The organism is Paenibacillus lycopersici, assembly GCF_010119935.1.
In the GTDB taxonomy this organism is placed as follows: domain Bacteria; phylum Bacillota; class Bacilli; order Paenibacillales; family Paenibacillaceae; genus Paenibacillus_Z; species Paenibacillus_Z lycopersici.
The window spans coordinates 2,579,577-2,635,696 of record NZ_CP048209.1 but is presented as its reverse complement, the minus strand read 5'-3'; the positions used below and the strand labels follow the sequence as shown (position 1 = coordinate 2,635,696).

Below are 56,120 nucleotides of genomic sequence, written 5' to 3'. Positions count from 1 at the left end.
AGCGCACGTACGATGAAACCGAGCACTCCACCGTGCCGAAGAGTTCGCCGCTTCTGGAATCCGCGCAGCTGCAGCTCCTCAAGAGCCTCCGCATGTTTACGGAAGCCGCGCAGCGGGGCGCCGGTTCTTCGAAGGATATGAAGGCTGCCGACTTGTACAAGGCGCTCATGAAAGACACGTATTACTCGAACGGCGTTAAATTCGCGCTCGGTGGACAGCAGGACTACTATGCCGCCATGCTAAAATGGAGCGCATCGGTCAATCCGAACCTGCCGGAAGATTACGAGAAAACGACGGACGTCAGCATCGCGACGTGGAAGACGCTTCAACTGACCGTCAAGAACAAAATCACGGCGGATCAGCTGAACGCGCGCAAAGCCCTCGTATCGTTCTACCCGCAGGACTTGACGTCCCGCGTCGACGAGTTCATCCGTTCCGGGCAAGCCGGCATGATGAAAATGCGGACGATCGATTCGATCGTCGATCTGCTCGTCAATACCGAAGCCGTCCGCGAAGGCGACTTCGGCGCGAGCAAGGGCGAGCTGTACAGCAAGGAGCTGCTGCCGCAGCTGCCGTTCTTCTATCCGCCCAATCAGTAATCAGTCATATTGGAAACCATCAAAATGGGATACGGCCGCCATACCGCCAACGACGTTGACGAGGCTGCCGTATCCTTTTTCGTTTAAGTACCGGCAAACCGCCTGGCTGCGGACGCCGTGCGCGCATATGATATAGACCGGATTATCCTGCGGCAGCCGCTCCCACGTATCTTGGAACGAAGAGAGCGGCATCGGCGTGCTTCCTTTAATATGGTAGTACTCCCATTCTTCCGGTTCGCGCACATCGATGATCAGGGCCGGATCCAGCTTGCCTTCGCTCAGCATCCGCCAGAATTCGCCCGGTTGCAATTGTTGCCATTGTTCCATTTCCTTACCTCCCGTTTACGGACGATCATAACGAAAAATTCACATTAGGGCAAGGTGAAACGCGGCATGCCCTGCCTCTGGCGGGATAATACTTAAATTTCAAGTTTTAAGCATTGCTTTTATGGCCGGACTTGCTATAAAATAGTAACATTATAGACGGCTTAAACGGCTCGTTCATCCGGATTCAATCATAGCTTGATGTGTGATCGCGTGAACAGACTCTCGACTATGGCGCTGCGCTGTGCAGCGGAATGGTCGAGGGTCTTTCACTTCTACTATACACCCCATCATACAAATGCTCAGGAGGCAATCCCACATGTTTAAAGTATTGGTCTCAGATCCAATTAGCGATTTAGGCATCCAGAAGCTCGTGGACGCGGAAGACGTCGTCGTCGAGAAGAAGCCCGGCCTAAGCGAGGATGAGCTCGTCGCGATTATCGGCGAGTACGACGCGCTGCTCGTGCGCAGCCAAACCCGCGTCACTGCCCGCGTCATGGAAGCAGGCAAGTCGCTGAAAGTCGTCGGCCGCGCAGGCGTAGGCGTCGATAACATCGATTTGGAAGCCGCTACCCAGCGCGGGATCATCGTCATTAATGCGCCTGACGGCAACACGATCACGACATGCGAGCACACGTTCGCCATGATGATGGCAGTTGCCCGCCACATTCCGCAGGCTTACCTGAAGACGGTCGGCGGCGAATGGGACCGCAAGTCGTTCGTCGGCGTGGAGCTGCGCGGCAAAATCCTCGGCGTGCTCGGCATGGGCCGTATCGGCAGCGAAGTGGCGAAGCGAGCCAAAGCGTTCGGCATGGAAATTTGGGGCTATGACCCGTTCCTGACGGAAGAACGCGCGGAGAAACTCGGCATTCGCTTGTCGAGCGTAGACGACATCGTCCGCAATGCGGACTTCATGACCGTCCACACGCCGCTCACGCCGGAAACGCGCCATATGATTTCCCGTCCGCAATTCGAAGTGATGAAGAAAGGCATGCGCATCGTCAACTGCGCGCGCGGCGGCATCATCGACGAGCATGCGCTCGTTGAAGCAGCCGATCAAGGCATCGTTGCAGGCGCTGCGTTCGACGTCTTCGAATCCGAGCCTCCGGCAGCGGATCACCCGTTCCTGAAGCATCCGAAAATCATCGTCACGCCTCACCTCGGCGCCTCCACCGTGGAAGCGCAAGAGAACGTCGCCATCGACGTTTCCGAGCAGGTGTTGAATATTTTGCGCGACAAGCCGTTCATCAATGCCGTGAACATGCCTCCGATCCCGGCGAACGTGCTGAGCATTTTGCAGCCGTACTTCTCCCTCAGCGAGAAGCTCGGAAGCTTCGTCTCGCAGCTGATCGAAGGCGCCGTTGAAGAAATCAACGTGACGTACGCCGGAGACTTGTCCGAAGTCGATACGCAGCCGCTGACGCGCTACATCGTTCGCGGCGTCCTCTCCCACCATCTGGGCGCGGATCAGGTCAACGTCGTCAACTCGATGCATCTGGCGAAGGAGCGTCATGTGAACATTGTCGTGAACAGTCTGCACGCGGCACGCGACTTTACGAATTCGATCACGGTTACGCTGCGCTCCAAAGTAGCGACGCGCCAAGTCATCGGCACGATGCTGACGGGTTACGGCCCGCGCATCGTGCAGATCGACCGCTTCACGGTCGACGTTGCGCCTGAAGGCAACCTGATCCTCGTCTCGCACAACGACAAGCCGGGCATCATCGGCAGCGTCGGCACGCTGCTAGGCGACAACGGCGTTAACATCGCGGCTATGCAGGTCGGCCGTGAATTGCAAGGCGGATCCGCGATCATGGTGCTGACGGTCGACAAGATCGCGCATCAAGACGTCATTGCCAAGCTCGTTCAATTGCCTGATCTGAACAAAGCGAAAGAAATCAAGCTTTAATTCATTTCATGCGCGATACGCTTCATCCCGTCCCGCGATAGACATAGAGCGCCTTTCCCACTGTGGAACGGCGCTCTTTTTTATCTCTTTTAGGCGTATACGGCAAGAAAATGTTTCACGACCAACAAGATTTGTCTACTTCCTTCAACAAGATGTGACTTTCCGTTACGCTTCTCCGACACGCGAAAAGGCGCCTCGCCAAGCGAAGCGCCCCTCTCTATTCCGTATCCCGACCCTGCGGCAAGCAGCATCCTGGCAACCGCGGCTTCACGCCTGCTGCACGGGGTTGACCGGCAGCAGTATGGTGAACGCCGTACCGACGCCGACCGTGCTCGCGGCATGAATCTGGCCCTGGTGCGACACGATGATATTCTTGACGATGGCCAGGCCAAGTCCGGTGCCGCCGGACGAAGCGCCGCGCGTACGGGCCTTGTCGGCCTTGTAGAACCGTTCGAAGATGAACGGCAAATCCTCGTCCGGAATACCTTCGCCCTCGTCCTTCACTTTAATCTCGACGTAAGGCTTGGAATCGACGGTCGCATGCCGGGCGCCGATCATGATCCGCGCCTCCTTCGGCGTGTGACGGATGGCGTTGCCGAGCAGGTTCGTCAGCACCTGCTCCAGTCGGTCTTCATCCGCTTCCGCGATGATGAGCGGTTCGGAGACCAGCTCGATATCCAGTTGGATATGCTGCTCCTTCGCCAGCCCTTGAAACTTGCGATGCACCCGCTTCAGCAGCATCGTCAGATCCGTCTGCTCCATATGCATTTCCATATGCCCCGCTTCCATCCGGGCCAGGTCCAGCAAGTCCTTCACCAAGCGTCCCATCCGCAGCGACTCTTCGTAGATGACCTGGGCGAGCTCCTTGCGCTCTTCCGGCGAAGCGGCGATATCGTCGATCAGCGCTTCGCTGTAGCCCTGCAGCATCGAGAGCGGCGTGCGGATTTCATGGGAGACGTTGGCGACGAAATCCCGCCGAAGCTTCTCCAGCTTCGACTCTTCCGTTACGTTCCGCATCACCGCGACGGCTCCCCGAACCGTATCGTTCGATTTGAGCGGCGCCATGACGACCGACCAGACCCCGCTCTGCACATGCACCTTATCCGTCAGATCGCGCCCTTCGCGCAGCACTTTGCGATAGAGCTCGAACATGGGACCCGGCACTTGCGCGCGGACGCGCGATTCATCCGTCCATTCCAGCTCCAGCCAGCGGTCGATCAGCTGCTGGCCGTGCGGGTTGGCCAGAATCACTTGACCGGACGTATCGAACGTGACGACCGCATCCGCCATGCTGCGATAGACGCTGGCCAGATGCTCCTTCTCGTGATTCAAGTCGCGGATGAGCGTCTCGAGCTCTGCCGCCATGTTGTTGAACGTATTCGCCAAGTCTCCGATCTCGTCCGTGGAGCGAATCGGCACGCGCGTGCGGTATTCGCCCTGCGAAATAAGATCGGCCGCCTTCTTCATCTGCAGCAGCGGCTGCGTGATCTTCGTGGACAAGAAGAACGCGAAGAACGTTGACAGCAGAAAGCCGATGATGGCCGTGTAGACGAACAATACCTTGACCGCGTGGGAATTCGAGCTGAACGCGATGTCGATGTACTGCAGCAGGAACATCCCCAGAATTAGCAGGACGGCTGCCACGAGTGCGATGATGGTGAGCCAGAGCTTTCCGACTACGCTGCGCCAGATAACCACTTATTTGGACACCTCGAGCTTGTAGCCGACGCCCCATACCGTCGTGATCATCATCGCCGCTTCCGGGGAAACCTTGTTCAGCTTCTCGCGCAGCCGCTTGACATGCGTATCCACGGTGCGGAGATCGCCGAAGAACTCGTAATTCCATACATCCTTCAGCAGCTCTTCGCGCGAGAACACTTTATCCGGCGATATCGCCAAGTAGTGCAGCAGCTCGTATTCTTTCGGCGTCAAGCTCACTTCCTGACCGCCGGCCATGACGCGGTGCGCGTCATGCTCGATGATCAGATGCGGGAAGACGATATTGTTGCTCGTCAGCGCTTCCTTGGTCAGGAACGCGGTCGCCGAGGAGCGGCGCAGAATAGCCTTGACCCGGTAGATCACCTCGCGCGGGCTAAACGGCTTCACGACGTAATCGTCGGCGCCGACTTCGAAGCCCTGCACGCGGTTCATCTCTTCGCCTTTCGCCGTCAGCATGATCACGGGCGTCGCCTTCGCCTGGCGCAGGCGCGTGCACACTTCGATGCCGTCCATGCCCGGCAGCATAACGTCGAGCAGGATCAGATCGAACTCGCCGACGGTCGCCATCCGAAGCGCGGTCTCGCCGTCTTCCGCTTCTTCGATGACATAGCCTTCCTTCTCCAGATACATTTTCAGCAGCCTGCGGATCCGTTCTTCATCGTCCACGACAAGTATGCGGTGCAGCTCTTCGGACATGATTGCTTGCCCCTCTCAAGTAGGAATGGCGTTCCTCTCTGCGCTGCAGGCGCGCGCCTCGAGAGACGCGCGCCTGGCTGCAGGAACGGATACGTATTACACACCCGCGTACGAGTGCAGGCCGACGAGGACAAGGTTGACCCCGATCAGCGTAAACATAACCACGACGAAACCGATGACCGCGAGCCAGGCGGACTTGGAACCATGCCAGCCGCGCGACAGTCGGAGATGCAGATAAGCCGTGTAATACAGCCAGGTGATGAGGGCCCATACTTCCTTCGGATCCCAGCCCCAGAAACGGGACCAGGCGATATAAGCCCAAATCATGGCGAAAATCAAGGCGCCGAGCGTAAAGATCGGATACCCGATCGCAATGGCGCGGTAACTGATCTCATCGATATCGTCCTCGTCGATCCCGTCCATAAGCGGATGGATCGCCGCGCCGATTCGTCTGCGCAGCAGCAGCCGCAAGATGCCGTAAAGAATCGAGCCGTTGATGATCGACCACGTAATCGTGTTCAGCTTGCGGGCCGCGTCGACGCCCTTCATCCAGTGCGGCGTCTCGAACAGCGGTTGGTCCATGCCGAGGAACGAATCGATGGACACGACTTGGCTGTTATACGGCTTGAAGATCGGCGGCAGCGAATACTCGACCGAATTGACCGACGAATTCTCGACGCCGCTCGCATCGATGGAGACCGTCTCCTGCTTGAAGCTCGCCTCGTAGCCCGCGCCGCGGAAGGCGAAGACGGTGCTGATGAAGGCGATAATGACGATAATGACGTACAGCGTGAATTCGACCCAGCGCTGCTCGCGGCGCGATTTGACGTCCGTTCTCGCAAAATCGACCGTACGGAGCAGGTACATCAGTCCCGCCGCGAAGCCGACGGCGAAGAACGCTTCGCCGGATGCGGCCGTCGTGACGTGAATCTTCAGCCAGTACGACTGCAAAGCCGGAATAAGCGGCTGCACTTCCTGCGGGAACACGGCCGCGTACGCGACGATGATAACCACGAGCGGAAGCGCGAACAGTCCGAGCAGCGGCTTGCGGTAGATCGCGTTGACAATGAGGAACGCCGCCATGATCGCCATCGCGAGGAACGACATGAATTCGTACATATTGCTCGTCGGGATATGGCCGCCGCCCGCCCAGCGCGTGAAGAAGAACGCGAGATGCGCCAGGAAGCCGAGCACGGAGACGATGTAAGCGATCGGCCCCCACCGTCTGATATGCTCTTCCGGACTGCGCTTGCTCCACTTCTTGCCGAGCGCGGCCACGCCGTAGAATAAAAAGCCAAAGCAGTATAAAAAGAATGCGACGATAAACGCGTCGCTGCTGAAATCAAGCAAACTCACGTCTTGTTCCTCCCGTTATCGAGCGACTTCGGCTCTACGACGATGCCTATTCCGCGGAGCGCGGACGCGACCTCGGCACGCATGCCGTAATTGTTCTTGTTCGTATGTGCGCCAAGCGTAACGCGGCCGTTGTCAATGCGCAGCCAGATTCGGCGATGCTGCCAATAGGAGCCCAGCAGAAGCCCGAACATGGATATGCCCGCCCCGACCCAAATATAGGGCATGGCCCGGTCATAACGGATGTTGAGCGACGTTTCGACCGGAGCGAATTCGACGCCTTCCATCGACGGCACTTTCAGCTCGAACTTGTCCGCCAGGTTGGCGTTGATGACGTCTTGGCTGAAACGCACCTTGTCGTTCTGCTTCGGGAAGTACATGTACGGCTCGCCGTCGTCCGGCAATCCCGGTCCCTTCAGCACGAACACGAAGGCCGGCGCGTTCGGCTCGCGCGACTTCGTCGTCGGCCGGCCGTCCGTATTGAGCGCAAAGTCCATATAAGATTCGCGCAGCTCCAGCGTGTACGGACCAAGCGCGTAGTCCAGCTGCGGATTGCGCATGTCGAGCTCGAACGGTCCGTACGTTTTGCCCGCTTTCTTATCGATCAGGACCGGATGGACCGCTTTCAGCTTCGCCGTGTCGTCGTAGCCGAACTGGTACGCCTTAATCCCTTTGTAAGACAGCGGATCGTTCACGATGATGTTATGCCGGTTCACTTCCTTCAGCTGCGGCTGCTTCGAAGGATCGTCGCAATCGGCGGCGCAGGTGTACAGCACGGCCTGCGTCTCATAGAGCTTCGCCCTGGCCGTCCCTTTCAGTTCGGCCGGCAACTCGTCATCCGTATAATAATCGATCGTGAACTTCTCGTTCTTGATGTAATAGCTCGTCTCCGGCACCTTGACCGTCTCCCCTTCCGGGACGGTCACGTAGTTGTCGAGCTTCCAGCCGGGAAGCGTGCGCAGCAGCACCGCGAGCAGGAAGACGATCAGTCCGATGTGGTTGACGTAAGGGCCCCAGCGGCTGAACCGGTTCTTCTCGGCCAGCAGCGCCTTGCCCTCCACGGTCACCTTGTAGCGCTTGCGCTTCAATTGCTTGGCCAGATTCTCGGTCCACGCTTCCTCGGAGCCTTCGATCTCCGTGGCGAACACGGTCTTCTGACGGGTCAGAAACTGTTCGTGCTTGCGGATCTGTTGCTTATTGAGCGCCCGGTACAGCGGCAGGACGCGATCCAGGCTGCAGATGACGAGCGAGGTGCCGATCATGACGAGCAGGCCGATGAACCACCAGGATTCGTACGTATTGGAGAAACCGAGCTTATAATACCATTTGCCGATCCAGCCGTAGCGATCTTCGTAGTACGTGCTCGGATCGAAGGAAATGAACGCGTTCTCTTGCGTGAAAATCGTGCCGATCATCGCCGCCAGCAGCGTAATAATGATTAAGCGTACGGCGATCTTGACGGAAGAGAAGAAATTCCATACCCGGTCGATCAGCGACGGATTGGCCTTCTGCGACCGGCGCGCGATGCCGTCATAGCGCATTTCGAGCGGAGCGTCGCTGTTCTCGAGCTCCGGATCCAGCGGGTAGCCGCAGCTCTCGCACAGCACCGTGCCGGTCGGATTCTGGTGACCGCATGCGCATTTCGTATTCTCAAAAGCCGACAAAACAAAAAACCTCCTTCGACTAGGAAGCGAGCAGCTTCGTAATGCGCTCGTTCATGTCTTCTTTCCCCATCGGTCCGATAAAGACGTCCATAATCGTACCGTCTGGCTTCACGAAGAAGGTGGTTGGATACGACCTAAGTCCATAGGCTTGCTCGACCTGCCGATTGTTGTCCTGCAGCATCGTGTACGTGACGCCGTACTGCTTCATGAAATTCGTAATCGCCAGCCTGTCCTCGCTCAGATTAATGCCGACGATTTCAAACGGCTTGTCCCCATGTATCTTGTACTGTTCTTCCAAATCCGGCGTCTCCGTCACGCAGCCCGGACAGAACGTGCCCCAGAAGTTGATGACGAGCGCTTTGCCCTTGTAGTCCTCGAGCCGGTGCGTCTTGCCGTCCATGTCCAGAAGCGCGAAAGCCGGCGGTTTCGAGCCCTTGGACGGAAGGCCGTTGCCGTCCGCGAACAGCGAATTGCCGATCGCATACCCGCCGAGCACGAGAACGCCGAGGAAGATCAGCACTTGGATGAGTCTGCGGTTTGATTTCATATCTCCGTTCACCGCCTGTTCCTATGCTGATAATTGCTGGTTCCGTACCATCATTATAACGAAAATCAGACGGCAATTGAGGTTGCCGCCGCTCGTTATTTTTGAATTTTATGTGTCTTGACGGCCGCTGCGCGCAGGTCCTGCACCTCTCTCGGCGTCAGGTGGCGGTACTTGCCGCGGGCCAGTCCGTGCAGCCCGAGCTCTCCGAACCGAACCCTGCGAAGCAGGACGACGGGATGGTTGATGGCGTCGAACATGCGGCGTACCTGGCGGTTGCGGCCCTCGTAGATCGTGATCGTGATCGTCGCCTGGTTCTTCGCCGTGTCGACGTCATGGTACTCGACTTCGGCGGGTGCCGTCATGCCGTCCTCCAGCAGAATGCCCTGCTGCAGCCGCTCCAGCGCCGATCCGTGCGGCACGCCCTTGACCGTCGCCCAGTACGTCTTCGGCACGTGATGGCTCGGATGCGTAAGCAGGTTGGCGAACTCGCCGTCGTTCGTCAGAAGCAGAAGCCCTTCCGTATCGTAATCGAGCCGTCCGACGGGATACACCCGCTCCTTGATGCCCGGCAAGTAATCGGAGACGATTTTGCGTCCTTGCGGGTCGCTCGCGCTCGTGATGACGCCTTTCGGTTTATGCAGCATCAGGTACAGCTTGCTCTCGCTCTTGATTCTTCGTCCGTCGACCGTAATGACATCTACCGCAGGGTCGGCCTTCGCGCCCAGCGTCGTGACGGTCTCTTCATTAACCTGTACCTTCCCGGACAAAATGAGTTCTTCGCATTTGCGGCGCGATGCAACGCCGGCCTGCGCCAAAATTTTCTGTAAACGTTCCAATATCTTCACCTCACGCTCCATCATACCCTAAATCGACCTATGAAAGAAAGCAGAAGCGGTCCGGAAGACCCGGTTGCGGCCGTATACGGCAAAGAAGCTCCGCTGTCTCAACCTCCCATGAAGGAGATTCATACAGCGAAGCGGCGATTTCCAGCGATCTGAATAGAATTATGTAGGCCACGAGGGTTATCGGAAGGCGGCAAGCGACTCAAGAAGCGGTCCGGTAATCAGGATCCGAAAACGAATAAACAAATGATGATGGCGGCCATGAATCCGACCAGATCCGAGAATAACCCGACTTTGAGCGCGTATTTGCTCTTGCGGATGCCGACGGCGCCGAAATAAACCGTCAATACGTACAGCGTCGTATCCGTGCTGCCCTGGATGGTCGAAGCGATGCGGCCGATCATGGAGTCCGGGCCGTACGTCTTGATCAGCTCCGTCGTGAACGCGAGCGAGCCGGCTCCCGTCAGCGGCCGCAGCAGGCCTAGCGGCAGCACCTCGCTCGGGATGTGCAAACTGTCGAACAGCGGCCGGATCAGGCTGGCCAGCATATCCATCGCGCCGGAAGCCCGGAACATGCTGATGGCGACCATCATGCCGACCAGATGCGGAATGATGTTAATGGCGGTGCCGAAGCCGTCCTTGGCGCCGTCGATGAACGTTTCGTACACGGGAACCTTCTTGAACGCGGCATACAAAGGAATGAACACGATCATGAACGGAATGAGCCAGGCGGATATCGACGTTACCCACTCATACAACGGCCTCACCCTTCCCTTCTCCGCGGCCTCCGGCACCGGCACCCGGCGGACCTTGAGGCCCGAGGGAATCGCGGAACGCCGGTCCGTCCCGGTCGATCGTCGTCGGCGGCCTGCGGTTGTAGCGATGCCTGTACCAGCGGTCGGCGGCGATCGCCGCCACCGTGGCGACAAGCGTGGCCGCCAGCGTCGTGCCGACGATCTCGGCCGGGTTCGCGGAGCCGTACGTCATGCGGATGGCGATCAGCGTCGTCGGGACGAGCGTGATGCTGGACGTATTGAGCGCGAGCAAGGTGCACATGGCCGCAGACGCCGTTTCTTTATGCGGGTTCAGCTTCTGCAGCTCCTGCATCGCTTTGATGCCCATCGGCGTCGCCGCGTTGCCAAGCCCCAGGATATTGGCGCTCATGTTGCTCATGATGTAGCCTAGCGCGGGGTGCCCCTTGGGAACGTCGGGAAACAGGAAGCGAACGGCCGGCTGCAGCAGGGCGGCGATTTTGCGCAGAAGTCCCGCGTCCTCGCCGATCCGCATCAAGCCGAGCCAGAATACCATGACGCTGATTAAGCCGAAGCTGACGGTAACGCCGCTTTTGGCGCCCTCGAACGCCGCCTCGGTAAGCGCGTCCATGCGCCCGTTCATGATTGCGGCCACGAAGCTGGCCGCAATAAAGAAGAGCCATATGAAATTGACCATCCCGCAGCCTCCTCCCCTCGAAAATGCGCGTGGATAACGGTTTAAATGTCCTTGAGATCGAATGAAAGTTTCGACCCCCGAATGAACGGCTTCAGGTTACCGGTTAATTCAAGCCGCCGGATACGTTACCGGCCAAGTAACGGGTCATGCCGGTTTATCGGGAAGGCTGATCCGATTGCCGTTCGGATCGTAAACCGGCGTCTCGCCGATCTTGGCATCGCCGACGAACCATTGCATCGTCCCGCGCTCGCCGAGCAGGTAAGCCGCCGAACGCGCGTCGAGGAGCGTCAGCTTGGCGCGCAGCCGCTCCTTCTCGCCTTCGGCGAACGGATAGCGGAGCGTGCGGCCGACGGCGAGCGGATAACCTTGCACGGGCTGTCCTTTATGCGCAATTTCGCTCAGCGGGTAATGCCGGAAACCGTAATCCAGCATCCGCATATGATCGTTCCAGTCGTTGCTGTCATTGATCGTCACGGCGACCAGCTGCTGGCCGCTTCGCGTCGCGGAGCTGACAAGGCAGCGCAGCGACTTCTTCGTGTAGCCGGTTTTCACGCCGTCCGCCCCTTCGTACATCGCAAGCATTTTGTTTTTATTCTTCCATGAATAATCCCATTGGTCGTTCGGGTTCGGCGCCGATTTGCTGCGCGTCTTGACGATCTCCTTGAACACGGGATTTTTGAGCGCGTAAGCGGTCAGCTTGGCCAAATCGTTCGCCGAAGAATAATGCCCCTCCGCATCCAGTCCGCTTGGATTCATGAACTGCGTATGCGCCAGGCCGAGCATTTCGGCTTTCGCGTTCATCAGATGCACGAACCCTTCCTCCGAGCCCCCGACATGCTCGGCGATTGCCGTGGCCGCATCGTTCCCGGAACGGAGCATCAGTCCGTACAGCAAGTTGTGCAGGCTCATTTTCTCCCCGCGCCGCAAATAGATCGAGGAGCCTTCCTTGCCTGCGGCACGGACGCTCGTCTCGACCATATCGGAAAGCTTGCCGTGCTCGATCGCCACGATCGCCGTCATGATCTTCGTCAAGCTGGCGATCAGCATCGGCTTGTCCCCGTTGTGGCTGTAGAGCAGCCGTCCGGACTCCACGTCGATCAGCGCCGCGCCCCGCGCCCCCGTTATCAAGGCTTCCGGCTCCGCTCCGGCGGTCCCGCCCCAAACGGGCAGAAGCAGCAAGGCCGTCGCAGCGATCGCGGCCAATTGGTTTCTTATGCTGGCGAGCCTCATAGTTGTCCTCCTTCAAGATGTCGTCACTCGTCATAGTTCAAGTATATGAAGCGGAGCGGGATATATCCCAACCTGTCCAAAAAAAGAAACCGTCCCGAAGCGGACGGTTACAAGGTCTGCGAAAGCTTACCGCCGTCGATCGCGATCAGCTTAAGTCCATGCTGTCGATCAGCACGGATTCGGCTTCGGACGAGGCATGGTCTTTCTTGAACATGCTTTGGATTTTGTCGAACACTTGCGGAGCGGAATCGAGCACGCGCTCCATCAGATGCGTCTGATTGTCCAGCGGCACGATGCGTACGCCGTGCGTGCCGACGACGAGGAACGCGATCGGCGTGATGGATACGCCGCCGCCGCTGCCGCCGCCGAATGGAAGCTGCACCGAAGCGTTGTGCATATCGCCTTGCTTGTTGTCGCCGCCCATGCGGATATCGCTGCCGCCCGCCACGAAACCGAAACCGACTTTGGATATCGGCATAATGACGCTGCCGTCAGGGGTTTGCACGGGATCGCCGACGATTGTGTTGACATCGACCATTTCCTTGATATTCTCCATTGCGGTCTGCATTAAGCCTTGAATCGGATGGTCTGCCATCGATAAAGTCCTCCTCGGATCGAAATCGGATACTGCGCTTGCCGTCTCTAGCGTTCCCCCGCGAATTGTACATTATGTAATCGGAATCCGAGGCAAATCGAAACCGATGCGTCAGCCGCGCAGCAGAATCCGCTGCCAGCCGACAACGCCTCTCGGCACGCCTTCGGCGGCCGCATGCTTCATCTTGACCGCCAGCCTGATGCCGGCGAAGATGGCATAGCCGAAGCTGACCTTCGCCGTGAATTTGCCCTCCGTCGAGAAATACGCCGCCTGGAACACCGGCTGCACCGTAAGCTCCGGATCCGTCTCCAGCTGAATCAGCTGCGACAGCACGCCGATGACCGTCGTCTTCGCCGACCAGACCGTGCCGGTCAGCATGGCGGTCCACATCGCGTCGCCGGTGCCGACCGCGCTAACCCACTTCCATTCCGTAACGCGCACATGGCCGAGCGTCTTCTTGACCCAGCCGAGCAGATCGTCCGTATGCTGCAGCAGTGCTTGCGTCCAGTCGATCGATTTCATGATGCTTTGGAGATTGACGCTGCTCTTGCCTACGTCCGTGCCGCTGCTTGCGACGTTCTCCGCCGTCAGTTCGCGTTTCAGCTCCATGGCGACCCCGTTGAATTTCATTTCGGGCAGCTGCCAATGAAAGTTCACGAGGCCGAGCAGCGCGCGGATGCTTAATTCGGCGTCATCGTCTTCCCCCATCCGTTTGATACGACCGCGAATGACGACGGGCGACAGCGCAATAGCGAGCACAAGCAAAAAAAAGAGACCTGCCGCAATCATCCATCCGAACGGGTAGCCAAGCATGGCGTTTCCCCCCATTTCCCTGAGTTGGTCGGATATAGTATGACCTTGCGGACAAATCTCATTCGGTTGGTTGTATCCTTAATCGCGCTCCCGGCTCAACTCTCCGGCACCGTCTCCGGTTCCGGCGCCTGCGACCGATCGGGTTCGGACTCGCGCTGCGGCTCCTCGCCCAATTCGGAATCGAGATCGGCGAACGACATCTCCTCGATCGTCATCTGGCGGCCCTCTAACCGCTCGAACAGCAGCTGGGTCTGGTCTTCCAGATCGTCGATCGCGACGGAAGACGGCTCAGGCAGCGCGTCGAGGCCGGACAAGCCGAAATATTCCAGAAACGACTTCGTCGAGCCATATAGAATCGGACGGCCGATCTGCTCGGCGCGCCCGACTTCTTCGATCAGATCCTTGCTCACGAGCGACTGGATCGCCCGGTCGCATTTCACGCCGCGGATTTCCTCGATCTCGACGCGCGTGATCGGCTGCCTGTAGGCAACGATGGACAACGTCTCGAGCGCCGCCTGCGACAGGCTCGAACGCGTCGGCGAATACGCCATCCGCTCGAAGTACACCGCATGGTCCGGATTCGTCGTCATCCGGTAAGCCCCGGCGACGAGCGACACCTGAATGCCGCGCTTCTTCGATTTCAAATCCTTCATCAAATCTTTGGCCAGATCGGCCGCGACCGCTGCATCCAGCTGGAGAATGTCCGACAGCTGCTTGACCGTCAGCCCTTCGTCCCCCGCCATGAACAGCAGTCCCTCAGTAATCGACTTCAACTTCGAATAATCCGCCATCAGCCGTTTCACCCCTCCAATGCACAACGATATCATCAAACAGGCCGTGCTGAAAACAGCGAATGTGCTTCATCTTCATTAATTCGAGCAGCGCCAGGAACGTTACGACGACTTCGTGCCGGCTCATATCGTCCCGGATGAGCTTCGAGAACCGGACGGTTTCGAACTCCCGCAGCACCTCGACGATGTCGCGGATCCGGTCCTTGACCGAGATTTCGTCGCGATGGATCGTGGCGACGATGTTGCGGCGCGAAGCTTTGCGAAGCGCCTTCTGGAACGCGGCGACCAGGTCCGCGACGGTCAGCCCTTTGACGGGATTCTCCGGCACGATCTTCATGAACGGCGTCATGTCCTCCGGTTCCTTCGTATAGACGAGGCTTCGCTCGAATTCCTGTTCCCGGAGCTGCTCGGCGATTTGCTTATATTTGCGGTACTCCACGAGCTTCGCGATCAGTTCGTCGCGCGGGTCGAGCCCGTCGTCCGGCCATTCCTCGTAATAATCGTCTTCGATGACCGGCGGTTTCGGGAGCAGCTGCTTGCTCTTGATCGACAGCAGCGTTGCCGCCATGACGAGAAACTCGCTCGTAACTTCCAGCTCGAGCTCCTGCATCGCATTCAAGTAGTCCATGTACTGATCCGTAATCTCGCTGATCGATATCTCATGAATGTCGATCTCGGCTTTATCGATGAGATGAAGGAGCAAGTCGAGCGGCCCTTCGAACGATTCCAATTTGTAGGTCACCGCCATGGCTCCGGCCCACTCCTAATAAGGTGAATTGTCATGCTTGTCATTGCGAACCATGCCTGTCGCTTCGCGGCTTAACCTTGAAGCACTTTCGTCAAGTTGGCCATTTCGATCGCCGTTACCGCGGCTTCCCAGCCTTTGTTCCCGGCTTTCGTGCCCGCGCGCTCGATCGCTTGCTCGATGGAATCGACGGTCAGAACGCCGAACACGGTCGGTACGCCGGTCTTCAGGCCGACTGCGGCGACGCCCTTGGCTGCTTCGTTGCAGACGTAGTCGAAGTGCGGCGTTGACCCCCGGATGACGGCGCCAAGGGTAATAACGGCGTCGTACTTGCCGCTCTCGGCCATCTTCTGCGCGATCAGCGGAATTTCGAATGCGCCCGGCACCCAGGCGATGTCCACTTCATTGTCGTCCGCGCCGTGACGCTTGAACGCGTCTAGCGCGCCGCCAAGCAGCTTGCTGGAGATAAACTCGTTGAAACGTCCTACGACGACGCCGTATTTTAACCCTTCGGAAATTAAATGTCCTTCGAATACGTTCGGCATTGTACAGTCATCCTCTCTGATTTAACCCGCTCTATGCTGGGAATGGGAATTTAAATATGGTATTCGTCAAATTTGAGCAAATGGCCCAATTTGTCCTTCTTCGTGTGCAGGTAACGGTCGTTGTCCTCGTTCGCGTCCATTTGAATCGGCACGCGTTCGACGACTTCGAGGCCGTAGCCCTCCAACCCGCGGATTTTGCGCGGATTGTTCGTGAGCAGGCGCATCTGGCGGACGCCAAGGTCTTTGAGAATTTGGGCGCCGATGCCGTAATTGCGCAAATCCGGGGCGAAGCCAAGTTTAATATTCGCGTCCACCGTATCCAATCCCTGCTCTTGAAGCTTATAGGCTTTCAGCTTGTTGATCAAGCCGATGCCGCGGCCTTCCTGCCGCATATAGAGCAGCACGCCTTGGCCGGCTTCGTCGATTTGGCGCAATGCCGCTTCGAGCTGCGGACCGCAATCGCAGCGGTGGGAATGGAACACGTCGCCGGTGAGGCATTCGGAGTGGACGCGCACGAGCGTCGGCTTCGTCGGGTCGATCTCGCCCTTCACGAGCGCGACATGCTCCTTGTTATCCACGTCGTTCGTGTACGCGACCGCCCGGAATATGCCGAAATCGGTCGGCATTTTCACTTCGACGACCCGCTCCACCAGCTTCTCTTTCTCGTTGCGGTAATGAATGAGCGCCTGAATGGAAATCAGCTTCAGCTCATGCTTCGCCTTGAACTCGATCAGATCCGGCAGGCGGGCCATCGAGCCGTCTTCCTTGATGATCTCGCAGATGACCGCCGCGGGCTTGGAGCCGCACATGCGGGCCAGGTCGATCGCCGCTTCCGTATGCCCGGCGCGGCGCAGCACGCCGCCCTTCTTCGCGATCAGCGGGAAGATATGGCCCGGACGGCGGAAGTCGTCCGCCCTCGTGCCGGGATCGATCAGCGCCTGCACCGTCTGCGACCGCTCGTACGCCGATATGCCCGTCGACGTCGAAATATGATCGACCGACACGGTAAACGCGGTGCCATGGTAATCGGTGTTGCGCTGCACCATCGGCGGCAGGTCGAGCTCCTCCGCGCGTTCCTGCGTGATCGGCACGCAGACAAGACCGCGCGCCTCGGTAATCATGAAATTGATGACTTCGGGCGTCGCCTTGCTGGCGAGCGCGATCAGATCGCCTTCGTTCTCGCGGTCCTCGTCGTCGACAACGATAATCGGTTTGCCGCGCAGCAGATCCTCGAGCGCCGCTTCGATGGTATCGAACACCGGCTGCTCGTCCGGCGTCGTTCTTGCTTCCAGTTGGTTGCTCATCGCCATTCACTCCTTTAGTAGGCTGTTTGCAAGCCCTTTGTCTGTCTCTTCCGCAGCCGCGTGCGCGCGGATCACAGGAAGCCGTTCTCCGCCAGAAACGCGGCGGTCAGCTTGCTGCCGCTCTCCGGCTTGCCGGTCCGTTCCCCGTCGTCGCAGCTATCCTTGTAGCGCAGCAAGTGATCGACGTATTTGCCGAGCACGTCGCATTCGATATTGATGACGCTGCCGGCGTTCTTGTGCTGCAGCGCCGTTTCCTTCAACGTGTGCGGAATGATCGAGACGGCGAAGCTGTCGCGTTCCGCGACGGCCACGGTCAAGCTGATGCCGTCGATCGTGACGGAGCCTTGCGGGATCACGTAGCGCATCAGCCTGCCGTCATGCGGCCTTATGGTGAACACGACCGCGTTCGCGTCGGCGCGGCGCGATACGATCTCGCCCGTTCCGTCCGCATGGCCCTGCACGATATGGCCGCCGAAGCGTCCGCCCGCCAGCATGGCACGCTCCAGATTGAGCGGCTCGCCCGGCCGGACGTCCTTCAAATTCGAATGGCGGTACGTCTGCGGCATCACGTCGACCGTGAACGACCGGGCGTCGAATTCCGTTACCGTCAGGCATACGCCGTTCACCGAGATGCTGTCGCCGATGGCGACGCCTTGCAGCACGCGCTCCGCTTCGATGACGAGCAGCATCGCCTCGCCCTGCTTGTAGGATCGCTTGAGCGTTCCGATTTCTTCGATAAGTCCTGTAAACATGTCGGCTTCCTCCTCTCTTCCCGACTATCGGTCGGTGGGCCCGCGATGCGCAAGCCTTGTTGGCGGCCGTGCCCTTAAGCTCCGCCCGAGCGGTCGCCGGCTTCATAATCGGGATAGCCGCTGAGGAAGATGTCGCCGCCGATCCGCTCGACCTCCACCTCGCGGAACGGGATCGCATGCGCCATCTTCTCGAAGCCGTCGAACTGGAAGACGCCCGGCGCCATCTGGCCGCCGATCACTTTCGGCGCGATGAAGAGCAGCAGCTTGTCGACCAGGCCAAGCTCCAGCATCGCGCCGTTCAGCTTGCCGCCGCCCTCCAGCAGGATCGAGCCGATCTCCTTCTCGCCGAGCTTGCGCATGGCGATCGACAAATCGACGCGGCTTCCGCTTCCGCAGGCGATCACTTCGGCGCCGGCGGCTTCCAGCGCGGCGCGCCTGCCGGGATCGGCGCCTTCGACCGTGAGCACGATCACGGGCGCCGAACGGCCGCGCAGCAGGCGGGCATCGAGCGGCAGCCGCAGCCTGGAGTCGACGACGATGCGCACGGGATGAACGGCCGGTACCGACAAGCGCGTCGTCAGCTCCGGGTCGTCGATCAGCGCCGTTTCGGCGCCGACCATGATGCCCATGTGCCGGTGACGGAGCGTGTGCGCCATCTCCCGCGCCTGCGGGCCGCTGACGTACCGGCTGTCGCCGGACTTCGCCGCCAGCTTGCCGTCCAGCGTCATCGCCGATTTCATCGTGACGAACGGCAGCCGCGTCGTGATGAACTTGTTGAACATCTCGTTCATCCGCGTCGATTCCCGTTCAAGCAGTCCGACGTCGACGGCGATGCCCGCCTCGCGCAGCCTTGCGATGCCCCGCCCCGCCACCTGCGGATTCGGATCCGCGCAGGCGACGACGACGCGGGCGACCTTCGCCTCGATCAGCCGCTCGCAGCACGGCGGCGTCCGGCCGTGATGGCTGCACGGCTCCAGCGTGACATAAGCCGTCGCGCCTTCCGCTTCGTCGCCGGCCATGCGCAGCGCATGCACCTCCGCGTGGCCTTCCCCCCGGCGCAAATGCGCGCCCAGGCCGACGATGCGGCCTTCGCGGACGACGACGCAGCCGACGACGGGATTGATTTCCGTCTGACCCTTCGCCTTGGAGGCCAGGTCAAGCGCCAGCCGCATGTACGTTTCGTCGTTCAATATATCGATCGTCGCAGAAATAAAAATCACCCCTCGGCCAAGTAGCGCCAACGGGGTGATTAGAGAAACGCAGGTCAAAGACAACGGTCGAAGACACATTCAAACAAACTCGGCGACCATGTGAAAAAAAGTACAAGGTCGGCAAGAAATGAAAAAATGGTATTCGCGTGCCTTTTCCTTCTCCCATCCAGACTATACTGTCGGTCCCGGATTTGCACCAGGTCCACCGTCAAGCAGCATGCACGCCCTCAAGGGATATCCATGCTTGCGAGCCGGGTCACGGACTGACGAAGGAGCGAAGCCGCTTAAGCGATACAACGGCCAGCAGCCCTTCGATCACCGCCGGTTGGGAATTTCACCCGACCCCGAAGGAAAAATCGCAACTACTTTTGTGGAAATGTTACCACTCTCGTATTGAAAAAGCAACCTGTTTCGTCGGTTTTGTGTCGAATGGCGCAGGAGCGGGCAGGCCCGATACGAGAAAACCGCAGCGGGCGGAACGTTCTCCACCGGCTGCGGCCTGCTTGTCTTACGCTTCGATGATTTCGACCTTGTCCATTTTGTCGCGGCCTTGGAACTTGTCGACATGCTCCATGCCGGATACGACTTTGCCGAATACCGTGTGCTGGCCGTCCAGATGCGGCTGCGGCTGGTACACGATGTAGAACTGGCTTCCGCCCGTGTTGCGGCCGGCATGCGCCATCGCAAGCGCTCCGCGCTCGTGCTTGTTCGGGTTGATTTCGCAGTTGATCGTGTAGCCCGGGCCGCCGGTGCCTGTCCCGTTCGGGCAGCCGCCTTGCGCGACGAAGCCCGGGATGACGCGATGGAAGTTCAGTCCGTTGTAGAAGCCCTCTTTCGCCAGCTTCTCGAAGTTCGCCACCGTGTTCGGCGCATCGTTCTCGAACAGATCGATCAGCACCTCGGCGCCGTTGGACATGGTGATTTTTGCTTGTTTAGCCATGGTTTGGCAAACCTCCTGTCAATTCTCATTGTAAAATCCAAGCATAGCATAAGTTTACCGCTTATGCCACGCTTGGATCCCCTTTGAATCAGATAAACGCTGCGCCAGCCAATGGCGGGCGTCGGCCGATTAACGCGCCGCGGACGTTTGCAGCCGCGCCGGAATGACGTCGTTGCCGATGATGTCGTCAAGCGATTCGCGCTTGACGGCAACGTCTGCCGCGCCGTCTTTGACGAAGACGACCGCCGGGCGGCGGACCCGGTTATAGTTGCTCGCCATGGAATAATTGTACGCGCCCGTGCAGAAGACGGCAAGCAGGTCGCCGCTCTTCGCTTTCGGCAGTTCCAGATCCATGATCAGCTTGTCTCCGCTTTCGCAGAGTTTCCCTGCGATGGTTACGGTCTCTTCCAGCGGATCGTTCGCGCGGTTCGCCAGGATCGCCTCGTACTTGGATTCGTACAGCGCAAAACGCGGGTTATCCGACATGCCGCCGTCAACGGCGATATATTTGCGCACGCCGGGGATGTCTTTGCTTGTCCCGACCGTGTACAGCGTCGTGCCGGCGTCGCCGACCATGCTGCGGCCCGGTTCGACCCAAATTTCAGGCAGCGGATAGCTCGCCGCGGAGAAGTTCGTCTTGATCGAATCCGTGATCGCCTTGACGTATTGCGAGATCGGAAGCGGCGTGTCGCCTTCCACGTAACGGATGCCGAAGCCGCCGCCGAGGTTGATGACGCGGAACGTCACGTTCAGCTCGTCGCGCACTTGTACGGCGAAGCCGGCCACTTTGTCGACCGCCATCGCGAAGCCTTCGACTTCGAAGATTTGCGAGCCGATATGCGAGTGAACGCCGAGCAGCTCGAGGTTCGATTGCGCCGCCGTTTCTTGAATCGCTTTGTAAGCCGTGCCGTTGCCTAGGTCGAAGCCGAACTTGGAATCCGTCTGGCCGGTGGAAATATAATCATGCGTGTGCGCTTCGACGCCGGGCGTGATGCGCAGCAGCACGTTGACGCGTTTGCCTTTGTCGGCCGCGAGCGCGTTCAGCAGGTACAGCTCGTTGAAATTGTCGACGACGAAGCAGCCGATGTTCGCGTCGAGCGCCATGTTGATTTCTTCCGGCGTCTTGTTGTTGCCGTGGAAGTGAATGCGCGCCGCCGGGAAGCCGGCTTTCAGCGCTGTATACAGCTCGCCGTCGGATACGACGTCAAGCGACAATCCTTCTTGCTCCGCGATCGAGCACATCGCCATTACGCTGAACGCTTTGCTCGCGTAGGCAACCTGGAATTTCAATCCCGACGCGCGGAACGATTCCACGTATTCGCGGGCTCTCTGGCGCACGAGCGCCTCGTCTACGATGTAAAGCGGCGTGCCGAACTGTTGTGCCAAGTCCGTGGTGTCGCAGCCTCCGATTTCCAAATGGCCTTGCGCGTTAATTTTGCTGGTACCGTGTAAGTACATCCAGTTCCCCTCCGCTTTCGTTCGAAAAAAATGCCCAAATGTTATTAGTTTGCACCATTTAGCTCAGTATAGCGCATTCGGTTCCCCGCCGAAATGGATAATTCCACATATCATTTGTATTTTTTTCGAACCTGCTACCGCGATTCGCCGCCGTTCGGCATCCTGTCCTCCTGCTGCGGCTTCAGGTAGATCGGCCGTTTCCGGTTCTGAAGCACCGGCACCCGCAGCAGGATGCTGAGCATCCCCTTCAGATTGAACGGTATGAGCGGCCACATGTACGGACGGTTGAACGACCGTTCCATGACGAGCATGATGAAGAAAATCGTCGTCGCGGCGACGAAGCCTTCGACCTTGAACGACGCCACGGCGACGATGAGCACGAGCCGGATGATCCGGTTGGCGAGACCGAGCTCGTAGCTTGGCGTCGCGAACATGCCGATCGCGGCGACGGCCATGTACAGCACGACCTCGTTTACGAACAGCCCCGTCTTCACGGCGATATCGCCGATCAGGATGGCGGCGATCAGCGACATCGCGGTCGCGAGCGGCGTCGGCGTATGGATCGACGCCATCCGCAGCATGTCGACGCCGACCTCGGCGATCAGAAACTGCGCGACCATCGGCAGGCGCCCCGCTTTCTGGGCGCCGATGAAATCGAGCGCCGGCGGCTTCAGCTCGGGCTTCAGCGTGAACAGGAACCAGAGCGGCAGCATGAAGAGCGACGCCGCCACGCCGATGAAGCGGACCCAGCGCAGGTAAGTGCCGATGAACGGCGTCTGGCGATTCTCCTCGGCATGCTGCAGCAGGTCGAAGAACGTCGTCGGCAATAGCATGACGCTCGGCGTCGTATCGACGAAGATCGCGATGCTGCCTTCCATCAGATGGACGGCGACCGTATCCGGCCGCTCCGAGTAGCGGACAAGCGGGAACGGATTCCATCCCCGCTTCACCGTCGCTTCTTCGAGCTGCTTGTCCGCGAGCGGCAGGCCGTCGATTTTGAGATTTTTGATTTTGTCGCGCATCGCTTCCAGCATTTCGTGGTCGACGATGTCGTCGATGTACGCGATGCAGACATCCGTCTGCGTGCGTTCGCCGACGCGGATGATTTCGTAGCGCAGCTGCTTGTCCCGCAGCCTGCGCCGGACGAGCGTCACGTTGGTCAGCATCGTCTCCACGAAGCCGTCGCGCGCGCCGCGGACGACCCGCTCGAGCGTCGGTTCCTCGGGATTCCGCGCCGGGAACGCCTTCGCGTCGATGAGCAGCACTTTGGACTCGCCTTCGATGAACATGGCCGTGCCTCCGGCCAGCACGTCCGTCAGCATTTTCTCCCAATCCGACTCCTCGACGACCTGAATCGCGGGCACGTACAGCCGGAAGAAATCGTGGAACGAGGCGGCGCCGTAATCTTCCGCCTGCAGGTAAGTGAGCCGCTTGAGCACCTCGGTCAATACCGTGTCCTTGGCAAAGCCGTTGTAGAAGAAGAACGCGACGCGGCGATCGCCGAACGTCATCTCGCGCAGCACGATATCGAAGGTCGTCTTATAGCCGATCTCCGCCTCCAGCTTGTCGGCGAACTCTTCCAGCGTCGCCGGAATCGGCACCGTCCGCTTCTCTTCCTTGTGCGGCTTGCGATGGCCGATGATCGGCTGCGTTCCGGAATCGTCAGTCGGCGCCGCGGCATCCTGCGTCATGGACGCCTCCGTCGGATCTCCGGCGTTCTCGCCGCCGCCTTCGTCTCCGGCCGGATCCGTATCGACCTTGAAGCCGTCCGCATCCTCATGCCAGAACACATGGATCGGCTTCTTGAATTCCGTCGTTCCCTGCTCTTTCCCGCCACTCTCGTTTTGGCGCATCCATACCCCTTCTCTCTTCGTCGATGTCCGTTGCTGCTAGGGATCCATATATTGAAAAACAAGCCAGTCGAATAAAGAGCCCGTTACTTTGCCGAGCACCATGGCGTACACCAGACTGACGAGGTAACGGCTCAGCCTGACCCGCTTGGCCAGAATCGGCAGCACGTTCATCACCTCCGTCAGCGCGGCGCCGAGCATCCCGACGAAGATGCCGTCGAACGTGCCGATGACGAGCATCGCCGCGATCTTGGGCAGCCAGAGCCGCCACTCGAGGAAATCGGCAATCGACCAGAACACGGCGCCGCTCACGACGGCGGTCTCGAACCAGATCGACTTGCGGTACGCAAAGGTCAGCTGCGCCAGCCTCGGGATAATGTCGAGCACGATGAGCAGCGCGGCCAGCGCGCTTCCGACGCCCAGGCCCCCGGCGAAGCCGAGCAGCGCCACGAACGAAGCGCCAGCCGCCGCGCTAACCATCGTCGATTCCCGTTTCGGGCTGCTGCGGCCGCTGCGGCTTCGCTTCCTCGCCCGGCTCGGTCTTCTTGCGCATCTCGTCGGCGATGACGTACGCGTTCACGTTCTCCTCGTACATGTACAGCTCGACCTCCAGCGGGTTCGGCTCTTCATTGAACCGTTTGCGGAACAGATGGTTGAAGAAGACGAGCATGCCGACTCCGATGCCGATGGAATACGGAATTTGGAACCAGAGCGGATGCTCTGTCTTCCTGCCCGTCACGAGCTCCGTGATCCGCTCGTGCACGTCTTTCATGTTGACGTCGGTATGGAAATTCATGATGGCCAGCCCCGATCCGAAGAACAGCAGCAGCCATGTGACGATCAGCAGCGGTTTGCGCGGCTCCCGGGGCGCGTCGGCGATGATGACCAGCACCTGCGGATCCCCGTAGGCGTCCACGACGGCCCCGGGCGCCTCCTCGCGAATAAGCCGGACGATCTGCAGCAGGTCGATGACGACGCGGTTGCCGTCCTTCTCCGAATGCCGATGCAGCGTCAGCGACTCCAGCCGAGATTCCAGCTGCGGATCGCTGGCGAACAACCGGGCGGCCTGCTTGAGCGTCACGGTCCCCTCGGGCCGGATGCCGATCCGCTTGCGCAAGCGCAGGTACACGCTCGGCGGCGCATCGGTTCCGGGCGCGCTCCCGGCGGCTGCCGCGGTGCCGGCATTCGATGCGCTGCCGGCGTTCGAAGCGCTGCCGGCGCCCGGTCCGCCGCCTGCATTCGGCGCGTTCCCGGCGCCCGGTCCGCTGCCGATGCCGGAACCGCTGCCGGTGCCGCCCGGCGATCTGTAAGCGCTCATGACATCCCTCCTTATCGTCATGATCTCCCTGTTAGTATGAGATAAGGAGCGGCAGGATAATCGTAGCAAAGGCGCAGGAAGTTTATTCCGCGGGAAGCGCAAAAAGCCGACCGCCCCGTCCGGGGCAATCGGCTCCTTCGCCAAATGCGCTCATTGCGCGATCTGATCGCGGATAAGCTGCAATATTTTCTTCTCCAGCCGGGACACCTGCACCTGGGAGATGCCCAGGCGCGCGGCAACCTCCGACTGCGTCTGATCGCGGTAATAGCGGAGGAAGACGATCAGCCGCTCGCGTTCCGACAGTCCGCCGATCGCTTCGTTCAGCGCGAGCTTGTCGAACCAGCGCTCCTGCGAATCGTCGGCGATCTGATCCATCAGCGTGATCGGATCGCCGTCGTTCTCGAACACGGTCTCGTGGATCGAGGTCGGCGGCTTGTTCGCTTCCTGGGCGAAGACGACGTCCTCGGGCGTGATGCCGAGCCGTTCGGCGACCTCCTTGATCGTCGGCAGGCGGCCGAGCACCTTCGACAGCTCGTCCTTCGTCTTGCGCACCTTGTTGGCCGTTTCCTTCAAGGAACGGCTGACCTTGAGCGTGCCGTCGTCGCGGAGGAAGCGCTGAATTTCGCCGATGATCATCGGCACCGCATAGGTGGAGAATTTGACCTCGTAGGACAGATCGAACTTATCGACCGACTTCAGCAGGCCGATGCAGCCGATCTGGAACAAATCCTCCGGCTCGTAGCCCCGCCCCATAAACCGCTGCACGACGGACCAGACGAGCCGGATGTTGCACTGCACCAGCGTATCGCGCGCGAGCGTGTCCCCGGCTTGGCTCAAAGCGATAAGCCGCTTCACCTCGGAATCGTCCAGGTAAGGCTGCGCCGTTTGTTTCATATCGACATCCATGCGGTCAACCCCTATGCGCTAATTGAAGAGCGCTTTTTTGGATTCGATGCGCTTCGTCATCGCAATAGCGGTTCCGTTGCCCGGCTCGCTCGACACGTCGAAGCCATCCATGAAGTTTTCCATGATCGTAAAACCCATTCCCGACCGTTCCATCTCCGGCTTGGACGTATACAGCGGCTGGCGGGCGAGATCCAAATCCTCGATGCCGCGGCCCTTGTCCTTCACGATCAAGCGGACGACGTCGCCTTCGATCAGCCCTTCGATCGTCACGAGGCCGCCCGGATCGCCGTCGTAGCCGTGAATGATCGCGTTCGTGACCGCTTCGGAAATCGCCGTCTTCAAATCGTTCAGCTCTTCAAGCGTCGGATCCAGCTGCGAGACGAACGCCGCCACCGCGACGCGCGCGAACGCCTCGTTCTCCGAGCGGGCGGAGAACGTCAGTGTCATCTCATTTCTCGCGTTCATGAAACGACCTCCAAACTTGTGAGCGCAAGGCGCTCATTATCGTGAATCGGCAGTATTTTGAACAAACCCGACAGCTCGAACAAGCGGTGGACGCTTGGGTTCACGTCGCAGACGACCATTTTGCCGCCCCTCGCCTTGAGCTGCTTGTAGCGGCCGAGAATGACGCCGAGGCCCGAGCTGTCCATGAACAGCAGGTCCTTCAGGCTGAGAATGACATGGTCGCTGTTGCCGCGAAGAATCGCTTCCTCCATCTTGAACCGGACGACATCGGCGGTGTGATGATCCAGCTCGCCGCGGAGCCTGACGATAAGCACGTTACGGTAATGCTCCAATTCAACCTGCAAGCTCATCCTTTGTCCACTCCTAACGTCATATTTGCGGAGCACGAGACATCCCGAACCTGGGAACATTCGGATATCGCTTTCGTGTTGAAGGAGGATTCTACGCTCCGAAGCGCTTTTCCTGCCCCCCGACAAAACTAGAAGCAGAGCGCTAGCAGCAGACAAATTACGCGGTATTCATCAGGAAACCGCGGAACCGGAAGATGGAAACGATCGATACATCCAGATCGGACAGGTCTAGCCGAACAGGCTGCCCATAGAACGTTTGAACAGCGTCCACCAGCCAGCGCGGTCCACGGTAACCGGCGAATCGACGGCGAATTCCGTCAGCACCTGATCGCCTTGCAGCACGATCAGCTTGCCGATCGGCGCGTTGATCTTGACCGGCGCCTTCAGCGGATCGATGCGCAGCTCGTAACGGATGTCCTTGACGGAGCTGCCCTTCTTCAGCAGCACGCTGTAGGAATGCTTCGCGGTCAGCGGAATTTCCGGCAGCATGCCCTTCTCGACTTTGACCGTGCCCATCGCGTCGCCCTTCTTGAAAATCGTGTGGTTCATGTATTGCGCGAACGAATAATCCAGCATTTGCGATACTTCCGCGTTGCGCGTCTTCGTGTTCGGCTCGCCCATCACGACGGCGATAACGCGCAGGTTGTCCCGGTGCGCGGTCGCGGTGAGACAGAATTTGGCCTCGCTCGTGAAGCCGGTTTTCAGACCGTCCGCGCCGGTGTAGAAACGGACCAGCTTGTTCGTATTGACGAGCCAGAACGGCTTCTCGCTCGTTTTGCGCAAGTAATCCTGGTACATGCCGGTATACTTCGTAATTTCGCTATGCTTCAGCAATTCTCTCGACATGACGGCAATGTCGTGCGCGGACGAATAATGATCCGCCGCCGGCAAGCCGTTGCAGTTCGCGAAATGGGTGTTCTTCAGCCCCAGTTCCTCGGCGCGCTTGTTCATCATGTCGACGAAAGCCGACTCCGTGCCGGCGATCTTCTCCGCCATCGCGACCGATGCGTCGTTGCCCGAAGCCATCGCGATGCCCTTGAGCATCTCATCGACGGTCATCTGCTCGCCCGGCTCCAGGAAAATTTGCGAGCCGCCCATGGATGCGGCGTATTCGCTGGTCGGCACCTTGTCCGTCAGCTTGATGCGCCCTTGATCGATCGCCTCCATGATGAGCAGCATCGTCATCACCTTCGTAATGCTTGCCGGCGGCAGCTTGGCATGGCTGTTCTTCTCGAAAATAATCGTGCCGCTGTCGGCGTCCATCAGAATCGCCGAACGCGCGGACGGCGCGAGATCCGCCGTTCCCGCGGCTTGGGGAGCCGACGCTGCCGGTTTCTCCTCCGCCATGGCCGATACAGGCACGGAAAGCGCCAAAATCATCGTCAGTCCTAGGGCGACGAGCTGTTTCCAGTTGTTTTTCATCGATGTTTTCCTCCTGAGTGATGCCCGCGGCAAACCAAGGCCGCAAACCGGCTAAAATCTCATTCCTAGTGTGCACCCGATCCGTGCAAAATATTCCAGCCGTTCCAGTAAAAAAAGCATCCGGTCCATGACCGGATGCCTGATCGCATGCCCAGGTTGCCGAGAACGCACTCGATTATTCGACATACGTATGCCCAACGAGATTCGTCGTCATGGGCAACGGACACAGGATCTGCTATTGATTTGAAATCGGTCTGTTTGGGCCGGCGATCGGACACAGAAGCCGTTATTGCCTCCGGAGAGCACCGAAAACATCCCAAAACCCAATGCAAACGGGCGATTAACGGATCTCCTGTCCGGCTTCATGACCTAGGAGGGCGTGATGCACCGGTCTCTCTACGGCCTCGAAGCATCCGGCCCCTGTTCCGGATGCGCTCCCCCTAAAAAACAAAAGCGCCGAGGGTCCTATGGACTTCTCGACGCTTTTGTTTCGGCCGCAGACGGCCTGCGCGGCTTATTCACTGCCTAATTCGCCAGACGTTGAACGCCCTGCTCCGTCACGATCGACAGGAGCAGCGGCGAAGGGGCGACCCGCTCCGCGCCGATCTCGCACGCCTGCTGCACGCGTCTCGACACTTCCTGCACGGCGGCGTTAGCCTCGCGCACGTGCAGGAGCGCGATCGTCTCGCCTTCGCTTACCGGATCGCCGACCTTCCGGCGCATCGTAATGCCGACCGCGTAATCGATGACAGAGTCCTTCGTCTCCCGTCCCGCGCCGAGCAGCATCGCGGCAAGGCCGAGCTCCTCCGCCTGGATCGCGTGCACGTATCCGCCCTTCGGCGCGGCCACTTCCACGACGGCAGGCGCTTCGGGCAGCAGCGACGGGTCGTCGCCGACAGCCGGATCGCCGCCCTGCGCGGCCACGAACTGCTTGAACTTGGCCAGCGCCTCGCCCGACCGCAGCTTCTCGCGCAGCATCGCGTCCGCTTCCGCCAGATCGGCCGCTTGTCCGCCGAGCACGACCATATGGGCGGCAAGCGCGACGCATAAGGCGGCGAGATCGTCCGGACCGCGGCCGTGCAGCGTCTCGATCGCCTCCCGCACTTCAAGCGCGTTGCCGATCGCGAAGCCGAGCGGCTGGTCCATGTCGCTGATGAGCGCCGCCGTCCGTCTTCCGACCTGCGTGCCGATCTCGACCATGGCCTTCGCCAGCTTCTCGGAATCGTCCAGCGTCTTCATGAACGCGCCGCTGCCGGTCTTGACGTCCAGGACGATGGCATCCGCTCCGGCGGCAATCTTCTTGCTCATGACGGAGCTCGCGATGAGCGGGATGGATTCGACCGTCGCGGTCACGTCGCGCAGCGCGTACAGCTTCTTGTCGGCCGGCGCCATGTTGCCGCTCTGCCCGACGATGGCGACGCCGATATCGTTCACCTGCGCGATGAACGCCTCGCGCGACAGCTCCGTCCGAAATCCCGGCATCGATTCCATCTTGTCGATCGTGCCGCCCGTATGCCCCAGTCCCCGACCCGACATTTTGGCTACGGGCACGCCGCAAGCCGCGACGAGCGGCCCGATGACGAGGCTTGTTTTGTCGCCGACGCCCCCGGTGCTGTGCTTGTCCACTTTCACGCCGCGAATGGGCGACAAATCGACCCGGTCCCCCGACTCCGCCATCGCCATCGTCAGACAGGCCGTCTCGCCCGCGTCCATGCCCCGAAAAAAAACAGCCATCGCCCAGGCGGACATTTGGTAGTCCGGAATGTCTCCTTGGCTATAGCCTTTAATGAGAAACGACAGCTCCTCGTTCGTCAAAGCCCCGCCGTTTCGTTTCTTATGAATGATGTCGACCGCTCGCAAGCTTGTCTGCCTCCTCTGCGTTGCGCCGAAATCAACGCTGCCTGACTTTCAGCCCTGCGCCGATCCCGGATTCCGCATTTTCTCTCGTTGTACCTTCACGATCAACTGGTCGAGCGTCTGGCTGAGCAGCAGCACGTCCCGGTTCAGGAACGATCCATGTCTCATCGTTGCGGCGATCAATTGTCCGCGCAGACGCTCAAGTAAATGATAGCTTTGCTTGTCCATGAACAAAATTCCCCACTTTATGAGAGATGGTGTAAAAGATTATCACGGACATTATACGACGGTGCAAGAACAAAGAATGTCACAATCGGTCGACCCGATTGTTACATTTCTGTTACAGCCTAGAGCAATGGAATCAAGCCCGTTACGAGTCCGAGGAACCGGGATTTCACGCGTTCCGTCGTTTCCATGACCTCTTGGTGGGACAACGGCTGATCCAGAATCCCCGACGCCATGTTGCTGATACATGAAATACCGAGGACTTCCATGTCGGAATGATTCGCCGCAATAACCTCCGCGACGGTCGACATGCCGACGGCATCCGCTCCGAGAACGCGCATCATGCGGATTTCCGCCGGCGTTTCGTACGACGGCCCGAGCACGGCGATATAGACGCCCTCTTGCAGCGAGAAGCCCTGCTCCTTCGCGACGCCTGCGGCCAGTTGACGCAAGCGCTTGCTGTATGGCTGCGACATATCCGGGAACCGTACGCCAAGCTCGTTGTCGTTCGGGCCGACAAGCGGGTTGCGCCCCTGGAAATTGATATGATCGCTGATCAGCATGAGATCGCCGGGGCTGTAGCCCGTGTTGACGCCGCCCGCCGCATTCGTGACCACCAGCTTGCCGGCGCCGATCGCCTTCATGACGCGGACCGGGAACGCCGTCAAATCGGGCCCGTAGCCTTCGTACATGTGGAAGCGTCCGCGCATCAGCACGACCGTGCGTCCGGACAGCGTGCCGATCAACAATTCGCCGGCATGGCCCTCCACCGTAGATAACGGGAAATGCGGGATGTCCGCGTACGGAATGACGACGGCGTTCTCTATGTAATCGCCAAGGATTCCGAGGCCCGAGCCCATGATCAGGCCTACCTCCGGCTTGGATTCGATTTTCCCCAAAATATAGTCCGCCGCTTCGCGGACTTGCGCTGCTTGCAATGTCATGACGCATCCTCCTCGTAAATGTTCGTGCTTGCCGACGCGCATCGCATCGCCCGGCCGCCGGCCAGTCTGCCCGATGCGAGCCCCTCTCCCTGCCGATTAAACCAATTCCCCCAGGAACGACGTGCCGTTCGCCGGACGATTCACGCCGAAATTGTCCGCGATCGTGGCGGCAACGTCGGCAAAGGTGGCGCGTACGCCTAGCGATCCCGTCTTCGACAGCCCCGGGCCATAGACCAGCAGCGGCACGTATTCGCGCGTGTGGTCGGTGCCCGCGTACGTCGGGTCGTTGCCGTGGTCGGCCGTCACGATCAGCAGATCGCGCCCGCCGAGGCGTTTCGCCAGCTCGGGCACCGCACGGTCGAATTCCTCGAGCGCGCCGGCATACCCTTGCGGATCGCGGCGATGGCCGAACAGCGAGTCGAATTCGACCAGATTCGTGAACAGCAGGCCGCGGAACGGCTTGTCCAGCGCTTCCCGCGTTTTGTCGATGCCGTCCGCGTTGCTCTTGGTCGGCGCCGCTTCCGTGATGCCTTCGCCGCAGAAGATATCGTTGATTTTGCCGATGGCGATCACATCGAATCCGCCGTCTTGGAGCGCGTTCAGCACGGTCGGCTCCGGCGGCTTGACGGCATAGTCGTGGCGGTTCGCGGTGCGCTTGAACGAACCGGGCTTGCCGACGAACGGACGCGCGATGACCCTTCCGACCGCATAGCGCTCGTCCATCGTCAGCTCGCGCGCGATTTCGCAGGCGCGGTACAGCTCCTCGAGCGGAATCAGCTCTTCGTTGGCCGCGATCTGGAACACGCTGTCGGCCGACGTGTAGACGATCCACTTGCCCGTCTTCAGCTGTTCCTCGCCCAGCTCGTCCATGATTTCGGTGCCGCTGGCCGATTTATTGCCGAGAACGCCGCGGCCGGTCCGTTCCACGAACGCTTGAATGAGCTCGTCCGGGAAACCGTCCGGGAACGTCCGGAACGGCACGGTTATTCTCAAGCCGGCAATTTCCCAATGGCCGGTCATCGTATCTTTGCCCGAGGAAACCTCGGCCATTTTGCCGTAATACGCGCCTGCCTCGCCTGCCGGCGCCCAGCCGCCCAGCCGCGCGATCCGGTCGAGCCCCCAGGCTCTCATGTTCGGCAAGCTTAAGCCGGGCACCTCGCGCAATATATGTCCCAGCGTATGGGAGCCAGCATCGTTGAACGCCGGCGCATCGGGCAGCTCGCCGATGCCGACGCTGTCCAGTACAATGACGGCAATTCGGTCAAATCGCATCGTTTGGTTCACTCCGTTTCCTGTCTTCTTGTTGTTGGTCCGCGAGCCGCGAATCGCAAGCCGCCTCGCCGATCGCAAGCCGCGAGTCTCGCGAGGCCGCTTCTTAAGGACGTTTCGCGCGCGGATGCGCCGATTGGTACACGTCCTTGATGCGCGACTTCGTCTGCTGTACGTATTTCTGGGTCGCCTGAAGATCGGCATGGCCCATCAATTCCTGCACGGAATGAAGATCCGCCCCGTTCTGCAGCATATGCGACGCGAACGCCCGGCGCAGCGAATGCGGCGCAAGCTCGGCGCCGATTCCCGCTTCCCGGGCGTATTTCTTTATGATTTTCCAGAAGCCCTGGCGGGTCATCGGGTTTCCCTGCCTGTTCACGAACAGCGCTTCGCCGCCGTGCTTCGCAAGCTGCGGACGGGCTTCCGCCATATACGATTTCAAGGCGTCGGACGCGGCGCCGCCGAGCGGAATGATCCGTTCCTTCGCCTTCGCGTCGATGCAGCGTATGAAGCCCAGCGGCAGCTGGACATGCTCAAGTTCCATGGACACGAGTTCGGAGACGCGCATGCCCGTCGCATACAGCAGCTCCAGCATCGCGCAGTCGCGCATGCCTGCAGGCGCAGACGCGTCGGGAGCGGCGAGCAGCCGTTCGACGTCCTCCAGACCGAGGGCGTCCGGCATGCGCTTGTCCGGCTTCGGCGGCTCGAGGTGCAAGGCCGGATTCTCCGTTACGCCGCCTTCGGCAAGCATGCGTTGAAAAAAAGCGCGGACGGACACCATCTGCCGCGCGATCGTCGCAGCCGACCGGCCCTGCCCCTTCAAGCGGTGAAAATAGAGCGAGAGATGATGCTTCTGCACATCCTGAACGCGCTCGACGCCCTCGCCGGCCAAATAGCGGAACAGCTGCGACAAATCCCGTTCGTACGATTCCAGCGTAAGCGGGGAACGTTTGCGGCTGCCTTCCTGCAGCGATTCGATAAAAGCTTTCAGATGCTCGTTCATAACGCGGTCCCTTCGGGCATGATCGGCGGCCGCTTGCAGCCACTCGCTTCCATTCTACGACATGGCGCGTATTTCTTGCAAAAAAAAGACGAAAACGGGCCGCGCCCGTTTTCTCCCCGTACCGCCGTTCACTCCCCATACCAATAGAACAGGCGAAGCCGTTCGGCAATGCTGCCGTTCTCTCCCTCCTGCTGGTCCGACGCATGGAACACTTTGAGCGCATGCCCCTGCGGCACGCGGTAAGGGTCGTCCGGCGCGATCCAAACCGCAAGCAGCCTGCACCCGCCGTACATCGTAACCGTGAAGAAACCGAGCAGCAGCACGAATAAAACCCGGCGCAGCCACCGGCGTACCGAGACTACCATCGCTTGCGTCCCCTTCCCGTGCTTAGCGTAATCGGACAACGCCTCTCGCAGCAAGCGCGGCTGCCGGCTGACGCCGGCTGCACGCCCGGCCCCGGGTTGTCCATTACAACACCATATGAGAACGGCATTCAATTCATGCCTTGGCGCCGGCCGGCGGTCCTCCGGCTCGGGATGACGGAGCCGCGCGGCCGAGCCCCGCTGCGGTTTCCCGCCGCGCGATAGACCCGGGCCGGCGCGATCAGTTCAATTCTTCGTACGGGACGTTCTGCAGGAGCTGCTCCAGCGCGACGTATGGCATGCCGACCGCATCGGCCACCTGCGGATGCGTAACGCGTCCTTTGTACGTGTTGACGCCTTTGCGGAGCGGCTCGTTGTTCGCGACGGCGCCGGCCAGCCCTATGCCCGCCAGCTCGAGCGCGTACGGAACCGTTACGTTCGTCAGCGCCAGCGTCGACGTGCGCGGAACGGCGCCCGGCATGTTGGCGACGGCGTAGTGGAGCACGCCGTGCTTCTCGTACACCGGATCTTTGTGCGTCGTCACGCGGTCGATCGTCGCGATCGTCCCGCCCTGGTCGACGGCGACATCGACGATGACGGCGCCTTTCTTCATCGTCTGCACCATCTCTTCCGTCACGAGATGCGGGGCGCGCGCCCCCGGAATAAGCACGGCGCCGATGAGCAGATCCGCCTTCCGGACCGCGCTCGCGATGTTATAACCGTTCGACATAAGCGTGCGGATCCGGCCGCCGAACACTTCGTCGATATAGCGCATCCGTTCGGCGCTCCGTTCGAGGATGACGACGCTCGCGCCCATGCCGAGCGCGATCCGCGCGGCGTTCGTCCCGACGATGCCGCCGCCGAGAATAATGACCTCCGCCGGAGGGACGCCCGGCACGCCGCCGAGCAGGATGCCCCGGCCGCCGTAGAACGCCTCCAGAAACTGCGAGCCGACCTGGACGGCCATCCGTCCGGCGACTTCGCTCATCGGCGTCAAGAGCGGCAGGCTGCCGTTCGCCAGCTGAATCGTCTCGTATGCGACGCCTGAAACCCGCTTGTCGACGAGCGCCTTCGTCAATTCCGGCGCGGCCGCAAGGTGCAGGTACGTAAACAGCAGCAGCCCCTCGCGGAAATAACCGAATTCCTCGGGCAGCGGCTCCTTGACCTTCATGATCATTTCGGCGCGCGCCCACACTTCGCTCGCTTCGGGCAAAATCTCCGCTCCCTCGGCCGCGTACGCCTCATCCGTAAAACTGCTCCCTTCGCCCGCGCCGCTCTGCACGACGATTTCATGTCCCGCCGCCTTCAACATTGCCGCTCCGGCGGGAGTCAGCGCGACGCGGTACTCGCTTGCTTTGATTTCCTTCGGCACGCCTATGATCATATGCATCTCCCTCTCCTGTTCCTTGCTTCATCATATACAGGCAGAGGACGGGTTGACAGTCCTCGCTGATACGTTTTCCCCCGTTCCCACAAAATATGTGCCCTCTCAGGCGACTGCCCAAGCCCTTGTACGGATGCCTCCATACATTGATGTAGCGGCCTCGTTGCGCATAGCCCGAGGCGAAACGGCCGTCGCCGTCCCATGGCGGCGCGGGCCTTCCCTTTCGAAGAAAGTTACGCTTGTCATACAAGTCGGCAACGGATAGCGTCTTAGATTTCAAGCTTGCCTATCGCTAAAGGAGGAACAGCATTGCCTAAGGTGGAGAAGCTGCTGCTTAGCTGCTCGACAGCCCGATCGACGGCCCGAACGTCGCGAAAGCTAATCGGCTTCAAGCGGCAGGACCAATACGACAAATGCGTGCGACAACTTGCCGATTACGGCATCAAACCTTTAAAGAGCATTCGGCGGGGACGCCTTATCGTCTGCCATATCGACGGCCGGCGGGGCGATAGGCTGCGGAAGCTGGCGCAGCATCCCGACGTCAGCTACGTCGAGCCGGATTTCAAAGTGCATGCGCACGGTTTCGTGCCGATGAACGGCGCGGGCAAAGGAACCTCGAACGGCTCGCGGCTTGCGGTCTCGGGCTTCGGCAGCCGCCAATCGTCCTCGCCCTATATGAAACACGGCCTTCGCCCCGCGACGCGGAAAGCCAATGCCCGCACGGAATCCAGCGGCGTCCGGGCGAGTTGGAACGTCCGTCAGATCCAGGCGGATCAAGTCTGGCCCAAGACGAGAGGCGGCGGCGCCGGCATCGGCATCATCGACACCGGCATCGGCAAGCATCCCGACCTGCGCGTATCCGGCGGCGTCAATACGATGGGCGGTTCCTCGTTCGCGGACGATCACGGCCACGGCACCCACGTCGCCGGCATCGCCGCGGCGCTCGGCAAGTACGGCCAACCCTCCGGCACGGCGCCCGGCGCGAAGCTCTACGCGGTCAAAGCGCTCGACGCGAACGGCGCGGGCTACGTGTCCGATCTGATCAAAGGCATCGATTGGTGCGTCAAGAAGAAGGTCAACGTCATCAACATGAGTCTCGGCCTGGCCGGGGAAACGAGCTCCGCGTTGAAGGAAGCGGTGCAGCGCGCGCGCAAGAACGGCATCGTCGTCGTCGCTTCCGCCGGCAACGACGGGCCTTCGAACCGCAAGGGCATCGACCAGCCCGCACGGTATTCCGACGCGATCGCCGTGGCCGCCTCGACGCCCAAAGGCAAGATCGCGGATTACAGCAGCCGCGGCTATGGCATCGACGTGACCGCGCCGGGCAGCTTCGTGAAATCGACCCGGCCGGGCGGCGGCTACGCCATCATGTCCGGCACGAGCATGTCGTGCCCGCATGTCGCCGGCGGCGTGGCGCTGCTAAAGTCGCTTCAGCCCGGCCTTACGCCGCAGGGCATCAAGAAGCGGCTGCGCGCGACGGCCAGGAACGTGCCGGGCTACGGGACGCGTTCGCAGGGCTGCGGCATCGTCCAGCTGTACGCCGCCTGCGGTCTCGCCGCGGACGGCAACGAAGCGGCTGCGAGCCGCAGGAAGCGCGGCGCGGGGGGCGTCAGCCGCGCGAAGCGCCAAGGAAGGAGCGAAGGACAGGGCGGGCGCAAGCGCTAGCCGCTGCCGGCAATAGCGGGGCGCTATCAGCCGTCGCGGCCATTGAACCGGCGTCCAAGATGCAGATACGACAAAAAACTCCCTTCTACAGCGGCGCGCAGTCCCAATGGACTGTGCACCCTGTTGAAAGGGAGTTATTGTTGCGCCGGTTTGGCCGCATTGTTCTTCAATCGGCAGTTTTTGCAGACGCCTTGAAAATCCAACCGGTGGTCGACGACCATAAATCCGTATTCCTGTTCCAGCCGTTCTTCGAGCGGCCCGAGCCAGTCTTCCAATATTTCACTCATCGTGCCGCACTGCACGCAGATGAGGTGGTGGTGGTGGTGCTTGTTGTTATCCGTGCGAAGATCGTAACGGGCAACGCCGTCCCCGAAATTCATCTTCTCCACGACATGCAGCTCGCTCAGAAGCTCCAGCGTGCGGTATACGGTAGCCAGCCCGATCTCGGGCGCTTTATCCTTCACGAGCATGAATACGTCTTCGGCGCTCAGATGATCCTCTTCGTTCTCCAGAAGCACGCGAACAGTTGCTTCTCGCTGCGGAGTAAGCTTGTACCCCTGCGATTGCAGCTGCTGCTTGATTTTATCAATCCGGGATTCCATCGCTTTCCCCCTCGCAACATGACTTACGCCGGAACCGGTTTGGTTTCAGCTTTAATTATAGGTGGTTCTATCAGGGAAAGTCAATAATTTAGAATGATTCCAATCCGCCTTCGACGCCGCTCACGAGCGGCACGGCCCATTTCAGCAGGATCGGCGTCAAATACGACTCTACTAAAGCAGCCCCTAGCACGAAGACCAGCATGACCGCGGCCGTGGCCGTGAACGTCAGCAGCGGCCGCCCCAGCGTGCCGAAACGGCCGATAAACCGGCTTTTCACCACATGCATGCCGAAGGTGACGGCGGCTACGCTCGCGATCAGGAAAGCCGGAACGGCGATCAGATTGACCGGCGCGACGGAAGCGAGCGAGAACAGCAGCCCCTTCCATGCGAACTGCCGGACAAGCATGCCGATCGCGAAGCCGACGAGCACGCCCTTCAAGAAGTCGAGCGCCAGCACGAACGGCATGCCGACGACCGTAAGCCCCAGCACCCAGACGAGCAGCAGCCACTTGGCCTGGAACCAGGCGCGGCCGGCGAACGATTCGCTTCCCGGCTGCAGCGTGCCGTTCTCGATATGCAGAATGAATTGCTGCACGTCGCCCGACAGATCCTGCTGCTGGCCGAGCGTCAGCGCGTTGACCATCAGCGCGCCGAACACGACGCCGACGACGAACAGCACGAACACAAACACATAAAGCGACAATTGATCCTTCGCGGACGACTGAAGCGCGGAAGTTCGCATGGCACACTCCTCCAATACGGGTTGGTACAGTGTATGTCCATGCGTATTCCGTTATGTCCAAGCCTGCGCGCGACCCTTCCGCGCGCAGCTTCCGATGGGCCGCTCAGATAACCCGCCCCGGAACGGCGCCAGGCTGCCCCGGAAGCGCGCAGCGCCCGTCTATCGGGATGCGCAATGCCGCCGATCAGGCGCGCGCGTTGCCGTTTGTCCGGAAGCGCGCTACGCCGTCTATCGGAATGCGCAACGCCTTCTATCGGGGCCGGTTGACGACCTTGCCGTACTTGCCGCCTCCGCCGGTTTGCAGCGCCAGCGCGCCGACGCGGGCCGATGCGATCATGGCCGCCGCGGCTTCGCCGGCCGTCTCGGCAATCGCCGCTTCCGGGGCGTCGTGAAGGATGGCCATTTCCGTGCCGAACCGCGCGAGCAGCTTGTCGAGCGTCTTCCGGCCGACGCCCGGCATGAATTCCAGCGGCACCTGATAGACGTAAGGCGGGCGGCTATCCGGCACATAGGGCTCCGTTCGGCCGGCTTGCTCCGCAAGCTCCATGATGCGGTCCAGCACGCCTCTCACCTGCTTCGGGCTGCCGCACTGGGCGCAACGCACTCCGTCCTGCTCCTCGGCCAGCGAACCGCAATTCAAGCAATACGTCCGGTGGTACTTGCCCAGCACGGGGTTCAGCCCGTAATTGGCCGCGATGCCCCGGCCTTCGCGGCCTTGCAGGGCGAGCGCAAGCTCCCGGAAGGACGGCTCCGCGAGCCGCAGCTCGTTGTATTCCCGGCCGATCTTCGCAAGCGAATGCGCGTCGGAATTCGTCACGAACGCGTAATCGTCCAGGTCCGGCAGGAAGCCGGCCATCCGGCTGTCGGAGCTGAGGCCGAGCTCCACGGCGTCGACCATGTCCGGGTCCAGCGTGTCCGCCAGCCGATCGGAGCAGCTGCCGAACAAGCTCTTGTGCGGCGTGAATATATGCGCGGGCACGAACAGCCCGCCCCTGCCCTTCACTTCCGCCTGCAGCTCGCGCGCCGGCGCGTACAGCCGCTGCGAGCTGAGCTGCACGTTGCGCATATGCTTGGCCAGCCACGACGTGAAGTCGCGCATCGCCGCGAAATCCGGCAGGTAAGCCAGATGATGGGCGAGTCCGAAGCCGGCGTCCCGCACCTCGATTTCCGCGCCCAGCAGGATGACGGTGTCCCGGTAGCGGATGCCCCCGCCTTCCGCTTCCGCCATTTCGCCCGACATCAGCAGCTCCTCGATATCCCGCTGCACGCCCGGGGAGTGGCAGTCGATGACGCCGAGCAGGCTGATTCCTTTGCGCACCGCCGCCTCGTGGGCGATATTCCGGAACGTCAGGTCGCGGCTGCCGGTAATCTTGACCGGCTCCCCCCGCTCCGTTCGTCCGATATGCAAGTGAAGATCCGCGAACACCCGCTTCAGCCCGGCTGCTTGGCGTTCCATCCTAGATCTCCCCGGTCAGGCGGTAAATCTGCCATGCGTACACCGCCAGCACCGTCTTGGCGTCGCTGATCCGCTCTTCCGCGATATAGTGCTGCGCCTGCTCGAACGTGATGGCATCCACCGCGAGAAACTCGTCCTCGTCAGGCGCGCTTTCGCCCTTCGTCAGCTCTTCGGCGAGATACAGGTACAGCTTCTCGTCGGCGAAGCCCGGCGACGTATAGAAGGCGCTCAGCGGGCGCAGCTTGCCCGCCCGGTAGCCCGTCTCTTCCTCCAGCTCGCGCGCCGCGGCGACCATCGGATCTTCGCCGGCGTCCAGCTTTCCGGCCGGAATCTCGATTTGGAACTTCTCCATCGGCTTCCGGTATTGCTCCACGACGAGCATTTTCCCGTCGATCAGCGCCAGCACCGCGGCCGCGCCGGGATGCCGGACGATCTCGCGCGTCGCCGTTCCGCCGTTCGGCAGCTGGATCGTATCGACCTGCAGCGAAATGATTTTTCCTTGGAAAACCGGTTCGGTCTTCACGGTTACTTCTTGGTATCGTTCGTTCTTTTCCAGCATATGCGGCTCTCTCCCTCGTCATCGGTATCGATATGAATGATAGCATAACCTGTCCAAGGACATCATAGGATCTAACAAACAGCTATTAAAGGGGTGCGGAACGATGAAACAATATATCGAGCACGGCCGTTTGACGCTTGTAGGGAAAGCTTGGGAAATCCGGCATCAGCTGAAGCTGCTCAGCAAAACCGGCCTGAAATCCGCTGCGGCCGTTCCCGCTCGGACGCTGAACGAGTATTTGCAAGGCTCCCGTCCTCAATCCTGACACCCCATGGAGGCGTCGCCCCGGTTGTCGACCCTATAATGCCCACTTTCGCAAGTTAGCTTACATCACGCTTACCTGTATTGAAAAAGGGGCCGCTCGAGCGTAGAAGAACTCTACCGCTTCCCGAGCGCCCCTTTTGTTCGTGCGTTCGTCTGCCTACGCTTGCTTCTCCGCCGATATGGCGATGAGCGCCACGACGAGTTCCGCCACCTTGACCAAATCCGACGCTTTGATCTGCTCGTTCGTCGTATGGATGTGCTCGTAGCCGACGGCCAGGTTGACGGTCGGCACGCCGAAGCCGTTGAATATATTCGCGTCGCTTCCGCCGCCGGAATGGAACGTGCGCGGCGTCGCGCCGATCTTCCGGATCGCTTCCTTCGCCAGCTCGACGACCGGCGTTCCGTCCTCGTGCATGAATGCCGGATAGGCCAGCCGGCTGTCGAACTCCGCTTTCGCGCCGAAATCTTTCGACACGGACGCCACCGCCTCGCGCATTGCCGCTACCTGCTTATCCAGCTTCTCGTTCACGATGCTCCGCGCTTCCGAATCAAGCTTGACGTAATCGCAGACGATGTTCGTCGCGCCGCCGCCTTCGAATCGGCCGATATTGGCCGTCGTCTCGTGGTCGATGCGGCCGAGCGGCATTCTCGATACTGCCTTGCTCGCTACCTGGATGGCGCTGATGCCGTCTTCCGGGTTGACGCCGGCATGCGCCGATTTGCCGTAAATCTTGATCGTGATCTTCGCCTGCGCCGGCGCCGCCACCGCGATCGCGCCGATTTCGCCGTTGGAATCGAGCGCGAAGCCGTACTGCGCTTCCAGCTTCGCTCGATCCAGCGCCTGCGCGCCGACGAGGCCGCTCTCTTCGCCCACGGTAATGATGAATTGAACGGCTCCGTGCGGGATTCGATTCTCCTTCAGCACGCGGATCGCCTCGAACATCGCCGCGAGTCCCGCCTTGTCGTCGCTGCCGAGAATCGTCGTGCCGTCGCTGCGGATATAGCCGTCGTCGTCGAGCCGCGGCTGAATGCCCTTGCCCGGCGTCACGGTGTCCATATGCGAGGTGAAGTAGATCGTCGGCGCTTGCTCCGCGCCGCTCGCGCCCAGCTTCACGATCAAATTGCCGGCGCCGTGGCCCGTAACGGCCGCGGCCCCGTCCTCCTCCACCGATAAACCGAGGTCGGTAAATTTCTTCGTCAACGCATCGCAAATATTCCGTTCGTGCTTCGTTTCGCTGTCGATGCGGACAAGCTCCATGAATTCTTCAATCAGTCGGTTCCGGTCGATCATCGGCTTTCCTCCGTCCTCTAATTTCGTTACAATAGTACAAGCCTTATCTTATTTTGTACGAAAGGAGCTTCCTGCCATGCGTCGCAATGCATTCATGAAAGCTTTTATTTGGGTATTGATTGCCGCCATGCTGCTATCCACGCTGCTGATCGGAATCGGCTGGATGTTCGAATAGTTCATTTTCCGCGAAAATCCCTATAAGCCTTCCGACAGCGCAATCTCGCAGCCGAACTGTTCGCAGAAGAACGGCAGCAGCTCGGCGGCGGCTTGTTCTATCGTTAGATGTATGCCGGTTACGTCCGCGAAAGACGTCACCGCGTATTCCTGAATGCCGCACGGAACGATGCCCCGGAATCCGTCCTGCGCGATGCCGGCTTTAATATTCAGCGCGAAGCCGTGGCTCGTGATGAATCCCCGGCGCGTCCTCGCCTTGTTGAATTTGACGCCGATCGCGGCGATCTTCTCGTCGCCGATCCAGACGCCCGTATATTCGGGCTTGCGTCCCCCTTCGATGCCGTAACCGGCCAGCCAATTGATGATGACCTGCTCCAAATCCCGCAAATACCGGTGCAAATCCAGGTTCACGCCATCCAGATAAAGCAGCGGATACCCGACGAGCTGTCCCGGCCCGTGATAGGTAATATCGCCGCCGCGGTCGATCTGGAAGAGGCCGATTCCCCGCTCCGCCAGTTCTTCCTCGGAATACAGCAAATGCTCGGGATGCTTCTGCGAACCGACCGTGTAGGTCGGCGGATGCTGAAGAAGGAGCAGCGACTCGCGCCGCTCCTCCTTGTCGATCTCTTTCACGCATGCTTTCTGCAACTCCCAAGCTTCGGCATAGCCCATCATCGGCGTATACCGCACATCGATCGCTTTCACGTTCGTTGTCATCGCTTGTTCGCCTCGTTTCAATACAGCTTCGTGTCGAGCGTGAAGCCTTCCAAATTTTCTTTGACCCGCTGCAGGAACCGGCCGCAAATGACGCCGTCCAAAATCCGGTGGTCCAGCGACAAGCAGAGATTCGCCATGCTGCGAACCGCGATCATGTCGTTAATGACGACAGGACGCTTGACGATGGATTCGAACGTCACGATCGCCGCCTGCGGATAGTTAATGATCGGATAAGACAGAATGGATCCGAACGATCCCGTGTTGTTGACCGTGAACGTGCCGCCTTCCATATCCGCCAGCGTCAGCTTGCCTTCCCGCGTCTTGCGGGCAAGATCCTCGATCTCGCGGGCGAGGCCGGCGATGTTCTTCTGGTCCGCGTTCTTGATGACCGGCACCTTCACCGCATCCTCCGTGCCGACGGCCAGACCGATATGAATATCCCGCTTGACGATGATTTTGTCGACGGCCCAGACGGAGTTCATGATCGGGAAGTCCTTGATCGCATTGACGACGGCCTTCACCCAGAACGCCATATACGTCAGATTGACCCCTTCGCGCTTCATGAATTCTTCCTTCAGTTTGTTACGAAGCGTGACAAGGTTCGTCACGTCTACTTCCATCATCATCCATGCATGCGGAATTTCCGTCACGCTCTGCCGCATATTCCGCGCAATGGCGTTGCGGACAGGGGTTACGTCGATGAAATATTCGCTGCTGCGGCCAGGCAGCTGCTGCCCTTCGATCTCGACCTGCGGAATTCGCGGCGTTTCCGAGAGATGCAAGCCGGTGGAGCGGACTGGCTCCTTCGAGTTCAAGCTCGGCATGCTCGTCGCGGACGGATAGGCCGTGCCGGACGCTCCGGCCGATGCCGGCTTGGCGCTGCGCTGCGCTTCGATATACGCCAGCACGTCCTTGCGCGTGATCCGGCCGCCGAGCCCCGTGCCGGCCACGTACGTCAAGTTGACGTTATGCTGCACGGCAAGCTGCTGCACGGCCGGCGAGAAGCGATGGCGCATGCTGTCGTCGCCGCCGGCCTGGGCCGCTTCCGCTTGAGCGCGCACGGCCGCGCGATCGCTGCCGCTTACGGTTGACGCCGCGGCGGAGGCAGCTGCGGCCGTTCCGCTTGCCGAAGGCGCAGACGCCGCCGCCTCCCCGCCTTCCTCGTCGACTTCGATCAGGCAGACCGGCGTGCCGACCGGAACCGTCTCGCCGGCGCCGACCAAGATTTTGCTCAGCGTGCCTTGAATCGTCGAGGGAAGCTCCGCATTTACTTTATCCGTCAATATTTCGCAGATCGGCTCGTACATCTCGATGGTGTCGCCGGGCTGCTTCAGCCATTTGTCGATGGTCGCGGAAACAAGCGATTCGGCAAGCTGCGGCATGACGATTTCCGTCATTTTTTTCATTCCGACCACTCCTAAAAGTTTTGCTTCGAAAGCATACATTAAGTTTTGCGAGTACACCGCGCGGCCGGAACCTCCGGCACGCTCAGCAAAGCCGCTTCGAAAGCATGCACTCAACATTATGCTGCCCGCTACAACGCGAGGACGGGCACCGTTCAGAATACCGCCAGACGCTTCATAGCTTCTTTCACTTTGTCCTTGTTCAGCATGAAAAACTTCTCGCCCGGCGGGTTGATCGGCATCGCCGGCACGTCCGGACCGCAGAGCCGCATAATCGGCGCGTCGAGCTCGTAGAGCATTTCTTCCGCGATGATCGCGGACACCTCGGCGCCGATGCCGCCGAACTTGTTGTCCTCATGCACGATGAGCACTTTGCCGGTGCGACGGGCCGCCTCCAGCACGCCGTCCTTGTCCAGCGGCTGCAGCGAGCGCAAATCGAGCACATGCGCCGTGATGCCTTCCGCTTCGAGCTCGGCGGCGGCTTCCATAATGAAATGGAGCGGCAGGCTGTAACTGATAACCGTAATGTCGTCGCCTTCGCGCAGCACGTTCGACTTGCCGATCGGCACGATATAATCGCCTTCCGGCACGTCTCCGTTCACGAGCTTGTAGCATTTCTTGTTCTCGAAATAGATGACGGGATCCGGGTCGCGAACGGCCGCCTTCAACAGGCCCTTGGCGTCGTACGGCGTATATGGCGCCACGATCTTCAAGCCCGGCGTCCCGAAGAATACGGATTCCGGACATTGCGAATGGTACAAGCCGCCGAAGATGCCGCCGCCGATAGGCGCGCGGATGACGAGCGGGCATTCCCAGTCGTTATTGGAGCGGTAACGGATCTTGGCCGCTTCGCTGATGATTTGGTTCGTGGCCGGGAACATGAAATCGGAATACTGCATTTCGGCGATCGGCTTCATGCCGTACATGGCCGCGCCGATCGCGGCACCGACGATCGCGGACTCCGACAGCGGCGTATCGAGCACGCGCGCTTCGCCGAACCGTTCCAGCAGTCCTTTCGTCGTCGTGAAGACGCCGCCTTTGTAGCCGACGTCCTCGCCGAGCACGAAGACGTCCTCGTCGCGTTCCATTTCTTCTTTCATGGCCAGACGGATCGCGTCGATATAGTCCATTTTCGGCATATTATCGCCCTCCTCTGCCTTCGTCGTCGCCGGCGTACACATGATACAGAATGTCTTCCGGTTCCGGGAACGACGCTTTCTCGCCGAAGCTCGTCGCGTCGTCCAGCTCCGCCTTGATGTCCTTCATCATCGCCGCCTCGCGTTCCTCGTCCCAAATGCCGCAGTCGATCAAGTACTGCTTGAACTTCGGAATGCCGTCCTTGCCGCGGTTCGCTTCGACCTCCTCCTTCGTCCGGTACGCTAGATCCTCATCGGACGTGGAATGCGGCGACAAGCGGTACATGACGGTTTCGACCAGCGTCGGCCCATCGCCGCGCGCAGCGCGCGCGCGCGCTTCCTTCATGACGCGGTACACTTCCAGGACATCGTTGCCGTCGACGGCGACGCCCGGGAAGCCGTAACCGATCGCGCGATCGGCGATACGCCCGCCCACCTGCTTGTGCAGCGGCACGGAGATCGCGTATTGGTTGTTCTCGCACACGAAAATAACCGGCAGCTTATGCACGCCAGCCATATTCGCGCCTTCGTGGAAGTCGCCCTGATTGCTGGAACCGTCGCCGAACGACACATACGTGACGAAGTCTTTCTTCTTCATCTTCGCGGCGAGCGCGATGCCCGCGGCATGCGGCACCTGCGTCGTCACGGGACTGGAGCCCGTCACGATGCGAAGCCGCTTGGAGCCGAAGTGACCCGGCATTTGACGGCCGCCGCTGTTCGGGTCGTCCGCTTTCGAGAACAGGCTGAGCATCAGTTCGCGCAGCGTCATGCCGACGGAGAGAACGAATGCGTAATCGCGATAGTAGGGACAATAGTAATCTTGCTCGCGGTCCATCGCGAAAGCCGAGCCGACCTGCGCGGCTTCCTGCCCGATGCCGGAAACGTGAAATTTAATTTTACCCGCGCGCTGAAGCAGCAGACAACGTTCGTCATACCGGCGCGCGGTCACCATGAGCTTATACATTTCAAGCGCTTGCGCATCCGTGAGTCCAAGAGCAGCATGCTTCGGTTGTTGAACGGCGGAATCGGATTGTGACATGAGGATTGCCCTCCTTTTAGCTACTATTATAACCAGGTACTAAGACTTGACTATACCCATTATAACCGAGTTCGGCGGAAAAGGAAATGTTAAGGGCGAATGGTTTGCGTTCATTGACGGATGTCAGGGAATGCAGCATTCGCCTGCTGCGGAAGCATAGGCTCGGGCGAATGATTTGCGTTCATTGACGGATGTCAGGGAATGCAGCATTCGCCTGCTGCGGAAGCATAGGCTCGGGCGAATGGTTTGCGTTCATTGACGGATGTCAGGGAATGCAGCATTCGCCTGCTATATCGTAAGCGACTTCCCATCGACCGCCAGCATCGCTTCGCCAAGCACTTCCGACAGCGTCGGATGCGGGTGAATGACCTGCGATACTTCCCACGGCGCCGCGTTCAGCAGCATCGCGAGCGCCGCTTCCGACAACAGATCGGTCGCATGCGGGCCGACGATATGGACGCCGATGACGTCGTTCGTGTTCTTGTCGGCGATCACTTTGGCGAAGCCTTCCGGCTCGCCGAGCACCTGCGCCTTGCCGATTGCCTGGAACGGCACTTTGCCTACCTTGACGGCATGTCCGTTCTTGACGGCCTCGTCCTCCGTCATGCCGATCGAGGCAATCTCCGGTTTGGAGTAAATCGCCCGCGGTATGCGCGAATGATCGGGCGCCTGCTCGGTGCCGCCAAGTATATGATCTACCGCCACGAGCGCTTCATGCGCCGCGGCATGCGCCAGCTGCAGCCCTCCGTTCACGTCGCCGATCGCATAAATATGCGGTTCGTTCGTTTGGAAATTGGCATTCACTTTGATCGCGCCTTTCTCCACCCGGACATCCGTGTTTTCAAGCCCGATGCCTTCCACGTTGCCCTGTCTGCCGACCGACACCAGCAGCCGCTCCGCGTTCAGAATGACCGGACCGTCCGCCGTGTCCGCCGTAACGGAAGCTTGCCCTTCACTAAAGGTATACGTATCCGGCTTCAATTGAATGCCGGTTAAGATTCTTGCCCCTCTGCGCCGCAGCTGCTTCGCCAGTTCGTTGGACGCGTCCGCGTCTTCGCCAGGCAGCAAGCGCGACGCCGCCTCGGCAAGCGTCACCTCGATGCCGAAATCGATCAGCATGGACGCCCATTCGACGCCGATGACGCCGCCGCCGATGATCAGGATCGATTTCGGAAGATTATCCATCTCAAGCGCCTCGTCGCTGGACATGATCTGCCCTGCTGCGGGCTCCAAGCCTTTCAACACGCGCGGGCGCGATCCGGTCGCGATAATCAAATGCGACGGCACGACCGTCTCCATCTCTCCGTCATCGTACTCGACCGCCACGCTGCCGCTCTTCGGCGAGAAGATCGAAGGACCGATGACATGTCCTCTTCCCTTCAGGACGGTAATGTTATGTTTGCGCATCAAATATTGCAGCCCTTTATACAAACTGTCGACCGTGCTCTCCTTGCGCTGCTGCACTTTGGCGAAATCGAGCGTTACCGCTCCGTCCACCTGAACGCCGAACGCGTCCGCCTTGCGGACCGTGGCATAGACTTCCGCGCTGCGAAGAAGCGATTTACTCGGAATGCAGCCTTTATGTAAACATGTTCCGCCGAGCTTCTCCTGCTCGACGATCACGGCCTTCTTCCCGGCTTGCGCCGCTCGGATGGCCGCCGTATATCCTGCGATGCCTCCGCCGATGATGGCAATATCGCATTGAATCGTCATGGTCGATCTCCCCTCCGTATCTAGAAAAGCTAGTCCTATCCTATTGTACCTTTTTTTCGCTGCAAGGGAAAACCTCGCCGCTTTCCAAATGGACAGCCCCGCGCAGAAAAGGTATGATGAGTACCGTGCAAGGCGAATCGGCTTCCGCCGTCTTTTGGGGAGCGGGACGCGTTTCATTCCGGAGAAATACAACCTTATGTATCGTTTCGGAAAATGACATCCTTGCTTGCAAATACAGCTTTCGTTCACCAGGCTACAGGAGGCTCAATCAAGCTATGAAGCAGGTACTTATTCGATTCATTGCGGTTCTGCTGCTCGTTATTCCGGGACTTGGCGCCACATACGGGTTTCTGCTTATGAAAGACGCTCTTTTTCATTTCTTCGCTTCCTACGGGGAAGATGCTTCTACGCATCCGTTCGAATGGTGGCGTTTCATCGGCGGACTCGCGCTGTTCCTGATCGGCGTCGGGTTTATCGGCGGCTGGACGTTCTTCCGCGACCGCAAGCGCAATTACGTCGCGCCCCGGTTCCGCAAGAAGCGGCCGCGGCCGCCGCGGCCGCAGGCTTAACGGACTGCCGTGCCGGGCAGTTGCGAGCTGTTAATACGATGCGCCGCGCCGATGCGCTGTGCCGGTGTGTTGCGCGCCGGTGCAAACCGCGGATGCGCTGCGCCGGTGCAAATCGCAACGACAAAGGGCAGGTCTCGCCATGATGGCGAGCCTGCCCTTTGTTATGCTGGCATACCTGTTCAACTGTCTCTGATGTGTCGAAGTCGATGTTTCGACCCTTTTAAGCTTCCATGTTAGCGATGCTATCATGCGGCTCCGTCATCGATCGAAGCCGTTTATTAAGGCGCCGCAATGATTTTGTCGACGATCCCGTAAGCCACGGCCTCCTGCGCGCTCATGAAGCGGTCGCGGTCGGAGTCCCGTTCGATTTGTTCCACGGTCTGGCCGGTATGATTTGCCAGCAGGGCGTTGATTTTCTCCCGCGTCTTCAGAATCCAGCTGGCGTGAATTTGAATATCGCTGGCCTGCCCCCGAGCGCCTCCAAGCGGCTGATGGATCATGACCTCGCTGTTCGGCAGCACGAACCGCTTGCCTTTTGCGCCGCCTGCCAGCAAGATCGCGCCGAAGCTCGCGGCAAAGCCGGTACAGATCGTCGACACGTCCGGCTTGATGATTTGCATCGTGTCATAGATGGAGAAGCCTGCCGTTACCGAGCCTCCCGGGCTGTTGATATACAGCTGAATATCCTTCTCCGGATCCTCTGCAGCCAGATACAACAGCTGCGCCACGATCGAATTCGCCATATGGTCCTCGATCTCCCCGCTGACCATCACAATCCGATCCCTTAGCAGCCGCGAATAGATATCGTAGCTTCGTTCTCCCCGATTGGTCGATTCGATGACATAAGGCGTCAAGTTCATGCGCATATCCTCCTCGTTCGTTAGGCAGCAAACCGCATGCTAACGGATGAGGAGCCATTGCCATCGACGGCATACGTGGTGTGCCGTTGACCGATCCGGTGCAGATGGCCGATCGCCTGAACGGTATCGATCATGCCGTTCTCAGCGTTAGCGAGCACAACCAGCGCTTGCGGGTCGCCTGACCGGATCGCGCCGGCATACGCCCGAAGCAGGTCGGCTTCCTGCCGCAACAGAACGTCCGAGTCTTTTCCCGCCGCCGCGTTCTCACGGATGCCGTCGGCTTCGGTTTCGGTCAGCCGCTCGACCGCCGCCCGCGCCCGGTGAAGCGCCGCTTTGACCGCGCCTTCCGATCGCTGGAGCTTCGCGGCCGTTTCCGCGTTCTTGTAGCCGAACAGTTCCTTCAACAGAAAGACGGTTCGCTGCAGCGGCGACAAATGCCGGATCAGCAAGCCGAGCATATCCTCGATTGCTATCGCGCTGTCGAAATCGCTTTGTACCGCTTCGTCGCGCTTCATGGCCTCCATGACCCGCTCGGCACGCTTCTTCCGTCTGGATTGATCGACCGCAATGTTCCTGGCCGTCCGCAGCAAGTATGCCGTCGGATTGGGATGCGTCCTTGCGCCGTTCATAACGGGCAGCGCGCGCAGGCAAGTTTCCTGCACGAGATCTTCCGCATCCCATTCCGAACGCGTCAGCGACAGGCAATACCGGTACAACGTAAACCGCATTTCTTCAACGGCGATCGGTTCGTTCGTCATCGTATTCGCACCTCCTCATCCGTTTGGGTTGCTTTCACTAGCGTAAACGAACGGACGCGTTAAAAGGATACGCGCTCTACTTTATCATACGTACAAATTCGATTCCGCTGCCACCGATTTCTTCGATCTCCTGAAAAACAAGCCGGTCGCGGAGAAGAGCATAAAGGCGCTTCCCAGCATGATGAAGAGACTGTTCACGGAAATATGCGACATGCTGTAGCCGCTTAAGCTCGGTCCGATCAGGCTGCCGATACTGAAATGAATCGAGGCGATGACATTGGCGGAAGGGAGCACTGTCTTCGGCAGCAGATCGGCGGCATAGGCCAATCCAAGCGAGAAGAACGAACCGACCAGCCCGCCGATGAGCGCCAGCAGGACGAACAGCAATGGAAGATTGCTGCCGGCAAGCGGCAGCGCGAAGAAAAGCAAGCCGGCCGTAAATGCGCAGCCTATCAGCACGCCTTTGCGGCCAAGACGGTCGCTCAGCGCGCCGAGCGGCAGCATGACGATCAAGCTGCCGATGCCCAGCGCGGGAAGCAGCATCGAGATCGCTTCCTTGCTCAATGCGATGCGCAGTCCGTACAGCGGAAAATTGCTGTTCATCGTCGATTCCAGCAGCCCGTACAGCATCGCCGGCAGGAGCGCGAACCAAGCGATGCGGTATACGGACAAGAACCGGTTGCCGTTCTCCGCGGACGGCTGGGCGGCTTCCGGGTACTCAGGCTTCAGCGCCATGAGGAACAGGAAGACGATCGCGAACAGCAGCAGGTTCATCGCGAACGGGTACCAGCTGCCCAGCTTCGTCAAATTAATTCCGGTCGGCCCGAGGCTGAAGCCGATGCCGTATGCCATGCCGTACAACGAAATGTAGCGGCCTCGCTTATCCGGCGGACTGCTGCTGACGATCCACAGCTGCGTGCAATAGTGAAGCGCGCTGTCGCCGATTCCGACGGCAAGGCGAAGAACGAACCATACCCACAAGTACGCGCATAGCGGGAACATCATGGTCGCGATACCGGTAACGGTAATGCCCGTCAGTATGACCGGTTTATAACCGAATTTGCGGACTGGCCTCTCGACGAAGAACATCATGCTGAACGTGCCGACGTACAGCGCCATCGCGTTCAAGCCGTTCACATCCGAAGGGATGCCGCGTTGGTCAAGCAAAATCGCGAGCAGCGGCAGCAGTAAGCCTTGATTGAAGCCCGCGATCAGCGTAACGGACAGTAAAATCGCCAAACGTCTCCAAGAAGAAGGAACGGCGTGGTGTGTTCGGGGTATCATGTCATATTCCTCCTGCGGGACTTGACAGCATGAAACGCCGCATTCCAAGCCATGGGCGCGGAACGGGCGTTTCATGCCAAGCGAATTGAATCATCCGTTCTACAGTAGCATCTGACAGCCCATTCAACAAGAGAGACAGGCGAATTGAGCAGGATTTCCAGCCTGTAAGACTCGTTCATATTGTGCCCATCGCCGCGAATCAGACGCTGCGCATGCAATCATTGCGACTGCTCAACCTCGCTTATAGATAAGACAGCAATTCTCCGATCGAGCCGATACATCCAGCCGGGTAGACGCCTCTCTCCTGCATGCGTCCGACATCACCGCCGTACGCCACGAAAGCGACACCTGCCTCCTGCGCCGCCTGGCCGTCGATCCATGAATCGCCGACAGACAGCCACTCATGCGGGCCAAGCTCCGGATACCGGCGCAAGATTACGAGCACGCCGTCAGGCGCAGGCTTCATGAACGCCATTTGCTCCCGAGCCACGATGCAATCGAAATAAGCCTCAATGCCGTTCGTTTCCAACGCCAATTTCGCTGCCCGATAGGCATTATTCGTGAGCACAGCTAGCCGCTGTCGGCCGCGAAGCGTGCTGACGAGCTCCATAACGCCGGGTTCCAACTCGGCTCCAATCATCCCCGCTTCTTCATGCTTGGCCAGCAACGCCTCGATTTCTTGCTTCATCCGGGCATTCCATACCACGGAGCGCTGAGCAAGCGCGACAAGCGAAGACGTCGTAAAATCGCCGATCGGCAGGTCTCGGTCCACTGCCCCGTGCCGCAGCAGGTAATCGGCAGTCTCGCGCTTCATCGCCGCGAAATTGATGCTTGAACGCAAGAGCGTATTATCCATATCGAAAATAACGCCTCGAATCGCCATGCCGCCTCTCCTTTATGCCGAATATTCACGCAGCCACCGTTCATAGACGGGAATCGCTTCCGCATATCGGCCAAGCGACCGCAGCGTCAATACCGCTTGCTCCGATCCAAGCCGCCGCTCGTCTTCATTGATGCTTTCCAATCCTAGCGATCGTCTCAAATTGTAAGCCAGCCAGCCTAATTTGCCTGCAAAACCGCATTCAAGCACGGATCTCCAATCGGCATCGATCGTCCCGGCTCGATTGCGGTAGCCGCTAATGAAGGCATGAAACCTATCTTGCTCCACGTCCCCCGCTTCGTTCTCGGACCAATAGATCGCCGTTTCCGTCAGCTCTTGCATCGGATGCACGAAGCCTGCCGCCTCCCAGTCGATCGTGACAGGCCGGCCGTTATCGCCCCACATGACGTTCTTCGGGTCGAGGTCGCGATGGCTGATGACCAGACGGTCGGCCGCCAGCGAATGAGCGGCTTGGGCGGACTTCTTCTCCCAGATGTGCAGCTCATCCGCGGCTGCTTCCAATTGACCGGCCCATTCGGCGATCTGTTCCCGTCCTTGCCGCGCGTACTTGTGCCAATCGGTACAATCACTATCCTGAGCCACCTCTGCCGCCGGAGCTTGTAGCTCAAGTTCATCAAAGCGGATGCTATGTATATCCGCCAATAACGCTCCCATTAACCCGCAATGCGGCGTGCCGATCTCGCCGGGTTGCAGCCGAACGCCGTCGAGCCACTCGAATAGCAAGTAATAGCGGCCGCCGACGAGATGCAGAAATTCGCCGTTTACGATCTTCGCGGGGAGCGCGGGCACATGTACGGCGGCAAGCTGGGCGATCCGCTCGGAGTTCATGAAATTGCGTTTCGCTTCCGGTCGCAGCATGATTTGCGGATTTAACGCCTTGATCGCGAATTTCCCCTTCGGCGTTGCGACAGCATACATCCGATGCATCAAACCGCCGGATATAGATACGGGCTGATCCGTCATCTCGCCGAATGGCATGGTTTGCAGCAATCGTTCCAGTTGTATTTCAATCGGTAATTCATCCATCGTAGGTTCTCCTATTTGGTTTTTCCAGCATCTTCTTCATTGTAACGCAAGCCGTTCCTTTCGTCAGCGGCGAATAAGCTTGCTGCCGAACTCGCGTCATTCAAGCACCGTCGCGGGAACCGGTTTGCTGCGGACATCCGTCATGAAACATGAAAAATACCGCTCCTTTACCGGGTTGTCGGAACCCCAATAAACAAGCGGTATTGATTGGATTGCTGCTCAAATGTTTAATGGTATACAAACGGCTTAAACTCTCTTTATTTCACCCCGTTTCAGCTCACTTTGTGTTCAATGCGCAGCTTGTCGGCGACCATTGCGATGAACTCGGAGTTCGTCGGTTTCGATTTGCTGATATTGATCGTGTAGCCGAATAGGTGGCTGATGCTGTCGATGTTGCCGCGGGTCCAAGCGACTTCAATCGCATGGCGGATGGCGCGTTCAACGCGGGAAGGCGTGGTCTTGAACTTCTCTGCAATGGCCGGATAGAGCGTCTTCGTAATGGCGCCAAGAATTTCAATATTATTGTAAACCATCGTAATCGCTTCGCGGAGATATTGATAGCCCTTGATATGGGCAGGCACGCCGATTTCGTGAATGATGCTCGTAATGTTGGCGTCCAAATTTTTTCCTTTTGCTATCGGCACCACATTCGATTTCGACAATGAAACCGAAGAGGAAGTGCCTGAGTAAGAAGACGAGATGACGGTCGGATTGCCGACAAGCTGACGGATCCGGTTCGCAAGAATTTCCATATCGAAAGGCTTTAATATGTAGTAAGAAGCGCCGAGTTGAACCGCCTTCTGGGTAATGTTCTCTTGACCGAACGCTGTCAACATAATGATTTTCGGCATAGTCGGCAAATTCATTTCACGTAAACGTTCCAATACGCCCAGTCCATCAAGATGAGGCATAATGATATCGAGAATCAATACGTCTGGACGCGTTTCCTCCAACAATCGCAAAACTTCTTCTCCGTTATAAGCGACTCCGGCTACAACCATATCGTTTTGTTCCGAAATATACTCCGAAAGCAGTGTCGTAAATTCACGGTTGTCATCAGCCAACAATACTTCAATTCTTTGCAAGGTAGTATCCTCCTTAGACGATAACCGTCTATAATGGTTGTGACGCAGCAACTTTACGCTTAGCTCTTGCTAGTTAAAACATTTTCGACAGGCAAATAAAAATTCCTTCTGTCGAATAATATTTTTCTTTATTTTTAATACAATGTGCTTTATAATGAATAATTTATTACATAATCATGCTTGTTTCATTTTTTTTCGACAAATTTTCCTTCTCGAAAGGCTTTTCGTATCGTGGATCGCTTTAAACCCAGCTTTGCTATAAATGAAAAATCTTAAGGTGGCTTAGGCCGCCTTAAGATTTAAATTGGCTTGTTTCAGGAGTACTCCCGCGTCCTGCAGCATCCATTCGATGAAGCAGCCGTAACCGGATGTCGGATCGTTCACGAATACGTGCGTCACGGCACCGATCAGCTTGCCGTCTTGAATGATCGGGCTGCCGGACATTCCTTGAACGATACCGCCCGTCTGCTCCAACAATCGGCGATCGGTTATTTTAATTACCATGCCTTTGGTTGCCGGCGACTGTTGCCTCGTTACGTGAACGATATCCACATTAAACCGTTCCACCTTCTGCCCGTTGACAACGGTAAGGAGCTGTGCAGGTCCTTCTTTTACTTCCTCGGCGAACGCAACCGGAATGGCATGCTGGTTGTAGCTATGCGAGGGGAGTTCTTTCATTTTGCCGAAAATGCCGAACGGCGTATTCCGTTCAATGTTGCCGAGAACTTTGCTTTCTTTAATGAAATGAGCCCGTTTCTCGCCGGGTTCCCCGGTCTGACTTTTATTAATGGACGTGACGTTAGACTGCAAAATTTGCCCTTCGCCGACTTCAATTGGCGTTTGCGTGTCCATATCCGTAATAACATGTCCCAGCGCGCCGTATACGCCTTGATCGGGTGCATAGAAGGTTAGCGTTCCGACGCCGGCCGCGGAGTCGCGAATGTATAAGCCAAGACGCCATGCGCGGTCTTCGGCATCAAATACCGGCATCAGCTTCGTATCGAACATCCGCGAGCCGCGTTTCACGGTCAAATGCAGCGGACGATTCGCGGCACCGGCCTCCTCGGCAAGCTTGGCCACTTTATAGACCTCATTGACATAATTGCCGTTAATGCGGACGATCAAATCGCCCAGCTGCAGTTTGGCTGTCTCTCCCGGCGATACTTTGGCGCCTTTGCCATTGACGACTTGATGATGCCCAACAACCATAATACCTGCCGACTTCACTTTGACGCCGATGGTTTGACCACCGGGAATGACCCGCAGATCGGGAACGACATTCACTTTCACCGTCTTGAATGGAATTTTGCCGAATAATTTCAATTTCAAGGTCGTCTTGCCGCTTTGCGATGATTGTATCGTCAGCGGTTTGTTCAGATTAATGGATGTGGATCGATCGCTCGAACCGTTGATGCTCAGCAATTGCGGGTCCGATGTGACCTGCGCATGGACGGGCATTCCGTAATCCAATTGCTTCAACTGGCCGGAGAACAATCGGATTTCATTCGGAAATGCGGCGAAATGTTGAATGGGCGAGGACAACCCAAGAATGCAGACGATGATGACGAGTAATAACCCGAGCCACCGCTTCCGCTGATAGGCATTCAATGACTTCACGCTCCCTGCTGCTGAATCGCTTGACGAGAAAGGTGGTTCGCCATTTGCGTACCTTTAAGGTATCCCTGCCCTTATTGTTTTATGTCGCCAAAAACATTCCCTGAATGGGTTCCATTATGCCCCCTTCTGCTTGTAAGCCAAGTCAAGCATTTCTTGTGCATGATGGCGTGTTTTTTCCGTTACTTCAACGCCTCCCAGCATGCGTGCAAGCTCCTCGATCCGGCTCATTGGATTCAATTCCGTCACGCGGGTACAGGTGCGCTCCTCAATGATCGATTTCCTAATTTCATAATGATGCTCGGCCATGCAAGCCACCTGCGGCAAGTGGGTAATCGAGAACACTTGGCACTGGCCCGACAAGCGCGCCATCTTCTCAGCGATCGCCTGCGCCGCGCGTCCGCTGACGCCGGTGTCGACT

At 59.2% G+C, this 56,120-nt stretch carries 58 protein-coding genes and 1 riboswitch (2 of these 59 cut by a window edge); of the genes, 6 read left to right on the top strand and 52 right to left on the bottom strand.

Features of this window, described 5'->3' with window-relative positions; all coding sequences use genetic code 11:
* On the top strand, positions 1 to 599 hold the 3' portion of the coding sequence (locus GXP70_RS11555) for a hypothetical protein (protein ID WP_162356779.1). Its footprint begins 331 nt before the window's first position; 599 of the gene's 930 nt are visible here — the last part of the coding sequence; its start codon lies off the left edge, out of view; the stop codon is at positions 597 to 599.
* Here the strand turns inward: GXP70_RS11555 and GXP70_RS11550 are convergent, their stop codons facing one another.
* Positions 600 to 926 carry a rhodanese-like domain-containing protein gene (locus GXP70_RS11550; protein WP_162356777.1) on the bottom strand — a complete coding sequence of 109 codons (327 nt, stop codon included), beginning with the start codon at positions 924 to 926 and terminating at the stop codon, positions 600 to 602.
* A gap of 316 nt (positions 927 to 1,242) precedes the next feature.
* Here GXP70_RS11550 and serA point away from each other — a divergent pair, with 316 nt between their 5' ends.
* The gene (gene serA, locus GXP70_RS11545) at positions 1,243 to 2,832 is read left to right on the top strand and encodes a phosphoglycerate dehydrogenase (RefSeq protein ID WP_162356775.1); all 1,590 of its coding nucleotides are present in this window, start codon (positions 1,243 to 1,245) and stop codon (positions 2,830 to 2,832) included.
* A gap of 267 nt (positions 2,833 to 3,099) precedes the next feature.
* Here serA and GXP70_RS11540 read toward each other — a convergent pair whose 3' ends face one another.
* From GXP70_RS11540 to ald, 33 genes are all read right to left on the bottom strand, one after another.
* The gene (locus tag GXP70_RS11540) at positions 3,100 to 4,530 is read right to left on the bottom strand and encodes a HAMP domain-containing sensor histidine kinase (protein ID WP_162356773.1); all 1,431 of its coding nucleotides are present in this window, start codon (positions 4,528 to 4,530) and stop codon (positions 3,100 to 3,102) included.
* Positions 4,531 to 5,247, bottom strand: coding sequence for a response regulator transcription factor (locus tag GXP70_RS11535; RefSeq protein ID WP_162356772.1), 717 nt, complete (start codon positions 5,245 to 5,247; stop codon positions 4,531 to 4,533).
* A gap of 96 nt (positions 5,248 to 5,343) precedes the next feature.
* On the bottom strand, positions 5,344 to 6,603 hold the full coding sequence (gene ccsA / locus GXP70_RS11530) for a cytochrome c biogenesis protein CcsA (RefSeq protein ID WP_162356771.1): 1,260 nt from the start codon (positions 6,601 to 6,603) through the stop codon (positions 5,344 to 5,346).
* The gene (gene resB / locus GXP70_RS11525) at positions 6,600 to 8,264 is read right to left on the bottom strand and encodes a cytochrome c biogenesis protein ResB (protein WP_162356770.1); all 1,665 of its coding nucleotides are present in this window, start codon (positions 8,262 to 8,264) and stop codon (positions 6,600 to 6,602) included. Before resB ends, ccsA begins: the two co-directional genes overlap by 4 nt.
* 19 nt (positions 8,265 to 8,283) lie before the next feature.
* A complete protein-coding gene (locus GXP70_RS11520; RefSeq protein WP_162356769.1) occupies positions 8,284 to 8,811 on the bottom strand; it encodes a redoxin family protein in 528 nt (175 codons plus the stop codon).
* A gap of 95 nt (positions 8,812 to 8,906) precedes the next feature.
* Positions 8,907 to 9,647 (bottom strand): pseudouridine synthase, encoded by a 741-nt coding sequence (locus tag GXP70_RS11515; RefSeq protein ID WP_162356768.1) that lies wholly within the window; start codon positions 9,645 to 9,647, stop codon positions 8,907 to 8,909.
* A gap of 227 nt (positions 9,648 to 9,874) precedes the next feature.
* Complete coding sequence (locus GXP70_RS11510; RefSeq protein WP_162360437.1) at positions 9,875 to 10,411, bottom strand: spore maturation protein; 537 nt, start codon at positions 10,409 to 10,411, stop codon at positions 9,875 to 9,877.
* Positions 10,404 to 11,102, bottom strand: coding sequence for a nucleoside recognition domain-containing protein (locus GXP70_RS11505; protein ID WP_162356767.1), 699 nt, complete (start codon positions 11,100 to 11,102; stop codon positions 10,404 to 10,406). The genes GXP70_RS11510 and GXP70_RS11505 overlap by 8 nt, the downstream gene beginning before the upstream one ends.
* Positions 11,103 to 11,246: 144 nt before the next feature.
* Positions 11,247 to 12,332 carry a D-alanyl-D-alanine carboxypeptidase family protein gene (locus tag GXP70_RS11500; RefSeq protein WP_162356766.1) on the bottom strand — a complete coding sequence of 362 codons (1,086 nt, stop codon included), beginning with the start codon at positions 12,330 to 12,332 and terminating at the stop codon, positions 11,247 to 11,249.
* Positions 12,333 to 12,477: 145 nt separating this feature from the next.
* The gene (ytfJ, locus tag GXP70_RS11495) at positions 12,478 to 12,927 is read right to left on the bottom strand and encodes a GerW family sporulation protein (protein WP_162356765.1); all 450 of its coding nucleotides are present in this window, start codon (positions 12,925 to 12,927) and stop codon (positions 12,478 to 12,480) included.
* A gap of 111 nt (positions 12,928 to 13,038) precedes the next feature.
* Positions 13,039 to 13,740: a DUF2953 domain-containing protein gene (locus GXP70_RS11490; RefSeq protein ID WP_162356764.1), complete on the bottom strand. Its 702-nt coding sequence runs from the start codon at positions 13,738 to 13,740 to the stop codon at positions 13,039 to 13,041.
* 95 nt (positions 13,741 to 13,835) lie between these two features.
* Positions 13,836 to 14,531 (bottom strand): SMC-Scp complex subunit ScpB, encoded by a 696-nt coding sequence (gene scpB / locus GXP70_RS11485; RefSeq protein WP_162356763.1) that lies wholly within the window; start codon positions 14,529 to 14,531, stop codon positions 13,836 to 13,838.
* Complete coding sequence (locus GXP70_RS11480; RefSeq protein WP_162356761.1) at positions 14,497 to 15,279, bottom strand: segregation and condensation protein A; 783 nt, start codon at positions 15,277 to 15,279, stop codon at positions 14,497 to 14,499. The genes scpB and GXP70_RS11480 overlap by 35 nt, the downstream gene beginning before the upstream one ends.
* A 71-nt stretch (positions 15,280 to 15,350) precedes the next feature.
* Positions 15,351 to 15,821 carry a 6,7-dimethyl-8-ribityllumazine synthase gene (gene ribH / locus GXP70_RS11475; RefSeq protein ID WP_162356760.1) on the bottom strand — a complete coding sequence of 157 codons (471 nt, stop codon included), beginning with the start codon at positions 15,819 to 15,821 and terminating at the stop codon, positions 15,351 to 15,353.
* A 50-nt stretch (positions 15,822 to 15,871) separates the two neighbouring features.
* Complete coding sequence (locus GXP70_RS11470) at positions 15,872 to 17,125, bottom strand: bifunctional 3,4-dihydroxy-2-butanone-4-phosphate synthase/GTP cyclohydrolase II (protein WP_162356758.1); 1,254 nt, start codon at positions 17,123 to 17,125, stop codon at positions 15,872 to 15,874.
* 71 nt (positions 17,126 to 17,196) lie between these two features.
* The gene (gene ribE / locus GXP70_RS11465; RefSeq protein WP_162356756.1) at positions 17,197 to 17,877 is read right to left on the bottom strand and encodes a riboflavin synthase; all 681 of its coding nucleotides are present in this window, start codon (positions 17,875 to 17,877) and stop codon (positions 17,197 to 17,199) included.
* A 74-nt stretch (positions 17,878 to 17,951) separates the two neighbouring features.
* On the bottom strand, positions 17,952 to 19,076 hold the full coding sequence (gene ribD, locus GXP70_RS11460; RefSeq protein ID WP_225442851.1) for a bifunctional diaminohydroxyphosphoribosylaminopyrimidine deaminase/5-amino-6-(5-phosphoribosylamino)uracil reductase RibD: 1,125 nt from the start codon (positions 19,074 to 19,076) through the stop codon (positions 17,952 to 17,954).
* Positions 19,077 to 19,238: 162 nt separating this feature from the next.
* A riboswitch (FMN riboswitch) is annotated at positions 19,239 to 19,444 on the bottom strand.
* A gap of 152 nt (positions 19,445 to 19,596) precedes the next feature.
* Complete coding sequence (locus GXP70_RS11455; RefSeq protein WP_162356752.1) at positions 19,597 to 20,028, bottom strand: peptidylprolyl isomerase; 432 nt, start codon at positions 20,026 to 20,028, stop codon at positions 19,597 to 19,599.
* A 129-nt stretch (positions 20,029 to 20,157) separates the two neighbouring features.
* Entirely contained in the window at positions 20,158 to 21,486 is a 1,329-nt protein-coding gene (lysA, locus tag GXP70_RS11450; RefSeq protein WP_162356750.1) for a diaminopimelate decarboxylase, read from the bottom strand.
* Between the two features lie 134 nt (positions 21,487 to 21,620).
* Entirely contained in the window at positions 21,621 to 23,339 is a 1,719-nt protein-coding gene (locus GXP70_RS11445; protein WP_225442767.1) for a spore germination protein, read from the bottom strand.
* 36 nt (positions 23,340 to 23,375) lie between these two features.
* Complete coding sequence (locus GXP70_RS11440; RefSeq protein ID WP_162356748.1) at positions 23,376 to 23,816, bottom strand: stage V sporulation protein AB; 441 nt, start codon at positions 23,814 to 23,816, stop codon at positions 23,376 to 23,378.
* Positions 23,809 to 24,654, bottom strand: coding sequence for a stage V sporulation protein AA (locus GXP70_RS11435; RefSeq protein WP_318652425.1), 846 nt, complete (start codon positions 24,652 to 24,654; stop codon positions 23,809 to 23,811). Before GXP70_RS11435 ends, GXP70_RS11440 begins: the two co-directional genes overlap by 8 nt.
* A gap of 150 nt (positions 24,655 to 24,804) precedes the next feature.
* Complete coding sequence (gene sigF / locus GXP70_RS11430; RefSeq protein WP_161740662.1) at positions 24,805 to 25,560, bottom strand: RNA polymerase sporulation sigma factor SigF; 756 nt, start codon at positions 25,558 to 25,560, stop codon at positions 24,805 to 24,807.
* Between the two features lie 18 nt (positions 25,561 to 25,578).
* Positions 25,579 to 26,025 (bottom strand): anti-sigma F factor, encoded by a 447-nt coding sequence (gene spoIIAB / locus GXP70_RS11425; RefSeq protein WP_162356747.1) that lies wholly within the window; start codon positions 26,023 to 26,025, stop codon positions 25,579 to 25,581.
* The gene (gene spoIIAA, locus GXP70_RS11420; RefSeq protein ID WP_162356745.1) at positions 26,022 to 26,375 is read right to left on the bottom strand and encodes an anti-sigma F factor antagonist; all 354 of its coding nucleotides are present in this window, start codon (positions 26,373 to 26,375) and stop codon (positions 26,022 to 26,024) included. Before spoIIAA ends, spoIIAB begins: the two co-directional genes overlap by 4 nt.
* Positions 26,376 to 26,603: 228 nt before the next feature.
* Positions 26,604 to 27,797 (bottom strand): D-alanyl-D-alanine carboxypeptidase family protein, encoded by a 1,194-nt coding sequence (locus tag GXP70_RS11415; RefSeq protein WP_162356744.1) that lies wholly within the window; start codon positions 27,795 to 27,797, stop codon positions 26,604 to 26,606.
* Between the two features lie 525 nt (positions 27,798 to 28,322).
* Positions 28,323 to 29,657: a pyrimidine-nucleoside phosphorylase gene (locus GXP70_RS11410; RefSeq protein WP_162356742.1), complete on the bottom strand. Its 1,335-nt coding sequence runs from the start codon at positions 29,655 to 29,657 to the stop codon at positions 28,323 to 28,325.
* Positions 29,658 to 29,705: 48 nt separating this feature from the next.
* Positions 29,706 to 29,882 carry an aspartyl-phosphate phosphatase Spo0E family protein gene (locus GXP70_RS11405; protein ID WP_162356740.1) on the bottom strand — a complete coding sequence of 59 codons (177 nt, stop codon included), beginning with the start codon at positions 29,880 to 29,882 and terminating at the stop codon, positions 29,706 to 29,708.
* 119 nt (positions 29,883 to 30,001) lie between these two features.
* The gene (locus GXP70_RS11400; RefSeq protein ID WP_162356739.1) at positions 30,002 to 30,823 is read right to left on the bottom strand and encodes a purine-nucleoside phosphorylase; all 822 of its coding nucleotides are present in this window, start codon (positions 30,821 to 30,823) and stop codon (positions 30,002 to 30,004) included.
* A 96-nt stretch (positions 30,824 to 30,919) separates the two neighbouring features.
* Complete coding sequence (locus GXP70_RS11395) at positions 30,920 to 32,095, bottom strand: phosphopentomutase (RefSeq protein ID WP_162356737.1); 1,176 nt, start codon at positions 32,093 to 32,095, stop codon at positions 30,920 to 30,922.
* A 103-nt stretch (positions 32,096 to 32,198) separates the two neighbouring features.
* Entirely contained in the window at positions 32,199 to 33,095 is an 897-nt protein-coding gene (locus GXP70_RS11390; RefSeq protein ID WP_162356735.1) for a site-specific tyrosine recombinase, read from the bottom strand.
* A 128-nt stretch (positions 33,096 to 33,223) separates the two neighbouring features.
* Positions 33,224 to 33,460: a DUF4227 family protein gene (locus GXP70_RS11385; protein WP_162356733.1), complete on the bottom strand. Its 237-nt coding sequence runs from the start codon at positions 33,458 to 33,460 to the stop codon at positions 33,224 to 33,226.
* Between the two features lie 238 nt (positions 33,461 to 33,698).
* On the bottom strand, positions 33,699 to 34,841 hold the full coding sequence (gene ald / locus GXP70_RS11380; protein ID WP_162360434.1) for an alanine dehydrogenase: 1,143 nt from the start codon (positions 34,839 to 34,841) through the stop codon (positions 33,699 to 33,701).
* Positions 34,842 to 35,159: 318 nt separating this feature from the next.
* On the opposite strand from ald, the gene GXP70_RS11375 reads away from it, so the two are divergent.
* Positions 35,160 to 36,506 carry a S8 family peptidase gene (locus GXP70_RS11375; protein ID WP_225442850.1) on the top strand — a complete coding sequence of 449 codons (1,347 nt, stop codon included), beginning with the start codon at positions 35,160 to 35,162 and terminating at the stop codon, positions 36,504 to 36,506.
* Positions 36,507 to 36,640: 134 nt separating this feature from the next.
* Here the strand turns inward: GXP70_RS11375 and fur are convergent, their stop codons facing one another.
* The 4 genes from fur to GXP70_RS11355 form a co-directional block, all read right to left on the bottom strand.
* The gene (gene fur / locus GXP70_RS11370) at positions 36,641 to 37,108 is read right to left on the bottom strand and encodes a ferric iron uptake transcriptional regulator (protein WP_162356731.1); all 468 of its coding nucleotides are present in this window, start codon (positions 37,106 to 37,108) and stop codon (positions 36,641 to 36,643) included.
* 88 nt (positions 37,109 to 37,196) lie between these two features.
* On the bottom strand, positions 37,197 to 37,850 hold the full coding sequence (gene spoIIM / locus GXP70_RS11365; RefSeq protein WP_162356729.1) for a stage II sporulation protein M: 654 nt from the start codon (positions 37,848 to 37,850) through the stop codon (positions 37,197 to 37,199).
* A gap of 250 nt (positions 37,851 to 38,100) precedes the next feature.
* Complete coding sequence (locus GXP70_RS11360) at positions 38,101 to 39,306, bottom strand: endonuclease Q family protein (RefSeq protein WP_162356727.1); 1,206 nt, start codon at positions 39,304 to 39,306, stop codon at positions 38,101 to 38,103.
* Between the two features lies 1 nt (position 39,307).
* On the bottom strand, positions 39,308 to 39,865 hold the full coding sequence (locus GXP70_RS11355; RefSeq protein ID WP_192043443.1) for an NUDIX hydrolase: 558 nt from the start codon (positions 39,863 to 39,865) through the stop codon (positions 39,308 to 39,310).
* 103 nt (positions 39,866 to 39,968) lie between these two features.
* On the opposite strand from GXP70_RS11355, the gene mciZ reads away from it, so the two are divergent.
* Positions 39,969 to 40,130, top strand: a complete 162-nt coding sequence (mciZ, locus tag GXP70_RS11350) for a Z-ring formation inhibitor MciZ (protein WP_162356725.1) — start codon at positions 39,969 to 39,971, stop codon at positions 40,128 to 40,130.
* A 156-nt stretch (positions 40,131 to 40,286) separates the two neighbouring features.
* Here the strand turns inward: mciZ and GXP70_RS11345 are convergent, their stop codons facing one another.
* Entirely contained in the window at positions 40,287 to 41,420 is a 1,134-nt protein-coding gene (locus tag GXP70_RS11345; protein ID WP_162356724.1) for a M20/M25/M40 family metallo-hydrolase, read from the bottom strand.
* Positions 41,421 to 41,496: 76 nt separating this feature from the next.
* On the opposite strand from GXP70_RS11345, the gene prli42 reads away from it, so the two are divergent.
* Positions 41,497 to 41,595, top strand: a complete 99-nt coding sequence (gene prli42, locus GXP70_RS11340; protein WP_162356722.1) for a stressosome-associated protein Prli42 — start codon at positions 41,497 to 41,499, stop codon at positions 41,593 to 41,595.
* A gap of 20 nt (positions 41,596 to 41,615) precedes the next feature.
* On the opposite strand, the gene lipB is transcribed toward prli42, so the two are convergent.
* The 5 genes from lipB to lpdA form a co-directional block, all read right to left on the bottom strand.
* Complete coding sequence (gene lipB, locus GXP70_RS11335) at positions 41,616 to 42,311, bottom strand: lipoyl(octanoyl) transferase LipB (protein WP_162356714.1); 696 nt, start codon at positions 42,309 to 42,311, stop codon at positions 41,616 to 41,618.
* A gap of 17 nt (positions 42,312 to 42,328) precedes the next feature.
* Positions 42,329 to 43,717 carry a dihydrolipoamide acetyltransferase family protein gene (locus GXP70_RS11330; protein ID WP_192043442.1) on the bottom strand — a complete coding sequence of 463 codons (1,389 nt, stop codon included), beginning with the start codon at positions 43,715 to 43,717 and terminating at the stop codon, positions 42,329 to 42,331.
* A gap of 152 nt (positions 43,718 to 43,869) precedes the next feature.
* A complete protein-coding gene (locus tag GXP70_RS11325; RefSeq protein WP_162356711.1) occupies positions 43,870 to 44,853 on the bottom strand; it encodes an alpha-ketoacid dehydrogenase subunit beta in 984 nt (327 codons plus the stop codon).
* A 1-nt stretch (position 44,854) separates the two neighbouring features.
* Positions 44,855 to 45,889 carry a thiamine pyrophosphate-dependent dehydrogenase E1 component subunit alpha gene (locus GXP70_RS11320; protein ID WP_162356709.1) on the bottom strand — a complete coding sequence of 345 codons (1,035 nt, stop codon included), beginning with the start codon at positions 45,887 to 45,889 and terminating at the stop codon, positions 44,855 to 44,857.
* Between the two features lie 288 nt (positions 45,890 to 46,177).
* Positions 46,178 to 47,602, bottom strand: coding sequence for a dihydrolipoyl dehydrogenase (gene lpdA, locus GXP70_RS11315; protein ID WP_162356707.1), 1,425 nt, complete (start codon positions 47,600 to 47,602; stop codon positions 46,178 to 46,180).
* 275 nt (positions 47,603 to 47,877) lie between these two features.
* Between lpdA and GXP70_RS11310 the strand changes: the two genes are divergently transcribed.
* Positions 47,878 to 48,171 carry a DUF2627 domain-containing protein gene (locus GXP70_RS11310; RefSeq protein ID WP_162356705.1) on the top strand — a complete coding sequence of 98 codons (294 nt, stop codon included), beginning with the start codon at positions 47,878 to 47,880 and terminating at the stop codon, positions 48,169 to 48,171.
* Between the two features lie 278 nt (positions 48,172 to 48,449).
* Here GXP70_RS11310 and clpP read toward each other — a convergent pair whose 3' ends face one another.
* The 8 genes from clpP to recN form a co-directional block, all read right to left on the bottom strand.
* Positions 48,450 to 49,031, bottom strand: coding sequence for an ATP-dependent Clp endopeptidase proteolytic subunit ClpP (gene clpP, locus GXP70_RS11305; protein WP_162356704.1), 582 nt, complete (start codon positions 49,029 to 49,031; stop codon positions 48,450 to 48,452).
* 20 nt (positions 49,032 to 49,051) lie between these two features.
* Positions 49,052 to 49,789, bottom strand: a complete 738-nt coding sequence (locus tag GXP70_RS11300) for an RNA polymerase sigma factor (RefSeq protein WP_162356702.1) — start codon at positions 49,787 to 49,789, stop codon at positions 49,052 to 49,054.
* A gap of 84 nt (positions 49,790 to 49,873) precedes the next feature.
* Entirely contained in the window at positions 49,874 to 51,073 is a 1,200-nt protein-coding gene (locus GXP70_RS11295) for an MFS transporter (protein WP_162356700.1), read from the bottom strand.
* A 241-nt stretch (positions 51,074 to 51,314) separates the two neighbouring features.
* Entirely contained in the window at positions 51,315 to 51,956 is a 642-nt protein-coding gene (locus GXP70_RS11290; protein WP_162356699.1) for an HAD family hydrolase, read from the bottom strand.
* 12 nt (positions 51,957 to 51,968) lie between these two features.
* On the bottom strand, positions 51,969 to 53,000 hold the full coding sequence (locus GXP70_RS11285) for a phosphotransferase (protein WP_162356697.1): 1,032 nt from the start codon (positions 52,998 to 53,000) through the stop codon (positions 51,969 to 51,971).
* A 272-nt stretch (positions 53,001 to 53,272) separates the two neighbouring features.
* Positions 53,273 to 54,085, bottom strand: a complete 813-nt coding sequence (gene spo0A / locus GXP70_RS11280) for a sporulation transcription factor Spo0A (RefSeq protein WP_162356695.1) — start codon at positions 54,083 to 54,085, stop codon at positions 53,273 to 53,275.
* A 282-nt stretch (positions 54,086 to 54,367) separates the two neighbouring features.
* Positions 54,368 to 55,693: a SpoIVB peptidase gene (spoIVB, locus tag GXP70_RS11275; RefSeq protein WP_192043481.1), complete on the bottom strand. Its 1,326-nt coding sequence runs from the start codon at positions 55,691 to 55,693 to the stop codon at positions 54,368 to 54,370.
* A gap of 123 nt (positions 55,694 to 55,816) precedes the next feature.
* Positions 55,817 to 56,120 carry the 3' portion of a DNA repair protein RecN gene (gene recN, locus GXP70_RS11270; protein WP_162356692.1) on the bottom strand. 1,397 nt of this gene lie beyond the right edge of the window, so the window shows 304 of its 1,701 coding nt (coding positions 1,398-1,701); its start codon lies off the right edge, out of view — the gene reads right to left on this strand; its stop codon occupies positions 55,817 to 55,819.

What these genes read in the sequence shown, in the direction of transcription:
- GXP70_RS11550 (WP_162356777.1), bottom strand. Translation starts at nt 926, where the DNA reads ATGGAACAATGGCAACAATTGCAACCGGGCGAATTCTGGCGGATGCTG.
- serA (WP_162356775.1), top strand. Translation starts at nt 1,243, where the DNA reads ATGTTTAAAGTATTGGTCTCAGATCCAATTAGCGATTTAGGCATCCAG.
- GXP70_RS11535 (WP_162356772.1), bottom strand. Translation starts at nt 5,247, where the DNA reads ATGTCCGAAGAGCTGCACCGCATACTTGTCGTGGACGATGAAGAACGG.
- GXP70_RS11520 (WP_162356769.1), bottom strand. Translation starts at nt 8,811, where the DNA reads ATGAAATCAAACCGCAGACTCATCCAAGTGCTGATCTTCCTCGGCGTT.
- GXP70_RS11505 (WP_162356767.1), bottom strand. Translation starts at nt 11,102, where the DNA reads ATGGTCAATTTCATATGGCTCTTCTTTATTGCGGCCAGCTTCGTGGCC.
- GXP70_RS11500 (WP_162356766.1), bottom strand. Translation starts at nt 12,332, where the DNA reads ATGAGGCTCGCCAGCATAAGAAACCAATTGGCCGCGATCGCTGCGACG.
- ytfJ (WP_162356765.1), bottom strand. Translation starts at nt 12,927, where the DNA reads ATGGCAGACCATCCGATTCAAGGCTTAATGCAGACCGCAATGGAGAAT.
- GXP70_RS11490 (WP_162356764.1), bottom strand. Translation starts at nt 13,740, where the DNA reads ATGCTTGGCTACCCGTTCGGATGGATGATTGCGGCAGGTCTCTTTTTT.
- scpB (WP_162356763.1), bottom strand. Translation starts at nt 14,531, where the DNA reads ATGGCGGATTATTCGAAGTTGAAGTCGATTACTGAGGGACTGCTGTTC.
- GXP70_RS11480 (WP_162356761.1), bottom strand. Translation starts at nt 15,279, where the DNA reads ATGGCGGTGACCTACAAATTGGAATCGTTCGAAGGGCCGCTCGACTTG.
- ribH (WP_162356760.1), bottom strand. Translation starts at nt 15,821, where the DNA reads ATGCCGAACGTATTCGAAGGACATTTAATTTCCGAAGGGTTAAAATAC.
- GXP70_RS11470 (WP_162356758.1), bottom strand. Translation starts at nt 17,125, where the DNA reads ATGAGCAACCAACTGGAAGCAAGAACGACGCCGGACGAGCAGCCGGTG.
- ribE (WP_162356756.1), bottom strand. Translation starts at nt 17,877, where the DNA reads ATGTTTACAGGACTTATCGAAGAAATCGGAACGCTCAAGCGATCCTAC.
- GXP70_RS11455 (WP_162356752.1), bottom strand. Translation starts at nt 20,028, where the DNA reads ATGGCTAAACAAGCAAAAATCACCATGTCCAACGGCGCCGAGGTGCTG.
- lysA (WP_162356750.1), bottom strand. Translation starts at nt 21,486, where the DNA reads ATGTACTTACACGGTACCAGCAAAATTAACGCGCAAGGCCATTTGGAA.
- GXP70_RS11445 (WP_225442767.1), bottom strand. Translation starts at nt 23,339, where the DNA reads ATGCGCCAAAACGAGAGTGGCGGGAAAGAGCAGGGAACGACGGAATTC.
- GXP70_RS11440 (WP_162356748.1), bottom strand. Translation starts at nt 23,816, where the DNA reads ATGGTTAGCGCGGCGGCTGGCGCTTCGTTCGTGGCGCTGCTCGGCTTC.
- GXP70_RS11435 (WP_318652425.1), bottom strand. Translation starts at nt 24,654, where the DNA reads ATGAGCGCTTACAGATCGCCGGGCGGCACCGGCAGCGGTTCCGGCATC.
- sigF (WP_161740662.1), bottom strand. Translation starts at nt 25,560, where the DNA reads ATGGATGTCGATATGAAACAAACGGCGCAGCCTTACCTGGACGATTCC.
- spoIIAB (WP_162356747.1), bottom strand. Translation starts at nt 26,025, where the DNA reads ATGAACGCGAGAAATGAGATGACACTGACGTTCTCCGCCCGCTCGGAG.
- spoIIAA (WP_162356745.1), bottom strand. Translation starts at nt 26,375, where the DNA reads ATGAGCTTGCAGGTTGAATTGGAGCATTACCGTAACGTGCTTATCGTC.
- GXP70_RS11415 (WP_162356744.1), bottom strand. Translation starts at nt 27,797, where the DNA reads ATGAAAAACAACTGGAAACAGCTCGTCGCCCTAGGACTGACGATGATT.
- GXP70_RS11405 (WP_162356740.1), bottom strand. Translation starts at nt 29,882, where the DNA reads ATGGACAAGCAAAGCTATCATTTACTTGAGCGTCTGCGCGGACAATTG.
- GXP70_RS11400 (WP_162356739.1), bottom strand. Translation starts at nt 30,823, where the DNA reads ATGACATTGCAAGCAGCGCAAGTCCGCGAAGCGGCGGACTATATTTTG.
- GXP70_RS11395 (WP_162356737.1), bottom strand. Translation starts at nt 32,095, where the DNA reads ATGCGATTTGACCGAATTGCCGTCATTGTACTGGACAGCGTCGGCATC.
- GXP70_RS11390 (WP_162356735.1), bottom strand. Translation starts at nt 33,095, where the DNA reads ATGAACGAGCATCTGAAAGCTTTTATCGAATCGCTGCAGGAAGGCAGC.
- GXP70_RS11385 (WP_162356733.1), bottom strand. Translation starts at nt 33,460, where the DNA reads ATGGTAGTCTCGGTACGCCGGTGGCTGCGCCGGGTTTTATTCGTGCTG.
- ald (WP_162360434.1), bottom strand. Translation starts at nt 34,841, where the DNA reads ATGATCATAGGCGTGCCGAAGGAAATCAAAGCAAGCGAGTACCGCGTC.
- fur (WP_162356731.1), bottom strand. Translation starts at nt 37,108, where the DNA reads ATGGAATCCCGGATTGATAAAATCAAGCAGCAGCTGCAATCGCAGGGG.
- spoIIM (WP_162356729.1), bottom strand. Translation starts at nt 37,850, where the DNA reads ATGCGAACTTCCGCGCTTCAGTCGTCCGCGAAGGATCAATTGTCGCTT.
- GXP70_RS11360 (WP_162356727.1), bottom strand. Translation starts at nt 39,306, where the DNA reads ATGGAACGCCAAGCAGCCGGGCTGAAGCGGGTGTTCGCGGATCTTCAC.
- GXP70_RS11355 (WP_192043443.1), bottom strand. Translation starts at nt 39,865, where the DNA reads ATGCTGGAAAAGAACGAACGATACCAAGAAGTAACCGTGAAGACCGAA.
- mciZ (WP_162356725.1), top strand. Translation starts at nt 39,969, where the DNA reads ATGAAACAATATATCGAGCACGGCCGTTTGACGCTTGTAGGGAAAGCT.
- GXP70_RS11345 (WP_162356724.1), bottom strand. Translation starts at nt 41,420, where the DNA reads ATGATCGACCGGAACCGACTGATTGAAGAATTCATGGAGCTTGTCCGC.
- prli42 (WP_162356722.1), top strand. Translation starts at nt 41,497, where the DNA reads ATGCGTCGCAATGCATTCATGAAAGCTTTTATTTGGGTATTGATTGCC.
- lipB (WP_162356714.1), bottom strand. Translation starts at nt 42,311, where the DNA reads ATGACAACGAACGTGAAAGCGATCGATGTGCGGTATACGCCGATGATG.
- GXP70_RS11330 (WP_192043442.1), bottom strand. Translation starts at nt 43,717, where the DNA reads ATGAAAAAAATGACGGAAATCGTCATGCCGCAGCTTGCCGAATCGCTT.
- GXP70_RS11325 (WP_162356711.1), bottom strand. Translation starts at nt 44,853, where the DNA reads ATGCCGAAAATGGACTATATCGACGCGATCCGTCTGGCCATGAAAGAA.
- GXP70_RS11320 (WP_162356709.1), bottom strand. Translation starts at nt 45,889, where the DNA reads ATGTCACAATCCGATTCCGCCGTTCAACAACCGAAGCATGCTGCTCTT.
- lpdA (WP_162356707.1), bottom strand. Translation starts at nt 47,602, where the DNA reads ATGACGATTCAATGCGATATTGCCATCATCGGCGGAGGCATCGCAGGA.
- GXP70_RS11310 (WP_162356705.1), top strand. Translation starts at nt 47,878, where the DNA reads ATGAAGCAGGTACTTATTCGATTCATTGCGGTTCTGCTGCTCGTTATT.
- clpP (WP_162356704.1), bottom strand. Translation starts at nt 49,031, where the DNA reads ATGAACTTGACGCCTTATGTCATCGAATCGACCAATCGGGGAGAACGA.
- GXP70_RS11300 (WP_162356702.1), bottom strand. Translation starts at nt 49,789, where the DNA reads ATGACGAACGAACCGATCGCCGTTGAAGAAATGCGGTTTACGTTGTAC.
- GXP70_RS11295 (WP_162356700.1), bottom strand. Translation starts at nt 51,073, where the DNA reads ATGATACCCCGAACACACCACGCCGTTCCTTCTTCTTGGAGACGTTTG.
- GXP70_RS11290 (WP_162356699.1), bottom strand. Translation starts at nt 51,956, where the DNA reads ATGGCGATTCGAGGCGTTATTTTCGATATGGATAATACGCTCTTGCGT.
- GXP70_RS11285 (WP_162356697.1), bottom strand. Translation starts at nt 53,000, where the DNA reads ATGGATGAATTACCGATTGAAATACAACTGGAACGATTGCTGCAAACC.